This is a genomic window from Streptomyces sp. NPDC104096, assembly GCF_055584385.1.
Genome location: NZ_JBVJMD010000004.1, coordinates 228405 through 283447 on the forward strand (window position 1 = coordinate 228405; position 55043 = coordinate 283447).

General features: G+C 71.3%; 56 protein-coding genes, 2 tRNA genes and 1 pseudogene (2 of these 59 cut by a window edge). 30 read left to right on the forward strand and 29 right to left on the reverse strand.

Going from position 1 to position 55043, the window contains the following annotated elements; translation table 11 throughout:
• The 4 genes from ACZ60B_RS07130 to ACZ60B_RS07145 all read right to left on the reverse strand — a co-directional run.
• On the reverse strand, window positions 1-824 hold the 5' portion of the coding sequence (locus ACZ60B_RS07130; protein ID WP_469384914.1) for a sugar ABC transporter substrate-binding protein. The gene continues 127 nt to the left of window position 1, outside the view; only the first 824 of its 951 coding nucleotides appear in the window; the start codon lies at window positions 822-824; its stop codon lies off the left edge, out of view.
• Window positions 825-992: 168 nt separating this feature from the next.
• Window positions 993-2009, reverse strand: a complete 1017-nt coding sequence (locus tag ACZ60B_RS07135; RefSeq protein ID WP_469384916.1) for an ABC transporter permease — start codon at window positions 2007-2009, stop codon at window positions 993-995.
• A complete protein-coding gene (locus ACZ60B_RS07140) occupies window positions 2006-3535 on the reverse strand; it encodes a sugar ABC transporter ATP-binding protein (protein ID WP_469384918.1) in 1530 nt (509 codons plus the stop codon). The genes ACZ60B_RS07135 and ACZ60B_RS07140 overlap by 4 nt, the downstream gene beginning before the upstream one ends.
• A 38-nt stretch (window positions 3536-3573) precedes the next feature.
• A complete protein-coding gene (locus ACZ60B_RS07145; RefSeq protein ID WP_469385081.1) occupies window positions 3574-4137 on the reverse strand; it encodes a carboxymuconolactone decarboxylase family protein in 564 nt (187 codons plus the stop codon).
• A 234-nt stretch (window positions 4138-4371) separates the two neighbouring features.
• Between ACZ60B_RS07145 and ACZ60B_RS07150 the strand changes: the two genes are divergently transcribed.
• Window positions 4372-4776 (forward strand): cupin domain-containing protein, encoded by a 405-nt coding sequence (locus ACZ60B_RS07150; protein ID WP_469384920.1) that lies wholly within the window; start codon window positions 4372-4374, stop codon window positions 4774-4776.
• A gap of 99 nt (window positions 4777-4875) precedes the next feature.
• Here the strand turns inward: ACZ60B_RS07150 and ACZ60B_RS07155 are convergent, their stop codons facing one another.
• The 7 genes from ACZ60B_RS07155 to ACZ60B_RS07185 all read right to left on the reverse strand — a co-directional run bounded on the left by ACZ60B_RS07155 (window position 4876) and on the right by ACZ60B_RS07185 (window position 11564).
• Window positions 4876-6207: an MFS transporter gene (locus ACZ60B_RS07155; RefSeq protein WP_469384921.1), complete on the reverse strand. Its 1332-nt coding sequence runs from the start codon at window positions 6205-6207 to the stop codon at window positions 4876-4878.
• 265 nt (window positions 6208-6472) lie between these two features.
• On the reverse strand, window positions 6473-7423 hold the full coding sequence (locus tag ACZ60B_RS07160) for a catechol 2,3-dioxygenase (RefSeq protein WP_469384922.1): 951 nt from the start codon (window positions 7421-7423) through the stop codon (window positions 6473-6475).
• Entirely contained in the window at window positions 7420-8562 is a 1143-nt protein-coding gene (locus ACZ60B_RS07165; protein WP_469384924.1) for a 4-oxalomesaconate tautomerase, read from the reverse strand. The genes ACZ60B_RS07160 and ACZ60B_RS07165 overlap by 4 nt, the downstream gene beginning before the upstream one ends.
• Window positions 8559-9269, reverse strand: a complete 711-nt coding sequence (locus ACZ60B_RS07170) for a 4-carboxy-4-hydroxy-2-oxoadipate aldolase/oxaloacetate decarboxylase (RefSeq protein ID WP_469384926.1) — start codon at window positions 9267-9269, stop codon at window positions 8559-8561. Before ACZ60B_RS07170 ends, ACZ60B_RS07165 begins: the two co-directional genes overlap by 4 nt.
• Window positions 9266-10018, reverse strand: coding sequence for a PIG-L deacetylase family protein (locus tag ACZ60B_RS07175; RefSeq protein ID WP_152891600.1), 753 nt, complete (start codon window positions 10016-10018; stop codon window positions 9266-9268). The genes ACZ60B_RS07170 and ACZ60B_RS07175 overlap by 4 nt, the downstream gene beginning before the upstream one ends.
• A gap of 185 nt (window positions 10019-10203) precedes the next feature.
• Window positions 10204-10854: a GntR family transcriptional regulator gene (locus ACZ60B_RS07180; RefSeq protein ID WP_469384927.1), complete on the reverse strand. Its 651-nt coding sequence runs from the start codon at window positions 10852-10854 to the stop codon at window positions 10204-10206.
• A 200-nt stretch (window positions 10855-11054) separates the two neighbouring features.
• The gene (locus tag ACZ60B_RS07185; protein ID WP_469384928.1) at window positions 11055-11564 is read right to left on the reverse strand and encodes a hypothetical protein; all 510 of its coding nucleotides are present in this window, start codon (window positions 11562-11564) and stop codon (window positions 11055-11057) included.
• Between the two features lie 130 nt (window positions 11565-11694).
• On the opposite strand from ACZ60B_RS07185, the gene ACZ60B_RS07190 reads away from it, so the two are divergent.
• The 3 genes from ACZ60B_RS07190 (at window position 11695) to ACZ60B_RS07200 (ending at window position 14433) form a co-directional block, all read left to right on the forward strand.
• The gene (locus ACZ60B_RS07190) at window positions 11695-12039 is read left to right on the forward strand and encodes a cupin domain-containing protein (protein WP_450664816.1); all 345 of its coding nucleotides are present in this window, start codon (window positions 11695-11697) and stop codon (window positions 12037-12039) included.
• 151 nt (window positions 12040-12190) lie between these two features.
• On the forward strand, window positions 12191-13351 hold the full coding sequence (locus ACZ60B_RS07195; RefSeq protein ID WP_469385084.1) for a Gfo/Idh/MocA family protein: 1161 nt from the start codon (window positions 12191-12193) through the stop codon (window positions 13349-13351).
• A gap of 77 nt (window positions 13352-13428) precedes the next feature.
• Window positions 13429-14433 carry a Gfo/Idh/MocA family protein gene (locus tag ACZ60B_RS07200; RefSeq protein WP_469384929.1) on the forward strand — a complete coding sequence of 335 codons (1005 nt, stop codon included), beginning with the start codon at window positions 13429-13431 and terminating at the stop codon, window positions 14431-14433.
• 37 nt (window positions 14434-14470) lie between these two features.
• Here ACZ60B_RS07200 and ACZ60B_RS07205 read toward each other — a convergent pair whose 3' ends face one another.
• The 7 genes and pseudogenes from ACZ60B_RS07205 to ACZ60B_RS07235 all read right to left on the reverse strand — a co-directional run bounded on the left by ACZ60B_RS07205 (window position 14471) and on the right by ACZ60B_RS07235 (window position 20966).
• Window positions 14471-14656 carry a hypothetical protein gene (locus ACZ60B_RS07205; RefSeq protein WP_469384931.1) on the reverse strand — a complete coding sequence of 62 codons (186 nt, stop codon included), beginning with the start codon at window positions 14654-14656 and terminating at the stop codon, window positions 14471-14473.
• 69 nt (window positions 14657-14725) lie between these two features.
• The gene (locus ACZ60B_RS07210; protein ID WP_469384933.1) at window positions 14726-15979 is read right to left on the reverse strand and encodes a serine hydrolase domain-containing protein; all 1254 of its coding nucleotides are present in this window, start codon (window positions 15977-15979) and stop codon (window positions 14726-14728) included.
• Window positions 15980-16178: 199 nt separating this feature from the next.
• The gene (locus tag ACZ60B_RS07215; protein WP_469384935.1) at window positions 16179-17060 is read right to left on the reverse strand and encodes an ATP-binding cassette domain-containing protein; all 882 of its coding nucleotides are present in this window, start codon (window positions 17058-17060) and stop codon (window positions 16179-16181) included.
• Between the two features lie 2 nt (window positions 17061-17062).
• Complete coding sequence (locus ACZ60B_RS07220) at window positions 17063-18136, reverse strand: ABC transporter permease (protein ID WP_469384936.1); 1074 nt, start codon at window positions 18134-18136, stop codon at window positions 17063-17065.
• A 1-nt stretch (window position 18137) separates the two neighbouring features.
• Window positions 18138-19157, reverse strand: a complete 1020-nt coding sequence (locus ACZ60B_RS07225) for a sugar ABC transporter substrate-binding protein (protein WP_469385086.1) — start codon at window positions 19155-19157, stop codon at window positions 18138-18140.
• Window positions 19158-19258: 101 nt separating this feature from the next.
• Window positions 19259-19681 (reverse strand): annotated as a pseudogene (locus ACZ60B_RS07230) (aldo/keto reductase); the annotation flags it as partial.
• Window positions 19682-19742: 61 nt separating this feature from the next.
• Complete coding sequence (locus ACZ60B_RS07235; RefSeq protein WP_469384938.1) at window positions 19743-20966, reverse strand: RNA-guided endonuclease InsQ/TnpB family protein; 1224 nt, start codon at window positions 20964-20966, stop codon at window positions 19743-19745.
• A 630-nt stretch (window positions 20967-21596) separates the two neighbouring features.
• Here ACZ60B_RS07235 and ACZ60B_RS07240 point away from each other — a divergent pair.
• Entirely contained in the window at window positions 21597-22550 is a 954-nt protein-coding gene (locus tag ACZ60B_RS07240) for a replication-relaxation family protein (RefSeq protein WP_469384939.1), read from the forward strand.
• 198 nt (window positions 22551-22748) lie between these two features.
• Here the strand turns inward: ACZ60B_RS07240 and ACZ60B_RS07245 are convergent, their stop codons facing one another.
• Window positions 22749-23303, reverse strand: coding sequence for an NUDIX domain-containing protein (locus ACZ60B_RS07245; protein WP_469384940.1), 555 nt, complete (start codon window positions 23301-23303; stop codon window positions 22749-22751).
• Complete coding sequence (locus ACZ60B_RS07250) at window positions 23300-24565, reverse strand: XRE family transcriptional regulator (RefSeq protein WP_469384941.1); 1266 nt, start codon at window positions 24563-24565, stop codon at window positions 23300-23302. Before ACZ60B_RS07250 ends, ACZ60B_RS07245 begins: the two co-directional genes overlap by 4 nt.
• Before the next feature lie 233 nt (window positions 24566-24798).
• Between ACZ60B_RS07250 and ACZ60B_RS07255 the strand changes: the two genes are divergently transcribed.
• The 10 genes from ACZ60B_RS07255 to ACZ60B_RS07300 all read left to right on the forward strand — a co-directional run bounded on the left by ACZ60B_RS07255 (window position 24799) and on the right by ACZ60B_RS07300 (window position 33891).
• The gene (locus tag ACZ60B_RS07255) at window positions 24799-25233 is read left to right on the forward strand and encodes an ATP-binding protein (protein WP_469384950.1); all 435 of its coding nucleotides are present in this window, start codon (window positions 24799-24801) and stop codon (window positions 25231-25233) included.
• 521 nt (window positions 25234-25754) lie between these two features.
• Window positions 25755-26021 carry a putative ATP-grasp-modified RiPP gene (tgmA, locus tag ACZ60B_RS07260; protein WP_469384952.1) on the forward strand — a complete coding sequence of 89 codons (267 nt, stop codon included), beginning with the start codon at window positions 25755-25757 and terminating at the stop codon, window positions 26019-26021.
• Window positions 26021-26986, forward strand: a complete 966-nt coding sequence (gene tgmB, locus ACZ60B_RS07265; RefSeq protein ID WP_469384953.1) for an ATP-grasp ribosomal peptide maturase — start codon at window positions 26021-26023, stop codon at window positions 26984-26986. Before tgmA ends, tgmB begins: the two co-directional genes overlap by 1 nt.
• Window positions 26983-28107 carry an ATP-grasp peptide maturase system methyltransferase gene (gene tgmC, locus ACZ60B_RS07270; protein WP_469384955.1) on the forward strand — a complete coding sequence of 375 codons (1125 nt, stop codon included), beginning with the start codon at window positions 26983-26985 and terminating at the stop codon, window positions 28105-28107. The genes tgmB and tgmC overlap by 4 nt, the downstream gene beginning before the upstream one ends.
• 24 nt (window positions 28108-28131) lie before the next feature.
• Window positions 28132-28338 carry a DUF6087 family protein gene (locus ACZ60B_RS07275; protein ID WP_469384957.1) on the forward strand — a complete coding sequence of 69 codons (207 nt, stop codon included), beginning with the start codon at window positions 28132-28134 and terminating at the stop codon, window positions 28336-28338.
• Between the two features lie 390 nt (window positions 28339-28728).
• Window positions 28729-29220, forward strand: coding sequence for a Pycsar system effector family protein (locus ACZ60B_RS07280; RefSeq protein WP_469384959.1), 492 nt, complete (start codon window positions 28729-28731; stop codon window positions 29218-29220).
• 64 nt (window positions 29221-29284) lie between these two features.
• Window positions 29285-29923: a Crp/Fnr family transcriptional regulator gene (locus tag ACZ60B_RS07285; protein WP_469384960.1), complete on the forward strand. Its 639-nt coding sequence runs from the start codon at window positions 29285-29287 to the stop codon at window positions 29921-29923.
• 102 nt (window positions 29924-30025) lie between these two features.
• On the forward strand, window positions 30026-30841 hold the full coding sequence (locus ACZ60B_RS07290) for a hypothetical protein (protein ID WP_469384962.1): 816 nt from the start codon (window positions 30026-30028) through the stop codon (window positions 30839-30841).
• Window positions 30842-31138: 297 nt separating this feature from the next.
• A complete protein-coding gene (locus tag ACZ60B_RS07295) occupies window positions 31139-33193 on the forward strand; it encodes a hypothetical protein (protein ID WP_469384963.1) in 2055 nt (684 codons plus the stop codon).
• Between the two features lie 146 nt (window positions 33194-33339).
• On the forward strand, window positions 33340-33891 hold the full coding sequence (locus tag ACZ60B_RS07300; protein ID WP_469384965.1) for a hypothetical protein: 552 nt from the start codon (window positions 33340-33342) through the stop codon (window positions 33889-33891).
• 509 nt (window positions 33892-34400) lie between these two features.
• Here the strand turns inward: ACZ60B_RS07300 and ACZ60B_RS07305 are convergent.
• Window positions 34401-34474 (reverse strand) — tRNA-Pro (locus ACZ60B_RS07305).
• Window positions 34475-34574: 100 nt separating this feature from the next.
• Between ACZ60B_RS07305 and ACZ60B_RS07310 the strand changes: the two genes are divergently transcribed.
• The 3 genes from ACZ60B_RS07310 to ACZ60B_RS07320 all read left to right on the forward strand — a co-directional run bounded on the left by ACZ60B_RS07310 (window position 34575) and on the right by ACZ60B_RS07320 (window position 36536).
• Entirely contained in the window at window positions 34575-35093 is a 519-nt protein-coding gene (locus tag ACZ60B_RS07310; RefSeq protein ID WP_469384967.1) for a DUF309 domain-containing protein, read from the forward strand.
• 47 nt (window positions 35094-35140) lie between these two features.
• Window positions 35141-35914: a precorrin-6A synthase (deacetylating) gene (gene cobF / locus ACZ60B_RS07315; protein WP_469384969.1), complete on the forward strand. Its 774-nt coding sequence runs from the start codon at window positions 35141-35143 to the stop codon at window positions 35912-35914.
• A gap of 112 nt (window positions 35915-36026) precedes the next feature.
• Entirely contained in the window at window positions 36027-36536 is a 510-nt protein-coding gene (locus ACZ60B_RS07320) for a hypothetical protein (protein WP_469384970.1), read from the forward strand.
• Here ACZ60B_RS07320 and ACZ60B_RS07325 read toward each other — a convergent pair.
• A complete protein-coding gene (locus ACZ60B_RS07325) occupies window positions 36478-37224 on the reverse strand; it encodes a cobalt-precorrin-6A reductase (protein WP_469384971.1) in 747 nt (248 codons plus the stop codon). The two genes, ACZ60B_RS07320 and ACZ60B_RS07325, sit on opposite strands and share 59 nt — an antisense overlap.
• Before the next feature lie 118 nt (window positions 37225-37342).
• Between ACZ60B_RS07325 and ACZ60B_RS07330 the strand changes: the two genes are divergently transcribed.
• Window positions 37343-38131 carry an HAD-IIA family hydrolase gene (locus ACZ60B_RS07330; protein ID WP_469384972.1) on the forward strand — a complete coding sequence of 263 codons (789 nt, stop codon included), beginning with the start codon at window positions 37343-37345 and terminating at the stop codon, window positions 38129-38131.
• Between the two features lie 31 nt (window positions 38132-38162).
• Here ACZ60B_RS07330 and ACZ60B_RS07335 read toward each other — a convergent pair whose 3' ends face one another.
• A complete protein-coding gene (locus tag ACZ60B_RS07335; RefSeq protein ID WP_469384973.1) occupies window positions 38163-38945 on the reverse strand; it encodes a sulfite exporter TauE/SafE family protein in 783 nt (260 codons plus the stop codon).
• 96 nt (window positions 38946-39041) lie between these two features.
• Complete coding sequence (locus ACZ60B_RS07340) at window positions 39042-40229, reverse strand: thiolase family protein (RefSeq protein ID WP_469384975.1); 1188 nt, start codon at window positions 40227-40229, stop codon at window positions 39042-39044.
• 182 nt (window positions 40230-40411) lie between these two features.
• Between ACZ60B_RS07340 and ACZ60B_RS07345 the strand changes: the two genes are divergently transcribed.
• The gene (locus ACZ60B_RS07345; RefSeq protein WP_469384977.1) at window positions 40412-41221 is read left to right on the forward strand and encodes an alpha/beta fold hydrolase; all 810 of its coding nucleotides are present in this window, start codon (window positions 40412-40414) and stop codon (window positions 41219-41221) included.
• Between the two features lie 80 nt (window positions 41222-41301).
• On the opposite strand, the gene ACZ60B_RS07350 is transcribed toward ACZ60B_RS07345, so the two are convergent.
• Window positions 41302-42546: an amidohydrolase gene (locus ACZ60B_RS07350; protein WP_469384978.1), complete on the reverse strand. Its 1245-nt coding sequence runs from the start codon at window positions 42544-42546 to the stop codon at window positions 41302-41304.
• A 65-nt stretch (window positions 42547-42611) separates the two neighbouring features.
• Window positions 42612-43511, reverse strand: coding sequence for a Cof-type HAD-IIB family hydrolase (locus ACZ60B_RS07355; RefSeq protein WP_469384979.1), 900 nt, complete (start codon window positions 43509-43511; stop codon window positions 42612-42614).
• A 507-nt stretch (window positions 43512-44018) separates the two neighbouring features.
• Between ACZ60B_RS07355 and ACZ60B_RS07360 the strand changes: the two genes are divergently transcribed.
• Genes ACZ60B_RS07360 through ACZ60B_RS07370 form a run of 3 tightly spaced genes read left to right on the forward strand, consistent with a single transcriptional unit; the run spans window position 44019 to window position 47130 of the window.
• Entirely contained in the window at window positions 44019-45422 is a 1404-nt protein-coding gene (locus ACZ60B_RS07360; protein WP_469384981.1) for a type I glutamate--ammonia ligase, read from the forward strand.
• Between the two features lies 1 nt (window position 45423).
• Window positions 45424-46575, forward strand: coding sequence for an amidohydrolase family protein (locus tag ACZ60B_RS07365; RefSeq protein WP_469384983.1), 1152 nt, complete (start codon window positions 45424-45426; stop codon window positions 46573-46575).
• 24 nt (window positions 46576-46599) lie between these two features.
• Window positions 46600-47130 carry an NUDIX hydrolase family protein gene (locus tag ACZ60B_RS07370; protein ID WP_162469045.1) on the forward strand — a complete coding sequence of 177 codons (531 nt, stop codon included), beginning with the start codon at window positions 46600-46602 and terminating at the stop codon, window positions 47128-47130.
• Window positions 47131-47459: 329 nt separating this feature from the next.
• Here the strand turns inward: ACZ60B_RS07370 and ACZ60B_RS07375 are convergent, their stop codons facing one another.
• Window positions 47460-49286, reverse strand: a complete 1827-nt coding sequence (locus ACZ60B_RS07375) for an ABC transporter ATP-binding protein (RefSeq protein ID WP_469384985.1) — start codon at window positions 49284-49286, stop codon at window positions 47460-47462.
• Window positions 49287-49588: 302 nt separating this feature from the next.
• Between ACZ60B_RS07375 and ACZ60B_RS07380 the strand changes: the two genes are divergently transcribed.
• The 5 genes from ACZ60B_RS07380 to ACZ60B_RS07400 all read left to right on the forward strand — a co-directional run bounded on the left by ACZ60B_RS07380 (window position 49589) and on the right by ACZ60B_RS07400 (window position 52824).
• Window positions 49589-50422 carry an alkyl sulfatase dimerization domain-containing protein gene (locus tag ACZ60B_RS07380; RefSeq protein WP_469384988.1) on the forward strand — a complete coding sequence of 278 codons (834 nt, stop codon included), beginning with the start codon at window positions 49589-49591 and terminating at the stop codon, window positions 50420-50422.
• Window positions 50419-50547, forward strand: a complete 129-nt coding sequence (locus ACZ60B_RS07385; RefSeq protein WP_469384990.1) for a hypothetical protein — start codon at window positions 50419-50421, stop codon at window positions 50545-50547. The genes ACZ60B_RS07380 and ACZ60B_RS07385 overlap by 4 nt, the downstream gene beginning before the upstream one ends.
• Before the next feature lie 232 nt (window positions 50548-50779).
• A complete protein-coding gene (locus ACZ60B_RS07390; protein ID WP_469384992.1) occupies window positions 50780-51403 on the forward strand; it encodes a DUF6230 family protein in 624 nt (207 codons plus the stop codon).
• Between the two features lie 82 nt (window positions 51404-51485).
• The gene (locus tag ACZ60B_RS07395) at window positions 51486-51971 is read left to right on the forward strand and encodes a DUF6114 domain-containing protein (RefSeq protein ID WP_469384994.1); all 486 of its coding nucleotides are present in this window, start codon (window positions 51486-51488) and stop codon (window positions 51969-51971) included.
• Between the two features lie 310 nt (window positions 51972-52281).
• Window positions 52282-52824, forward strand: coding sequence for a hypothetical protein (locus tag ACZ60B_RS07400; RefSeq protein ID WP_469384997.1), 543 nt, complete (start codon window positions 52282-52284; stop codon window positions 52822-52824).
• Between the two features lie 296 nt (window positions 52825-53120).
• Here the strand turns inward: ACZ60B_RS07400 and ACZ60B_RS07405 are convergent.
• Window positions 53121-53194 (reverse strand) — tRNA-Pro (locus ACZ60B_RS07405).
• 139 nt (window positions 53195-53333) lie between these two features.
• Between ACZ60B_RS07405 and ACZ60B_RS07410 the strand changes: the two genes are divergently transcribed.
• Both ACZ60B_RS07410 and ACZ60B_RS07415 read left to right on the forward strand, forming a co-directional pair.
• Window positions 53334-54041 (forward strand): transketolase, encoded by a 708-nt coding sequence (locus ACZ60B_RS07410; protein WP_469384998.1) that lies wholly within the window; start codon window positions 53334-53336, stop codon window positions 54039-54041.
• Between the two features lie 51 nt (window positions 54042-54092).
• Window positions 54093-55013, forward strand: a complete 921-nt coding sequence (locus ACZ60B_RS07415) for a transketolase family protein (protein ID WP_469385000.1) — start codon at window positions 54093-54095, stop codon at window positions 55011-55013.
• Between the two features lie 21 nt (window positions 55014-55034).
• Here the strand turns inward: ACZ60B_RS07415 and ACZ60B_RS07420 are convergent, their stop codons facing one another.
• A protein-coding gene (locus tag ACZ60B_RS07420) for an MFS transporter (RefSeq protein WP_469385002.1) crosses the window boundary here: on the reverse strand, window positions 55035-55043 show its end. Its footprint extends 1413 nt past the window's final position; the window shows 9 of its 1422 coding nt (coding positions 1414-1422); the start codon falls outside the window, past its right edge; the stop codon is at window positions 55035-55037.

Below are 55043 nucleotides of genomic sequence, written 5' to 3' on the forward strand. Positions count from 1 at the left end.
CCGATGGTCAGCGCGGAGTTCGCGACGGTCGCGGAGAACTGCCCGCTCTTGACCGCGGCCAACCCCTCGTCGGTGCCGTTGACGGTGACGATCTTGACATCCTTGGCGCCCGCCGCGTCGAAGGCCTTGCGGACGGCGAAGGCCATCTCCTCGTTGGCGACGAAGGCGTAGTCGAGGTCCGGATCGGCCTGGATCATGTTCTCCGCCACGTCCTGGGCCTTCGCGGGGTTGAACATGCCGGGCTGGTTGGCGACCACCTTCGCGGTCGCTGGCAGCCCGCTCTCGAACCCGCCCACCAGCAGGTCGGAGGCGGCGCCCGGGGCGCCCGCGACGATGCCCACCTGGACGTCCTTGCCGCCGGCGTCCTGGGCGATCCAGCCGGCGTCCAGGCTGCCGACCTTCTTCAGGTCCACGACGGCCGCGCCGAGGATGTCGCCGGCGTCGCTGGTGGCCACGGAGGTCAGGTAGATCGGGATGCCGGACGCCTTCGCCTTGGCTATGTCGCCCTTGAGCGCGTCGACGTTCACGGTCTGCACGATCAGCGCGCTGACGTTGCGGGAGATCATGTCCTCGATGTTGGACAGCTCGGTCCCGGCGTTCTGGTGCGAGTTGGACGTGTAGACCTTGGCGTTCTCGGTCTTCGCCGTCTGCTCGACGGCCTTCTGCAGACAGCTGTGGAAGCTGGTGTCGCCCCCGTTGACGAACCCGAGGGTGACGTCGCCGGAGCTCGACGGGTCGTCGCTGTCGGCACAGGCGCTGAGCACCAGGGTGGTGCAGGCGACCGCGGCGAACAGGGCGTGACGGGAACGGGCGGGAAGTCTCATGGTGGACCGCCTTTCGGGACGGGCTGGGGCACGAAGGACCGCGGGCGCGGCGGACTGCCGGTACGACGGGCTGCGGGCGCGACGGACCGTGAGCACGACGGGCTGTGATCAGGACGTGCGGGAGCGAGGAGGGTGCGAGGGGGTGAAGAGGGTGCGGGGGGGTGGTGCTCAGTGCCGCGCGGAGCGGGCCTTGTGCATCTCGTTGGCGACGGCCGCGACGAGCAGCACCGCGCCGACGGAGACCGGCTGGTAGTTGCTGGAGAAGTCCAGGAGGTTGAGCGCGTTGGCGACCACGCCGAGGAGCACCAGGCCCAGGGCGGTGCCGGTCACGGTGCCGTAGCCGCCCGCGAGCGAGGTGCCGCCGATGACGACCGCGGCGACGACGGCGAGTTGCAGCGAGAGGCCGGCGGTGCCGCCGGGGCTGCTGGAGCCCAGCCGGGACAGCAGCATCAGGCCCGCCAGCCCGGAGAGGGCGCCGGTGGTGCCGTAGAGCACGAGCTTGCGCGCCGTGACGTTGATGCCGCTGAGGCGGGCGACGTGCTCGTTGCCGCCGATCGCGAAGGCGTCCCGGCCGAACACGGTGAACCTCATGACCAGGGCGGTGGCCACCAGCACCAGGACCGCCACGACCAGCAGGTACGGGACGCCGAGCACCTTGTTGTTCCCGAGCGCGAACATCCGGGTGCCGATGGAGATGGTGTTGCCGTCCTGCACCAGGAGGGCGACTCCGTCGAGCAGGGTGGCCGAGGCCAGGGTCGCGACGAAGGGCGCCACCCTGGTGAACGTCACGACCAGCCCGTTGACCAGACCGATGGCCGTGCCCAGCAGCAGCGCGACGGCCACCGCGTAACCGGTGGGCTGTCCGCTCGCCAGCAGCTTGGCCGCGACGGCGGCGGTGACCGCGACGTTGCTGCCCATGGAGAAGTCCATGCCGCCCGCGGTCATCAGCAGCGTGAGACCGGCGGCGAGCACGGCGTTGACGCTCACCTGGCTCAGGATGTTGACGATGTTGCGGTCGGTGGCGAAGGTCTCGGTCCGCAGCGCGGTGAAGGCGACCACGATCACCAGGACCGCGATCAGACCGGCGTGCGGCACGCCGCGCAGGGCGCCGGGCGAGAACCGGGAGCGGCGCCGGGTAGGCGGCTCGGAGACGCCGGGGGCGTCGGCAAGGGTCTTGACGCTCACTGCGGTTGACCTCCGAGGGCGGTGGCGACGAGCTCGTCGCGCGTGATGGCGGTGATGTCGTGCACGGCGACCGTGCGTCCGGCGCTGACCACGACGACCCGGTCGGCCAGCCGCATGACCTCCTCGGCGGAGGAGGAGGCGAGCAGTACGGCCACTCCGCGCGCGGCGAGGTCGTCGACGAGGCTGTGGATGTCGGCCATGGCCGCGATGTCCACGCCGTTGGTGGGGTCCTCGAGGAAGCAGGCGGCCGGTCCGGTCTCCAGCCACTTGCCCAGCAGTACCTTCTGCTGGTTGCCGCCGGACAGCGCGCTCACCGGAGGGTTCCCGGTCAGGGAGACCACCCCGTAGGCGCGGCGCACCGGTTCGGCCCGGCGGGCGAGCCGGTCCCGGCGGTGCAGCCGGCGGCGGGTGAAGCGGTCGTCGGCGAGCATCAGGTTCTCGTCCAGGGACAGGTCCGGTACCAGGCCCAGGGTGCGGCGGTCGCCCGTGACGCAGCGCAGGCCGCTGCCGAGGGAGGCCGGGATGCTGCCGACGGCCACCGGGCGGCCGTCCACGCGCAGTTCGCCGCGGTCGGGCCGCTGTCGTCCCGACAGCAGGTCGAACAGCCGCGACTGCGCGTCGCCGGCCGGTCCGAGGACGGCGACGACCTCGCCCCTGCGCACCTCGACGGAGAAGTCCCTGATCGCCCGGCCCTGGCTCAACGACCTTATGTCCAGGCCGAGTTCGCTCTTCGGCGCGGGGCGGTCGGGGCGCCGTGAGACGACGTCCCGGCCGACCATGGCGCGCACCAGTCCGGCGGGGTCCAGCTCCGCGGCCGGCCCGGTGCGCACCACCGATCCGTCCCGCAGGACGGTGACGCGGTCGGCGACGGCCATCACCTCGTCGATGTAGTGCGAGATGTAGACGACGGCGACGCCGTCGTCGCGCAGCCGGCGCACCAGGGCGCGGATCCGGTCGGCGTCCCTGGCGCTCAGGCAGGCGGTGGGTTCGTCGAGGACGAGGACGCGGCCGCCGCGGCGGACCTCGCGGGCCACCTCGACCATGGTCTGCTCGGCGACGGTGAGCGAACCCGCGGTACGCGCCACGTCGATGTCGATGCCGAGCGAGCGCAGCGCCTCGCGGGCCTGCTGCCGTACGGCCTTCCAGCGCACCGCGGCGGCCCGGGTGGGCAGGTCGCCGAGCAGGACGTTCTCGGCGACCGTGAGGCCCATGGCCAGTTCGCGGCGCTGCGGCACCGAGGCGATGCCGAGCCGGCGGGCCCTGCGCACGGTCAGCCCGGGGTGCGCGTGACCGTCGACCTCCACGGTGCCGCCGTCGGGCTGGTGCACCCCGGACAGGACCTGCACCAGCGTCGACTTGCCGGCGCCGTTCATGCCCATCAGGGCGTGGATCTCCCCCGGGTACAGGTCGAGGTCGACCCCTTTGAGCGCCGCCGCCCCGCCGAAGCTCTTGCGGACGCCCCGGATCCGCAGGACGGCCGTGGCGGCCGTACCGGCACCGCTGTCGGTGCTCTTCCTCGCGGTCACGGCAGTACCTCCCTGCGTACGCGGGCGGGTCGGGGAACTCACGGCTGCGGCCGTTCGGCCGCGGCGAGGACGCGTCCGTGGCCGCGGATGTCGGGGAACGGGGGTTCCTTGTCGGCCTGGAGGTCGACCTGGAAGGTGTTCAGGCACATGCCGAGCATGGTGAAGTTGCCGAGCGCGCCGATGGTGTCGACCAGGCCTTTGGAGCCGAAGTGCGCGAGGGCGCGGGCGAACGTCTCGTCGGTGACGAAATGCTCGTCGAGGATCTCCCGGCAGAACTGGTAGAAAACCTGGTCCACTTCGTTGTCGAAGACCGCCTCGCGCTTTTCGGCGATGGCCTTCACGGCGGTCTGCGGAATGCCGGCCTCGATCGCCTGGTGCACATGCGCGTTCCACGAGTACTGGGCGTCCCAGTTGCGGGCCGCCATCAGCAGCGTGAGTTCCCGCAGGTGCTTGGGGAGACTGCAGTCGAACCGGGCGAACGCACCGAGCGACTCGGCCCGTTCGCACATCTCCGGGCTGTGCAGCCAGACCCGGAACGGACCGCGGACGGCACCGCGGCGGCCGGCGATACGGGCCGCCAGTTCCTGCTGCCGCGGGTCCATTTCCTCTTCGTCGAGAACGGGGAGCCTCATCTGGCCGTTACCTGCCTTTTCTTTCCGGCGCGTTTCCCTCACGGGTCGAGAAGCCGTGCGGTGACAGGTGACGGTACAGCCGGGTCCGGGTTGCTCACCCTCCTCGGAATGCAAGGTAAAGCTGCACGCCGGAGGGCACCCGTTCACGCCCTCGCGACCTAACGTCGTTCCTCGCATCACGTCGGAAGTGGAAGGGAACCCCGGATGACCACGATCATCAAGGTCGCGTCCGTGCCGCTGCTGGACAGGGGCGGTTCGGTCGTGACGACACCGCTGATCACGACCCCGTCGGCGGGCGGGGAGAACCGCATCACCAGCGGGATGAGCGTCTATCCGGTGGGCTCCGGCGCGCCGCTGCACTCGCACAACTGCGACGAGCACGTGACGGTCCTCGACGGCGAGGCGGAGGTGTGGGTCGACGGCGAGGTCACCAGGCTGGAGCGGTACGACACGACGTACATCCCCTCCCCGATCCCCCACCTCTTCCGCAACGTCGGCGACCGTCCGCTGCGCATCCTGTGGGTGTACTCCTCCGGGCACGTCACGCGGACGTTCACGGAGACGGGCACGACGGTGGAACACCTCTCGGCCGCGGACCAGATGGGCTGATCCCGGCCCGGCACCCCCAAAAAAGGCGCGACGCCGGCCCCCGCGTGGTTGCGGTGGCCGGCGTCCCTCGTGGTCCCCCGGGTCCGGGTGGGGTCGCGGTCAGTGCGCGGCGACCAGCTCCTGCTCCGTGCTGTCCGTGCCCGCGGCCCTGGTGCTGCGCAGGGCGGCGATCCCGATGAAGACCATCGAGGACAGGCCCGCCAGGGCGAAGGCGGTGAAGCCCCAGTCGCCGTGGTTCGCGGCGAGCAGCTGGCCGCCGAGCCACGGGCCGAAGACGGCGCCGAAGCGGCCCATGCCGGAGGTCCAGCCGACGGCGGTGGCGCGGTCGCCCGGGTTGGAGCGGATCGAGACGGTCGCGTAGATCATCGTCTGGGCGCTGTTGAGGAAGACGCCGGTGAGGAAGACGACCACCATGGTCACGCTCATCGGCATGTGCACGCTGAGCAGGAAGACTCCGGCGGCGGTCAGCGCGAACCAGAGCGCGGAGACCCGCGGGGCGCCGAAGCGGTCGGCGGCCCGGCCGGCCAGCAGCATGCCCACGATGCCGCCGAGGTTGAAGACGACCACGAAGGTCAGGGCCGAGCCGAGCTCGTAGCCCTCGGCGCGCATCAGGGTGGGCAGCCAGGTGGCGACGCCGTAGACCAGCAGCAGACCGCCGAAGGAGGCCAGCCAGTACAGCAGGGTCTGCGTCCACTCGCCCCCGCGGAAGAGGTTGACCAGCGCGTTCCAGCGGTCGGCCGCGCCCTGGCGGACGGACGACCTGGTCGCGGGCAGCTCGACGTCGTAGCGGTCGGCCAGCGCGCGGGCCTCCTCGGTGCGGCCCTTGGCGACCAGGAAGCTCAGCGACTCGGGCAGGAACCTGGCCAGCACCGGGGCGAAGAGCAGCGGGGTCACGCAGACCCAGAACGCGGACTGCCAGCCGACCGGCTCCACCAGCCACTTGGCCACGTAGGCGGAGAGGATGCCGCCGGCGTGGTGGGCGGTCATCAGCAGGCCTATGACGATGGCGCCGCGGCCGCGGGGGGCGTAGTCGGAGACCATGCTGATCGCGGTGGGCAGCAGGCCGCCGAGGCCGATGCCCGCCAGGGTCCGGCCCAGGCCGAAGACCGCGAGGCTGTCCGCCAGGGCGCACACGCCGGAGGCCAGCGAGAACAGGGCCACGCAGGCGACCATGAGCTTCTTGCGGCCGATCCGGTCGGCGACGGTGCCCGCGGTGAGGGCGCCGACCAGCATGCCGAAGGTGGCGTAGCTGCCGAGGTCGCCGGCCTGGTCGGGGGTGAGGCCGAAGGTCTTCGTCGCGAGCAGGTGCGGCAGCACCGAGCCGTAGATGAACATGTCGAGGCCGTCGAAGAGGACGGCCAGCCAGCACAGACCGACGACCAGGAAGGCCAGTCTGCTGCCGCGGGCGGGCAGCGCGAGGGAGGAGGACATCTTTGTTTTCCTCTCGTCCAGGAGGCGTTCCCTGGAGGAACTCGATGAGGGTCCCCCCGCTCGGGCGGAACCGAGGACTCGGGGGAGGGCCGCCGCGGCTCGTGCGGCCGACCCGGTGTGCGCTAGACGCTAAGGATCTCCCCCAGAAGTGTCAACGCTTTTGTCAACAATCTCATCAACGGTCTGCTGGAGGGGATCCGTCGTCGTACGCGCGAAGGGGTGGGCGCGCACCTCGGTGCGCCGCCCACCCCCGTGGAGGCCCCCGTTACGCGACCGGCGGTGTGCCGTGCGTGTGGAAGGACTGGATCGTCTTGAGGCCCCAGGCCTGCCCCTTGGCGCGCTCCGCCTCGGTCCAGGTGATCAGCGGCCAGTCGGGGGCCAGCACCAGCCGGGTGAGCGGGTTGCACAGCTCGATCCGGTTGCCGCCCGGCTCGTAGACGTAGAGGAAGAACGTCTGCTGGATGGCGTGCTTGTGCGGACCGGTCTCGATGAACACCCCGCTGTCGATGGCGAGGTCGGCGGCGCGCAGGACGTCCTCGCGGGTGTCGGTCGCGAAGGCGATGTGGTGCAGCCGGCCGGCCGAGCCGGTCCAGTCCGAGGTGTAGACGACGTCGTACGACTTGTCGGTGAAGGTCAGCCAGCGGGCCGCGATCTTCCCGGTGTCGAGCCGGATCTGCTCGGTGGGCCGGGCGCCCAGCACGTTCTGCTGGAACTCGGCGTTGGCGAGCACGTCGGCGGCCAGGAAGTTGATGTGGTCCAGGCGCCGCACGCCCACGCCCCGGTTCGGCTTGGCCTGCGGCTGGTTCTTCAGGGCCGGCTTCAGCTCGTCGGGGGCCCGGTAGTACTCGCTCTCCCAGTACAGGGCGTGCTCGTGGCCGTCCGGGTCGGTGGTGACGTACACCTTGCCCAGGCCCGGTTCGTCCTCGGCCCAGTGGCCGGTGCCGCCCGCCGCCTCGACCGCCTCGATCCGGCGGTGCAGGGCCTCCTCGCTGGAGGTGCGCAGGGCCAGCCGGCCGAGGCCGGGCTGTTCGCGGGCGGTGAGCACCAGGCTGTGGTGCTCGTAGTCGTCGAAGGTGCGCAGATATACGGTGTCGCCCTGCTGCCCGTTGACGGTGAGGCCCAGGTAGTCGGTGAAGAAGGCGACGCTGGCGTCCAGGTCCGGGGTGAACAGCTGGGCGTGGCCGATGTGGGCGATGTCGCCGAGCGGCGGGGTCATCGCTGACCTCCTCGGGATGGTGCGGATGCGGGCGCGGCACACGGTGCCGGGGACCGGAACGGTCCCGTCTCGGCGGACCTGGGGAACACGGTGCCGTCGAAGATCTTGCGAGCCGTGCGGACGACGGCCGTGCGGCGGGCGGTGGGCAGGCCGTCGGGTCCGGCCCCGAGGCTACTTTCGATGTCCAGGAATCCGGTGGGATGTTCGATGCGAACCTGGTCACCCCGGGCCGGGAGCCGGGCGAGCTCGGCGCCCACTCCCCCTTCGATCCGAAGGCCCGCGGCGACACTGGCCGCGGCGAGCACCCCGATCGACGGATGGCAGCGGACCGGAATGAAGGTCCGGGTGGTGATCGCGCCGCCGTGACGCGGTGCGGCGAGCAGCGTGAGCTTGGGCACGGTGGTGTCCGAGACCTCGCCCAGCCCCATCAGCCGGCCCGCCGCCAGGCGGATCTCCCGCAGCCGGTCGGCCAGCGCGAGGTCCTCCTCCAGGTCCTTGGGGTTCTCGTAGCCGGTGACCTTGAGGTCGGCGGCGGCCATGAGCACGGTCGGCATGCCGTTGTCCACGCAGGTCACCGGTATGCCGTCGATCAGGTCCCGGACCTTGCCGGTGGGCAGCAGCGGGCCCGCGCCCGGCGGGAACTCGATCGTCACGGGGGCGGCTGTGCCGGGTACGCCCGAGATCTCGGCGTCGCCCGTGTAGTCGACGCGGCCACCGGGGGTCGGGAAGGTCGCCGTGGCGAGGTCGCCGCTGTTGACCATCCGGATGCGTACGGAGGTGCGCTCCGGCCCCGCCGGGACCAGGCCGCGCTCCACCGCGAACGGGCCGACGCCGGCCAGGATGTTCCCGCAGTTCTGACGGTCGCTCACCTCGGGCCGGTCGACGGCCACTTGGAGGAAGAGGTAGTCGACGTCGGCCCGCGGGTCGGCGGACGGCGAGATCACGCCCACCTTGCTGGTGAGCGGGTGCGCCCCGCCCAGGCCGTCGATCTGCCGCTCGTCCGGGCTGCCCATGACGCGCAGCAGCAGCGCGTCCCGGGCGGCCGGCTCGGCGGGCAGGTCGGCGGCCAGGAAGTAGGCGCCCTTGGAGGTGCCGCCCCGCATCAACAGGCAGGGCACCTCCTCGGACCCGCCGGTCACGATCCGGCTCCCTCGCCGGTGTACTCCTCGTAGCTGCGGTATTCGACGCCGAGGCGTACGAGGGTCTCGCGCAGGCCGTAGCGGTCCAGGCCGAGTTCGCCGTCGAGGAAGGCGGCCCGGGTCCCGGCCTCCTTGGCCTCGCGGGCCTCGGACGCCTCGACCGTGGCGCGGGCGCGTTCGCGGGGGACGACCACCACGCCGTCGTCGTCGGCGAGGACCACGTCACCGGGGCGGACGACCTGGCCGTCGATGGCGATCGGCACGTTGACCGAGCCGCCGGTGGCCTTGACCGTGCCCTGCGAGGAGACCGCCCGCGCCCAGGCCGCGAAGCCCATGTCGCGCAGCTCCTGGGTGTCGCGGATACCGGCGTTCGTGACCACGCCCCGCACCCCGCGCCGCTGGAGCGCGGTGGCGAACAGCTCGCCGAACATGCCGTCGGTGGACGGCGAGGTGGTGGTCACCACCAGGATGTCGCCCTCGCCGCACTGCTCGACGGCGGCGTGGATCATGAGGTTGTCGCCGGGCCAGCTGAGCACGGTGACCGCGGTGCCGGCGACCCGTACGCCCTGCTGGACGGGACGGATCTCCGGGCCGAGCAGGCCGGTGCGACCCATCGCCTCGCTGACGGTGGCCACGCCGAAGCCGGCCAGCGCGTCGACGTCCTTGGCGTCCGCCTTCGGCGGTCCGGTGACGATCACGCCGCTCATGCCAGCTCCTTGGCGATCTCCGGGTACGGACGCATGTAGGCCTCGGCCATGGTCTTGTGCGCCAGGCCCAGGTTGGGGCCCGCGTTGCGCTTGAGCTGGACCCCGCGGCGGACGGCCAGGTCGGTGTAGTAGTCCCACAGGTGCTGCTGGGCGCCGAGGCACTCCATGGCCTTGCGCTTGGTGTCCCACACCTCGGTGATGTCGAGCAGCACCTCGGGCCTGAAGCCGCTCATCTCGGGCTGGTGCGGCTCGAAGAAGAAGACCGGCGGGGCGCCGATGATCTCGCCGGGACCGGGGTAGCCGATGGCCTGGGCGAGCACGCGGGCCTCCAGCGCCATGCGGTTCGCGGCCGGGTGGTCGCCGTTGTACGGGTCCTCGACCGGGTGGGTGAGGACCACGTCCGGCTGGGTCTCGCGGTAGACCTCGACCAGCTTGTCGGTCAGCTCGGCGGTGGCGACCAGGGGGTAGTCGCCGGCGTCGAAGAAGCGGACCTCGGCACCGAGGGCGGCGGCGGCGCGCTCGGCCTCGTCACGGCGTATCGCCTTGATCTCGTCGAGCGTCCTGCCCTCGCGCCACGCCTTCGCGGACTCCCCGCGCTCACCGAAGGTCAGACACGCGATGGTGACCTTCTCCCCCCGGGAGGCGGCCAGGGCGATGGCTCCGCCGGCACGCCAGACGAAGTCCCCGGCGTGCGCGGTGATGACGAGGGTCGAGCGTGGTGGGCCGGCGGGCGCGTTGCCATGCGTCATTGCTGGGATCTCTCCTTCTTACGGGCTCGGTCGGCCGCCGGGCGCTGGCGCCTGTGCCGACGGGGCGGGCGCGCTCGGCCCGTCGGGCCTGCGCGCGCACCCTTCCGACACAGGCACGCCCTCTCGGCTCACCGGCCTTGATGGACAGGTACGCGCCCGTCCCGCGTGTGCCGGTCGGCTGCGCTTCAGTCGCGCAACGCCTCGATCACGCTGTCGAGATGGGCGCGGACGGCCGCTTCGGCCGCCTGCGGGTCCCTGGCCCGGATCGCTTCGATCATGGCCAGGTGCTCGTTCAGGGATTGCTGCGGCCGTCCGGGACGCAGCGCCAACTGGAATCGGTGTCGCACCAGTTGGGCGTTGAGTCGTTCCAGCAGTTCCTGGGCGGTCCGCTGGTCGGAGAACTCCCGGATCCGGACGTGCAGTTCGTGGTTGAGGTCGGAGTAGGTCACCGGCTCGCCGTCGGCCACGGCCTTGGTCATGGCCGTGCCGAGGTCGGTCAGTTCGTTCAGCTGATCGTCGCTGGCCGCGACGGCCGCCTTCGCCGCGCACAGTCCTTCGAGGACCATGCGGCACTCCGTGATGGCGACCGCTTCGTCCACGGTCACCACCCGCACCCGCGAACCGCGGTTGCGGATGCGCTCGACGAGCCCCTGGGACTCCAGGTCGATGAGCGCGGCCCGGATGCTGGCCCGTGTCACACCGAACTGCTCGGCGAGCTCGTTCTCCACCAACCGCTGCGCCGGTGCCATGTCGCCGTGCAGGATCGCCTGCCGTAGCTGCGTCAACGCGTGCTGCTTGGCCTGCTCCCCGGTGCTCGGACGGACTTCTGTCGGCATGTGCCCTCCCTGAGTGAGTGCCTGTCGAACCTAAATCTAGCCAAACAAGATTGTCAACAATTTTGTCTGCTGTATTGCGCGCATGATCCGCCCCAGGGCGCGCGTGGTTCGCCGGCGCCGCGGTCCCGGGGCGGTGCCGGGTGACCCTTGCGCGCCGTGTGCGGCCGGCCCGCCGACCGGCCGGGTGCGGGGTCCGGTCGCTACTTGATGAGGGCGTTCGCGACCACGACGACCAGTCCGAGCAGCGCGTCGCCCAGGCCGACCAGCACGCACTTGATCCAGGACCGCCGCAGGCGCCGCGAGGTGACCAGGCCCAGGGCGAACAGCAGCGCCATGTTCAGGGCGAACGCCGGGTACTCCACGCCGTTCGGCGGCAGCCGGCCCCAGCCCGCCGCGGCCAGCAGCGCCACCGTGGGCAGCACGGCGGCGACCAGCGGCCACTCGTCGGTGAGGCTGCGCAGCAGGTCCCGGCGGCGCTGCGGCCGACGCTCCGCGACGTAGTGGGCGTAGCCGTGCGCGAGGGCCGACGCGAGCGCCGTGACCAGCAGCCAGGCGGCGTCGTAGCGACGGCCCGCCTGGTCGGTGTGGCCGTACCGGGTGAGCGCCGCGACCATCGAGCTGGCCAGTACGGCGCCGTAGACACCGCCGAAGAAGACGGCCTCCAGGGTGTCGTGCCGGTGCGCGTCGGCGGTCGCCGTGGTGTCGGTCATACCTCGACGATCACGCGCGCCGGGCGCCGGCGCCAGCGCGCGCGGCCCCGACGAAGTGTCCCGCCGCCCGGGCCGATACTGCACACCCTGTCGGCGGCCGTCCGGCGGACCGGCTCGCTAGGGTCGGCCCATGATCCCCAGCTTCGTGGTCCACGTCCCCGACGCCGAGCTCGAACCCGAGCCGCTCGACCCCGCCCAGATCGTCTCCGGCAGCCCCGAGGTGACCGGGAAGGTGGTCTGGGAGTCGGACGACGGCCGGCAGCTCCGCGGGGTCTGGCAGATCACGCCCGGCGTCGTCACCGACACGGAGGCCGACGAGCTGTTCGTCGTGGTCAGCGGCTCGGCGACGATCGAGGTCGAGGGCGGGCCCACGCTGCGGGTCGGACCGGGTGACCTGGCGGTGCTGCGCGAGGGCGACCGGACGACGTGGACGGTCCACGAGACCCTGCGCAAGGTGTACGCGATCAACCTGTGACGGGCCACCGGGCACCGCGCCCGCGCGGGGCCGGACCGCGCGGAGGGAGCCGACCGGGGCCGGGTGCCGACCGGGGTCTTTGACACCGGCGTCTCCCGCGCCCAGGGTGGGCCGGACGGATACCCGGACCGGTCCAGGAGGGGCTGTCATGGTGCTGCGTACGCTCGGTGTCGCCGTCGTCGGGTTCGGCTGGATGGGCCGGGTGCACTCCCGGGCGTACGCGCGGGTCCGGCACCACTATCCGCACCTGCCCCTGACTCCGCGGCTGGTGGCGGTCGCCGACGACGTGCCGGGCCGGGCGGAGGAGGCCGCCGGGCAGTTCGGGTTCGCCACCGCCGTGCGCGACTGGCGCGAGGTGGCCGCCGACCCGCGCGTCGAGGCGGTCAGCGTCACCGCACCGAACTTCCTGCACCGGGAGATCGGGGTCGCGATGGCCGAGGCGGGCAAGCACCTCTGGATCGAGAAGCCGGTGGGCCTGACGGCGGCGGACGCCCGCGCGGTGGCGGACGCGGTCGCCGGGGCCGGAGTGCAGGGCACGGTCGGCTTCAACTACCGCGCCGCACCCGCCGTCCAGGCCGCCCGCGAGCTGATCGCCGCCGGCGGGATCGGCGCCGTCACCCATGTCCGCATCCGTCTGTTCAGCGACTACGCCGCCCATCCGGAGGCCGCGCTGACCTGGCGGTACGAGCGCCGCCGGGGTGGCAGCGGAGTGCTGGGCGACCTCGCCTCGCACGGCGCGGACCTGGCCCGCTACCTGCTCGGCGACATCGCGTCCCTCACCGCCGACACAGCCGTCTTCGTGCCGCGGCGGCCCCGCCCGCCCGGCGCGACGGCCGGGCACGAGCGGGCCGCGGGCGGCGAGTGCGGACCGGTCGAGAACGAGGACTACGTCAGCTGCCTGCTCCGCTTCGTCTCCGGCGCCCGCGGTGTCCTGGAGGCCTGCCGGGTCTCGGTCGGCGAGCAGAACAACTACGGCTTCGAGGTGCACGGCACCCGCGGCGCCGTCCTCTGGGACTTCCGCAGGATGGACGAGCTGGGCGTCAGCCGTGGCACGGCCTACCAGGACCAGCCGGTGGCCACGCGCCATGTCGGACCGGGCGACGGCGAGTTCGGCGCCTTCCAGCCGGGCGCCGCGAACGCGATGGGCTACGACGACCTGAAGGTGATCGAGGCGTACCGCTTCCTGCGTTCGGTCGCCGAGGGCACCGCGCACGGCGCCGGCCTAGGCGACGCCGTGGCGAGCGCCGCCGCGCTGGACGCGATGGCGCGGTCCGCGCGGGACGGCACCTGGGTCGACGTGGCGTCGCGGTAGGCGGGTTCGGGGTATTTGTACCGACAAGAGTGGCGGCCAGGCGTCGCCCGCCCCCGCACCCAAGGAGCGTCCGTCCCATGCGCATCGGAATCCTCGGCCTCGGCCGCATCGGCGCCTTCCACGCCGAGACCCTCGCCGGGCTGGATGCCGTCCGGTCGCTCGTCGTCGCCGACCCGTTCGCCCGGGCGGCCAAGGCGGCGGGCGAGCGGTTCGGCGCCGAGGTCGCGGACTCGCCCGAGGAGATGCTGGCCGCCGGGGTGGACGGCGTCGTGGTGGCGGCGGCGACCGACGCCCACCCGGCGCTGATCCTGGCCGCCGTGGACGCGGGTGTCCCGGTCTTCTGCGAGAAGCCCGTCGCGCGCACCGTGCGCGAGGGCGTCGAGGTGATGAAGGCGGTCCGGGGCCGTGGCGTCCCGGTCCAGATCGGCTTCAACCGCCGCTTCGACGCGGGCTTCGCCGCCGCCCGCGCGGCCGTCCGGTCCGGCGGGCTGGGCAGGCTGCACACGGTCCGGTCGACCACCCTGGACCCGGCGCCGCCGCCGGCCGCGTACGTCGCCGCCTCGGGCGGCATCTTCCGCGACTGTTCCGTGCACGACTTCGACATCATCCGCTGGGTGACGGGCCGTGAGGTGACCGAGGTGTACGCGGTCGGCGGCAACCGCGGTGCCGACTTCATCCGGGAGGCCGGTGACGCCGACACCACCGGCGCGATCCTCACCCTGGACGACGGCACCATCGCCCTGGTCTCCAACAGCCGCCACAACGGCCGCGGTTACGACGTCCGGCTGGAGCTGCACGGCTTCTCGGACTCGATCGCCGTCGGCCTCGACGACAAACTGCCGCTGCGCTCGGTGGAACCGGGCGCGCGTTTCCCGGCCGGCCTCCCGCACGACTTCTTCATGGACCGCTTCGGCGACGCCTACCGCGCCGAACTCGCCGCGTTCACCGAGGTCGTCGCCGGCACCCGGCCCTCCCCGTGCCCGATCGCGGACGCGCTGGAGGCCGGATGGGTCGCGGAGGCGTGCGCACTGTCGCTGCGCGAGCACCGGCCGGTACGGGTCGACGAGGTGCGGTCCGTCTGACCGGCGGACCGGGCCTCACATCACCGCCACCGTCGGCTCACAGACAGTAGCGGACCAGCCACTCGTCCGGGTCGTAGGCGTTGCGCGCCGGGTCCGGCGCGGTGGCCGGCCGTTCCTCGACCGTGTCCTGCGGCCGGACCCGCTCCGGCAGGGCGCCGAATCGCGCCCGCCGCAGGGCCTCGGCGGTCTCCGGCGCCGTCTCGTCGTGCTCCGTGTGCGTCAACTCGGCCTCCCCGTGACGATGTCCTCCCGCGTGTCCGGCACGCGGGCTCCCTCACCGCTTCGACGTGTCTCACCGGGCCGCGGGTTCCGCCGGAAGGTTGAAGACATGGTCGGGAGAGATGATTTTCGTGATCGCCTCGCCGAGGACGGTGCTCGGCTCGGTGCCGTCGTGGTCGATGTCGGTGTTGATCAGCACGACCAGCGTCGCCTGCGCGGAGGGGAGATAGACGGTCAGGGACTCGTAGCCCGGCAGCGAGCCGTTGTGGCCGATCCAGCCCTTGACGTCGAAGATGCCGAGGCCGTAGCCGACACCCGGGACCGAGGTCGCCGGAGTGGTCAGCCGCTGCTTCTGGACGGCGGGGCTGACCATGGCGCTGCCGTCCGGCAGGACGCCCGTGGCGACCGTCCGCGCCCAGATCCGCAGGTCGTCCAGGGTCGAGACCATCGCTCCCGCGGTCCAGGCCCAGGAGGTGTTCCAGCCCGCGGCGTCCTCGACCTGCCCGGTGGCGGTCTGGTCGGTGTAGCCCTGCGCGTGCGGCTCGGGGAACTCGGCCCCGGTCGGGAGGAGACTGCGGTCCATCCCGGCCGGCTTCAGGATGTGGTCGTGGATGTAGTCCTCGACGTTCTGCCCGGAGAGCTTCTCGACGACCAGGCCGAGCAGGATCAGATTGGTGTTGGAGTAGTCGAACTTCTGGCCCGGCTCGAACAGCACCGGGTGCTTGAACGCGTAGTCGAGGAGTTGCTGCGGGGTGAAGGACCGCTGCGGGTCGGACGTGAGGGCCTTGAAGAAGCCGTCGTCGTCCGTGTAGTTGAACAGGCCGCTGCGCATCCCGGCCAGTTGGCGCAGGGTGATCCGGTCGCCGTTGGGCACGCCGTCGACGTACCGGTCGATCGTGTCGTCGAGGCCGGCCTTCTTCTGGTCGACCAGTTGCAGCAGCGCCGTGACGGTGAACGTCTTGGTCTCGCTGCCGATACGGGTGTACAGGTCCGTCGACATGGCCCGGCCGTCGCTCTTGTCGGCGACGCCGAAGGCCTTCACGTACTGCCCCTGGTCGGGTGTCCAGATGCCGACGCTCGCGCCGGGGATGCCCGCCTCCTTGATCACATGCTGCACGGTCGCGTCCAACAGCCGCTGCACGGCCGGGGTGAGATCGCGGACGCCGCCGGCGGAGGGGGACGGCAGCCGCGGGACGGCGGCGGTGGCCGTGTCCGGTCCGGTCGGTGGCGCGGCCAGGGCCGCCCCTCCGGCGACCGGCACCATGAGCATCCCCACCGCGGTGGCGAGGACGGCTCCCCTGCGCAGTCGTGTACCCGCGTGCGTCATGGGCCAGCTCCTCCGTGCGGAGACAGAAGGAAGCGGATCCGCCTGGTCGTCGCCTCGCACGGCGAAGGCCGGACGGCCCCGCATCCCCTCAGCATAAGAGCGGCCACGCACCGCCGCCTCCCGACGACGGCGCGACGCCCGCGCCACGGCCGCACGCCGTCCGGGCGCGGAAAGGGCGCGGATGGCACGCGCCCACGCGCTACGCCTCGGGCAGTTCCTCCACGTCGACTCCGTGGACCTGGGCCAGTTCATGCCTGAGCGCGGCGAGCTCGGCGCCGCCGGCCATGTGGTCGGTGAGCTCTGCCAGGCTCACCTCGTCGCGGTCCGCGCTGAGTTCGAGGGTGCCCAGGCGCAGCACGCAGAAGTGGTCGCCGACCATGTAGGCGTGGTGCGGGTTGTGGGTGATGAGGACGACGCCGAGACCGCGCTCGCGGGCGGCGGCGATGTACTTGAGCACGACGCCGGACTGCTTGACGCCGAGCGCGGCCGTCGGCTCGTCCAGGATCAGCACCCGGGCGCCGAAGTGGACGGCGCGGGCGATCGCCACGCACTGGCGCTGGCCGCCGGAGAGCGTGCCGACGGGCTGCTCCAGGTCCTCCAGGACGATGCCCATGGTGCGCAGTTCCTCGTCCGCGGTCCGCTTCATCCCCTCGATGTCGAGGCGGCGCAGGGGCCCGCGGCCACGCGTCATCTCCGAGCCCAGGAAGAAGTTCCGCCACACCGGCATGAGCGGGACGGTGGCGAGGTCCTGGTAGACGGTGGCGATGCCCAGGTCGAGGGCCTCGCGCGGGGTGCTGAAGCGCACCGGCTCGCCGTCGACGAAAAGTTCGCCCTCGGTGTGCCGGTGCAGCCCCGAGATGATTTTGATGAGGGTGGACTTGCCCGCGCCGTTGTCGCCCAGGACGCAGGTCACCCGGCCGGGGCGGACCGCCAGGTCGACTCCGTGCAGGGCACGGATGTTGCCGTAGGACTTGCCCGCGCCCCGGAGTTCGACGACGGGCGCGGCCTGCTCGGGCGCGATGCCCTCACGGACGCCGCCGTGCGGACCGTTGCCGTGCGGACCGTTGCCGTTGGTAGTCATGTTCACCTCCGGGTCGCCGTGCGGCGGACCCACAGATTGACGAGGGCCGCGACCAGGAGCATCACGCCGAGGAACGCCTTGAACCAGTCGGGATTCCAGTTGGCGTAGACGATGCCCTGGTTGACCATGCCGAAGATGAAGGCGCCGATGACCGGGCCGATCGCCGAGCCGTAGCCGCCGGTCAGCAGGCAGCCGCCGATGACCGCGGCGATGATGTAGAGGAACTCGTTGCCGACGCCCTCGCCGGACTGCACCGTGTCGAACGAGAACAGCAGGTGCATGCCGACGAACCAGGCGCCGGCCCCCACCCCCATGAAGAGGACGACCTTGGTGCGGTCGACGGGCACGCCGACCGCGCGGGCGCTGTCCTGGTCGCCGCCGGCCGCGAAGATCCAGTTGCCGAACCGGGTGCGCAGCAGCAGCCAGGTGGCGGCCGCGGCGAGCACCAGCCAGTAGACGATGGTGATCTTGAAGTCGACGCCCCCGACGGTGAACTCGGAGGCGAAGACCTTCCTGGCCTGGTCGAAGCCGTCCATGTCGGCGATCGAGTCGCTGGCGACGTTGTCGGTGAAGATCTTGGTGACGGCGAGGTTGGAGCCCTGGAGGATCAGGAAGGAACCCAGGGTCACCAGGAAGCTGGGCAGGCCCGTCCTGATCAGCAGCCAGCCGTTGAAGGCGCCGACGGCCAGGGAGACGACCAGGGCCACGGCCACGCCGGTCCACACGTTCACCGTGAGCTGGAAGCTCAGGATGGCGGCGGTCAGCGCCGAGGTGGTGACCGCGACACCGGCGGACAGGTCGAACTCGCCGCCGATCATCAGCAGGGCCACCGGCAGCGTCATGACGCCCATGACGGACGCCTGGTAGAGGACCGTGGACAGGGCGCCCGTGGTACGGAACGAGGGGGCGACGGCGAAGAAGAAGACGTACACGCCGATCGCCGCGATCAGCGCGCCCACCTCCGGGCGGGCCAGCAGCCTGCGCACCGGGGAACGCCGGGTGCCGCGGCCGTCCGTGCGGCCGGCCGGCGGGGCCGGCGGCGAGGCGCTCGCCGCCGGTGCCGTTGCTCGGGTCATCTCAGCGGGTGCCCTTCGCGGCGAACGCGGCGACCTTGTCGACGTTGGTCTTGTCGACGAAGGCCGGACCGGTCAGCACCGGTTGCTCCCCGCCGCCGCTGTAGTTCCCGTTGTTCTTGTAGAGCCACAGCGAGTCCACCGCCAAGTAGCCCTGGAGGTAGGGCTGCTGGTCGACGGCGAACTGGATGTCGCCCTTGGAGATGGCGCTGGTGAGCTGCTTGTTGAGGTCGAAGGTGGCGATCTTCGCCTTGCCGCCCGCGTCCGCGACCGACTGCACCGCGGTCAGCGCGTACGGCGCGCCGAGGGCGACGACGTAGTCGATCGCGCCGTCCTGCTTCAGCTTGGCGGTGATGGTGGACTTCACGGACGGCATGTCGGTGCCGTTGACGTAGAGGGTCTGCGTGGTGCCCCGGAAGGTCTTCTTCAGGCCGTCGCAGCGCTGGGTGAGGCCGATGTTGCCCTGTTCCTGGATCACACAGACGGTGTTCTTGGCGCCGACCTCGTTCAGCTTCTTGCCGAACGCCTCGCCCGCCACGCTCTCGTCCTGTCCGAAGAACGACATCAGACCGAGGTCCTTCCAGTCGCTCAGACCGGAGTTGAGGCCCACCACGGGTATCCCGGCCGCTTCCGCCTTGCTCGCGACGGCCTTCATCGCGTCCGGCTTGGCCAGGGTGATCGCGATGCCGTCGACCTTCTGGTCGATGGCGTTCTGGACCAGGTTGGCCTGGTTGCCGGCGTTCGGGTCGGCGGAGTAGACGAGCTTGATGTTGTCCTTGTCGGCGGCGGCCTGCGCGCCCTTGCGGACGATGTCCCAGAAGGTGTCGCCCGGGGCCTGATGGGTGACCAGCGCGACGGTCATCGCGGGCGTGCCGGCCTTGCCCGCGGCCGCGCCGTCCCCGCCCTCCTCGGACTTCTTGCCGCCTGAACCGCTGGAGCAGCCCGCGAGGATCAGGGCCGCCGTGGCGGCCAGCGCCGCCACGGGGGCCCATCTGCGGGAGCGGACGTGCGAAGAGCGATCCATCATGCCTGCACCTCACTGTGCGACGGGGGGGGGAACGCCGGGTCGGCTTCCAGACCTACCCGCTGCGGTCGGGCGTATCCCTGACGACGGCAGGCACCGGGTCAGTGCGCCCCGTCCAGCCGAGCTCGCTGACGGTCCGTCAATTCCAGTTCCACGGCTGCGAGGTTCTCCTCCAGCTGCGCCACCGAGGACGCCCCGGCCAGCGGTACGACGGGCAGCGGACCGCCCAACTGCCAGGCCAGGACGACCTGGTTGACGGTCGCCCCCGTCTCGTGGGCCACCTCGCGCAGCACGGCCAGGCGGGCCGGGGTGCCGGGGTGGTCGTAGTCCGGCGGGAGCGGCTTGTCCGTACGGGTGTAGGCGCCGCCCACCAGCGGCGAGTAGGCGACCAGGGTCAGCTCGGGCTCCGCCCGCAGATAGCCGAGCAGTTGGCCGTCCGCGTGGCCCAGACTGCCGTCCGGGAACAGTCCGCTCGGCATGTCGGTGCGCGGGCGCAGGTAGGGGTGCTGGCACTGGAGCACCTCTTGACATGCTCCTCGCCCTGAGGGGCGAGGATTCTGGCCTTCTCGACTGGTTGCTGTGCCGCTATGCGGCACGGGGTCCTGTCGGGAATCCGTGGCTTCCTGTTTCTTCGCGCTGTGCCAGAACGAGTTCTGGTCTTACCGGCGCTCCGCAGGCCGATGCCGCCAGTCCGGCGGCCTGTTTGATGTTGAGTGCGGCATTGATATCCCGGTCGTGGACCGTCCTGCAGGTGGCACAGGTCCACTCCCGCACGGACAGGGGTTTGGGCCCGTCCACCGCGCCGCAGGTGGAGCACGTCTGCGAGGTCGGTGTGAACCGCCCGATCGCTACCAGGGTGCGGCCGTACCGCTTCGCCTTGTACTCCAGCATATTCACGAACGATGTCCAGCCGGCATCGTGGACGGACTTGGCCAGCCTGGTGCGGGCCAGTCCCGCCACCGACAGGTCTTCCACGGCGATCCCTTGGTTCTCGGAGATCAGCTTCGTAGAGAGCTGGTGGTGGAACTCCCGGCGGGCATCGGCGACTGTGGCGTGGGTGCGGGCGACCTTGAGACGGGCCTTGGCGCGGTTCTTCGATCCCCTCTGCTTGCGGGACAGCTCCCTCTGGGCCCTCTTGAGCTTCTTCTCCGCCCGGCGCAGGAACCTGGGAGAGCCGATCTTCTCGCCGGTGGACAGGACGGCGAAGTGCGTCAGGCCTAGATCAATGCCGATGGTGCGGTCGGTGTCGGGCATCCGTGCGGAGTCTTCGACGGGGTCGGTGTCGATGACGAAGGAAGCGAAGAATCTGCCCGCCACGTCCTTGATCACGGTGACCGAGGACGGTATGGCGGGCAGGGTGCGGGACCATCTCACCTTCACCGGGCCGATCTTCGGCAGGTTCAGACGGCCGCTGCCGGTGATCTTCCAGCGGGCGTTGGCGGTGAACCGGATCGACTGCCGGGCGTCCTTGCGGGACTTCAAGCGTGGCGGGCCCAGTTTCGGTCCCTTGCGGGTGCCCCTGAGGGAGGCGAAGAAGTTGCGATACGCGGTCTCGGCGTCCCGCAGGGACTGTTGGAGTACCACCGCGGAGACCTCGCCCAGCCAGGACCGTTCCTTCGTCCGCTTAGCCTCAGTGATCAGCTGTCGGGACAGCTGTCCGGCCTTCGGGAACGGCAGACCTGCCCTGCGCGCGTCCTCACGGACGCGCACCGCGTCGTTGAATACAACGCGGGCGCATCCGAACGCCTTCGCCAAAGCAGTCTGCTGGCCGGTGTCCGGGTACAGGCGGAAGCTGTACCGGAGCTGCATGACCCCACTCTACGTACGTGGGGCATGCGTGGGACGCGGCAAATCGGAACTGGTCGTCACTGTGCTTTCGTGATGCGTGTGCACGTGCGTTCGTGTCGAGGTTCCGGCGCAAGCCGTTCACCGATCCCCCCGGGACGAGGGCGTGAACATCGGCACGGGTACACCTTCCTCGCGGGCACCGCCGTGTCCTCGCCGCACGCCGTGTACACGAACCCGGAGCACTCGCGCGCAGCCGGCAGCACGTCGTCGCGGAGGCCACTGGCCGACGCGCGAAGAGTCGAAGGCGCCCCCGATCCCCCGAGGCTCGCCGCCCACCCGTCCCGTCCCTTCTCCTTTCTTTCTGGTCCTGGGCTGGGTGTGTGGTGTGCAGAGGGGGATGTCCCGCACCCGACCATGCGCGGAATGGCCTGGTGACCTGCAGATACATCACCAGGTGTCGGAGAAGTACGGCCGATTGTCGGAGGGGTTGCGGCAGGGGTTTTCAGTGAAGTCACGGGAGGGGTTGGGGGCGGGGTCATCGGATCGTGCCTGTGGTCAGGTGCTCACGGTCGGCGGTGTGGTCGCGGTCGGCTGCTGTGGTGGCGGTACACGGAGCCGGAAAGGCCGGCGCCGGTGCGGGAGGTGGCGAGGATGCCGTTGGACCTGGACGCGGCCATGGGCGACCGGCTGGCGCTGGCTGTGGTGGCGCAGTACCGGCTGGTGACGACGAAGCAGCTGCACCGGGTGATCGCACCTGGGGTGCGGATCGAGCAGACTCGACGGCGGCTTGTGAAGCTGCGCGAGGAGGGGTTAGTACAGTGGGTGACGCTGCCTCAGGCCGGGCGTCATCGGGCGTGGTTCGCCACCCGTTACGGCGTGCAGGTCGCTTCCGAGTGGCCGGAGTTGCGGGACTTTGCTCCGCCCCGGCTGATCGCCGATCCGAGCGCCGCGCGGCTGCGGGTGGCGCACGCCCTGGCCGTGACCGAAGTCGGCGTCACGTTCCAGCAGGACGCCCGCGCCCGAGGCGACGTCTGCCGGCCGCTGGACTGGATACCGGAGGTCCACCATCCCCTCGGGGGTGGGGAGGCCGTCATCCCCGACGCCCTGCTGTTCTACCAGGAGGGCAACGGGGCGATGCTGCGAGCGTTCGTCGAGGTCGACCGGGCGACCATGGGCCCGGAACGGCTCGCAGCGAAACTCGGCACCTACAGCCGCCTCCACTCCTACATCTCCGCTCCCCCGCCCGGCCGCTCCCGTCCGGCCGACAGCTTCCGGACAGAACCGGACTGGCGGCGCCGCTACCCGCTCTTCCCCCGGCTGCTGTTCGTCCTGGACGCCACCGGCCCCGCCGGCGTCGACAACCGCATCCACGCCCTCCACGCGGCAGCCAAAGCACTCGAGGCGGGATTTCTCCTGCACGACGTCCCTGTGCTGGCCGCGCCGATGACCGACCTGCTGCAGCACGGCCCCTCCGCACCCGTCTGGCGGCCCGTCCAGGACCCTGCGCAACGAGTCGCCTGGACGTCCAGGCGCCGCCAGCGCACGGCCGATCGACACCCTGCGCACGACTCGTCCGATCCCGGTACCGGGCCTGCGCAGACCTGACCACAGGCCGACCATGCGCCATGGTCGGCCTGACCATGGCGCAGTCCATGCCTGACCGTGGGCCAGACCACAGCAGGTCACAGCGCTGCGCATGCCGTCCATCCCCAACTGTGCGCATTCACCGCCCGACTGCGCACGGAGCGGGGACCGGCGGCTCAATTCGCTGCGCAGGGTCTGCGCATCGGCTCGGGCCGCGGCTCAACGTTGTTGCGCAGGACGCTGCGCACTGTCGCACATGACGGGTGTGCCGTCTCGGAGGTACAGCGGGCGTCCCGCCTCCAGCGCCTTCAAGGCGTGCTCGAACCGGCGCCGCATCCGGTCCTGAAGTCGACCGACGGCGTCGGCGGCTGTGACGAACGCGGCCTCCGACAGCTCTTCGTCCCGCGGGCGTAGCCGGTGGGCCTGCTCCTGGTCGAGCGTGCCGCCGTCGAAGATGAACGCGATCTGATCGTCCCAGGGGCCGTGTGGGGCAACCCAGTCCACGACCAGCAGCCCGAGCAGGTTGACGTGCAGGCCGAGTTCCTCGATCAGCTCCCGGCGCACCGCGTCCTCCGGTGGTTCGTTGGCCTCCGCCATCCCGCCGGGCAGGTCCCAGCCGGGTTTGTAGGTGGGGTTCACCAGCAGCACGCGACCGTCCGGGTCCCTCAGCAGGACATCGGCCGCCACGCGCTTGCGGGCCTGGCGGGCGTTGCCCTCCGCGAGATAGGCGTTCCAGGCGTCGGTGTCGGCGGGGTCGGGTGCGGTGCCCCTCATGCGGTGGTGCCTCCCGGGTGCGGCGGGATCAGATCGGCCAGCAGGAGCATTCTGGCGCGGCGCGCATCATCGAACCGCGTCAGGTACTCCTTTACCGGCGCGTACCCCCGGTATGGCTCCAGCAGACGGCGCAGCCCGTCGAGCTGCTGCACCACCCGAACCGAACCGAGCGTGGGGCTCGTGCTGAGCAAGTCGTGGCCGACGTGCACCGCGGCGTCCAGGTCGCCTCGGCGCACGTGGACGTCCACCAGAGTGATCCGGCTCAGAGCCAACGATCGAGCCCGCCCCGCCTCCCGCAGCTCCACAGCCTGTTCCGCATATGCCAGCGCTTGGTCGTACTGCTCCAGGTCGCGCGTGATCAGCGCCGCCTCACTGGCCATGGCGGCGGCATCGAACGGGCTCAGCCAAGGATGACCAGCAGCCGCCGCCGCGTCGAGATCACCGTGTGCGGCCCCCAGCGCACGGGCGGCCGGGGTGCGCTGCTCGGCGACCGCCAGGGCCCGCGCCTGCATCGTGTGCAGTCGTGCCGTCAGCGCCGGAATCCGGGGACCCTGCGCTGCCAGGTCCAGTCCGGTCCGCGCCCATCCAATGGCCCCGGCCGTGTCTCCGCTCTCCCGCGCAAGATGGCTGCTGCTCGCGGCAACGTGGGCGGCCAACGGCATGTCACCCGACGTCCGGGCCAGGGGAAGCGCGCGGGCGAAGTGCTGTGCGGCATGGTCGTCGCGCCCGGAGTCGTGCGCCATCCACCCGGCCATCTCGGTCAGCGCGGCTGCCGCGGCGAACACCTGCGGACCGCTGCCCAGGTCGACCAATCGGGGCGCCACCCGGTCCGACAGGTGCCGGACGACGGCGCCGTACAACCGGCCGCCGCCGGTCTGCCGGTCCGCACTGCGGAAGTGGTCCATGGCCACCAGATCGTCACCGTCCGGCGGCGGATGGTCCGCCCGCTGATGCTCCGCAGTTGCCGGCACGGGCTCCCACGACCGGCAAGCCAGCCCCAGCAGATGACCCGGGATGTGGAAGGCATCGGCGATCTGCTCGAACAGAGTCAGCTTCTCTACCCGACTCTTGCCGTTCATGTAGTCGTACAGACGCCCCTGCGTGATGTCGACGGCAGCAGCGATGCGCCGCGTACTGACCCCACGCGCATTGAGCATCCGGAACACCGCGCCCATGTCTCGCTCGGCGCACGCCCTGAGCAGGCGTTCATCCCCGAGCAGACCGGCGACGACCTCACGCGGATCCGGTGACAGGCGGTGCATCTGCAACTCCCCGAGTAGCGGATGGAACCGATGCTAGAGCCAACGCGCCAGTCCTGACTCCATGTTGGAGTCACCTTCTGGAGTCTCCCCATCCCCTTCCTCGGGCGTTGACTACCTATCGGCCGCCGGGGAGTGCACCCGGGAACGCGCCCCGACGGCGGCCCCGCCCGCAGGCTTCTCCCCCGAGGCACGCGAGCGGGGCATCCCCCGACCGCCCCGACCAAGGCGTGACGATGACCATGACTGACAAACAGGTGAGACCAGGCCCGCAGTACCCACGTCAGAGCGTCACCCTCGCGAGCGAGGCCGCCAGCGTTCCGGCAGCACGTCAGATGCTCCGCCAGGCGTGCACGGGATGGGGCCTGGACCAGGACGCCGCCGAAACCGGCACGCTCCTCATGTCCGAGCTGATCACGAACGCGATCCGGCACGGTCACTCACACAGTGTCCGGGTGATCGCGGAGCAGCCGACGCCTGACCGGCTCCGCGTCACCGTGGTCGACAAGTCCCGCCGCTGCATACCCGAGCTGCATCATCCCGAGCCGGACGCCCTCGGCGGCAGGGGCCTGCTCCTGGTCGACCTCCTTTCAGTCCGCTGGGGAACCGACCTCCTTCCCTGGGGGAAAAGGGTCTGGGCTGAGATCGTGATCAAGGCGGCTGACCGGTGACCGGCCGCCACCGCATGCCAGAACCGGATGGCGTGACCGCCAGGGCGAGCCTTATGGGCGCCGTCGTCGTCAGCCTCGGGCTGGTGGCGTCGATCGTGTCCAGCGAGACCGGGACCGCCACAGCAACCGCCACGTATGCCGTCCCAGACGCCGAGCCCCCGGCAACAGTCCGCACCGCCGTCCACCTGGACAGGCTGCACACCTGCCGCTGCGGCCCACGATCCACCCCGTGATCCCCGCCCCTGGGCCGGCCGTCTGCACGGCCGCCACGCCCCGCACCCGGCCACCGGGGCGGCACGGCAGCAAACCTCGCGCGCTGCACCCGCCGCACCAGCGCGGGCCTGGTCCCCCGTCGGGGATCACCTGGCCGCCCGCCCAAGTCCCCTGGGACGGGCGGCCCCTGAGCCCCCGGCCGGGGCTCGCTCGTTCGCACCTGCCACCCCGACCGGGCCCTCCTCGCCATCTGGAACCACCAGACGGCGAGTGACACCGTTGGATCACCTGAGAGACGAAGGAGACTCATGCAGCAGCCCTTGGCGTCACTGGATCAGGTCGCCCCCTGGGGGCTCGGACGCATGCGGCCGTACCCGGCTGCGTCCGTCCTCCCCGCCGCCCAGCCCGTCCTCGACCCGGACACGCAGGTCACCGTGTGGGGCGACCTCGACGGCTCACCGCTGACGATGGAGGCCAAGCACAAGCGGTCGGAGACGTCGCAGGAGACGAGCTCGAAGACGAGCCTGGACGGCACCCCGGACCAGGGCAGCGACCAGAACGGGGACTCCGACTGATGGCCGGGGGTGGGCCGCCGGTCCTCATCGTCACGCGCCTGGATGACGCGACCGCGGACGAAGTGATCACCGAACTGAACCGGCGCCGCGTGCCAGTGGTCCGCCTGGACCCCGGCGACTTCCCCCGCGAGGTGACCCTGTCTGGCACCTTCGACAGCGTCGGGCCCGGCGGCACCCTCGCCACCGGATCCCGGAGCATCGATCTGGGGGACGTCCGCTCGGTGTACTGGCGGCGACCCACCCCCTACACCGCCGACCTCGCCATGGACGAGCAGACCGGCCGATGGGCCGTCGAAGAAGCCCGCTACGGACTCGGCGGCATCCTCGCCGCCATCCCCGGCGCCCGCTACTTGAACCATCCTTGGTGCAACCGGAATGCCGAGTACAAGCCGGCGCAACTGGCCACTGCCGCCGCCTGCGGCTTTATCGTGCCGCCCACGCTCGTCACCAACGACCCCGGCCACGCCCGCACTTTCGCCGCCGACCACGGGCCGGTCCTCTACAAGCCACTCAGGGAAACCGAGTACACCGACGACACCGGCCGCCCACTGACGGTGTGGATCGAGGACGTCACCCCCGACCAGATCGACCAGCAGATACGCCACACCGCGCACCCCCTCCAGCAGCGCGTCACGAAGACCGCCGACATCCGCCTCACCGCCGTCGGCGACCATCTCACCGCCGTCCGTATCGACGGCTCACCCGGCGTGGACTGGCGCCGCCACTACGGCGAGCTCACCTACACGCCCGTTCCCGTCCCTCCAGAGGTCACCAAGGGCGTGAGCGCCTACCTGGACGCCTTCGGCCTCGTCTTCGGCGCCTTCGACTTCGGCCTGGACCGCGGGGGCGTGTGGCACTGGTACGAGTGCAACCCAAACGGTCAATGGGCATGGTTCCCCGGCCACATCACCACCCGGATCACCCGCGCCATCGCCAACCACCTACAGCACGGAGCCCCCGCATGACCGACCCGATCGCCCTGCGCCGCCAACTCGCCGCCTCCGTCCCCGTCAACGACCCGGTATGGCGTACCGCCCTCGAAACGGTGCCACGCGAGCTGTTCATCGGTGGCGGCCTGTTCCAGTTCGACGGCCACCAGTGGGCCCCCGTGCTCCGTGACCAGACCGACCCCGGCGAGTGGCTGGGGCTCGTCTACCAGGACACCACCTGGGTAACCCAGGTCGACGGCACCGCCGCAGCCGACGCGGCAGGACCTGTCACCGGCCGCCCTACCTCGTCCAGCACGCTGCCATCGCTGATCGTGCGCATGCTCGACCTCGCGCGGATCCAAGAGGGTGACAAGGTGTTGGAGATCGGCACAGGTACCGGCTACTCCACCGCCATCCTGACCAGCCGCCTGGGCGACAAGAACGTGTACTCCATCGAATACGACCCAAGCTTGGCCGCCGCGGCGGCCGACCACATCCACTCCGCCGGCTACCAGCCCACCCTCATCACCGGTGACGGCCTCGCCGGACACAAGGACGGCGCCGAATACGACCACATCGTGGCCACCTGCGCCGTCCGCCACATCCCCCCGGCGTGGCTCTACCAGGTACGCGACGGCGGCACCATCACCACCACCATCAGCGGATGGATGCTCGCCTCCGGCCTGGTCCGCCTCACGGTCCACGACGACGGCACCGCCACCGGCCGCTTCCACACCGACCAGATCAACTACATGCTCGCCCGTCCCCACGAACGCCCGCCCCGCCCCACCTTCCACCAGCACCCCGGCACCACGCGCCCCACCCGCGTGGACCCTGCCCTCCTGGAGGACTGGACCGGCCAGCTTCTCGCCCAGCTCGCCGCGCCGTCCGCCGAACTCATGACCACCGGTACCGGCGTGATCCTGGTGGACGTCGCCACCGGATCACAGGCATGGACCGAACCGACCGGAGACAGCTGGAACGTGCACCAACACGGCCCGCTCAACCTCTGGGACCGGGTGGAAGCCGCCCTCACCACCTGGCAGAGTGCCGGATCACCCGCGCAGTCCGGCTTCGGTCTGACCGTGGAAGCGGACGGCACACAGCGGGTATGGATGTGCACTCCCGAAGGCCCGTCCTGGGACCTGCCCGTGTAGCACCTCACGCACCAAGGAGCGACGGTGGCCGACCCTGAAGACGAGCGCCTGGACCAATGGGCGGAGCGTCGGGATAAGCGCCTACGACCCGTGGGGGAACGTAAGACCGTCCACCTCGGCGACAGTCCCCAGCGAGCTGCCCACTTGGTCGGAAGCAGGCACGTTCCCCCGGCATCGGACGTCGCCAATCGAGGTGTGACTGCAAGAGCAGTAGATCGAGTTGGAGAGTGAAGATCGCAGGGCGGACCACGACGTCAAGGGGCGTAGCCGTCCTCCAGGTAAACGTTCTCGAACCCAGAAAAGTTCGGGCAGTCGTCGCGCATGGCCCACCTCTCGGACTGTCCGGCAAGGCGCTGATCATGATCCTGACCAAGGCAGATGCCACCTGGTCGTGCAGCAGACCCCACCGATGGATGTATTGCTGGGCAGGACAGTGACGCTGCCCGGGCTCCGCCGCTGGCACCAACCTCCGCCTTCGTTACTACCGGCCACAGAAGACTGTGGAGTGAGGCAGCCACCACTCCTCGTGCCCTGCGGTAGGCATCGTCACTCGGCGACTGCGACCAGGCTGGCAACTTCCATAACGAGCGCACGACGGTTGCGGAGGGGTGTGGGGACAGCATGCACGAGCCAAGCAGTGTTCCGACGGAGATGGAGCGACTGCAAGGACGCACAGAACGCGCCTTCGTCGAGGTGCAACGGGCGGACACGAAAGCAACAGCCCTATGCGGAATAGCCGGCGGCCTGCTGGCTGCCGGGATCGCCGTCCTGTCCAGTACACGCGACATGCCCCTGATCGGGATGTTCCTTCTGGTCTTGATGTGCCTGCTGCTGATGGCCTCGATAGGGGCTGCGCTGCTCGCGCTGCGTCCCGCGGTTCCCGGAGTGGGGCTGCGTGCTGAATTGGTCGGCGAGGCGGCAGTAGACCATCGGATCGGTGTGAGTGCAGTCGCACGCGTGGAGCTTGAACAGCATGCCGAGACCCGCCGACTACACGTGTTTGCCTGGCTGGCGGACAGAAAGTTGCGAGCAGCCCGCCTGGCCGTCGACTTTGCCCTGGCAGCCCTCTTGATGGCTGGAATGTGCCTATTGAGCAACATTCTGATTAGTTGAAACAATCGCCTAAGTGTGTCGGGGTCACACAGCAGGGGGACGTGTGTATCGGTCGCATGCCACGGTGATCGGCGACGAATTGTGGGCGCACCTGAAGGCGCTTGCACCACAACGGGTCAGGCCCGCTCGAAGCGTGATGCTCCGTCAGGGAGATGCAGCAACGCACGTGATCGTGCTGGAATCCGGGTCAACACTGATCACCCTGTCCGGGGCCTGCGGAGAGAGGGCACTTCTTGCCGTGCGCGGTGCCGGCGAGTTACTCGGAGAACTGGCCGTGTTGGACTCCCAGCCGCGCACTGCCACGGTCATCGCCGCCGAGACCTGCCACATCCGCATCATCCCGGCCGCTGCCTTCCTCACGTTCGTTGAAGAACATGATCTGCTCGCCCCTCTGCTGCGCCACGCCATCGCCCGAGTCAGGGAATCCGAGACCGTCCGACTCGAACTGGCCACCGCGTCCGTTCCGCTGCGTCTGGCCTCAGCTCTGTCCCGGCTGGTCGACACCGCTTCCACCTCCGCCCCGGATCTCGCCGTACGACTGACTCAGACAGAGCTGTCTCAGATGATCGGTGCTTCCCGCAATGCGGTGGTCAAGGCCCTCAAGCCCTGGCGCGAGCAGGACTGGGTCCGCACCACCTCTGGTGGCGGGCTCCTCGTTCGTGACATCCATTCGATTCAGTCGCACGCGCGTACGCAGGCGTGACAGGCCGCACGTCGGGTGTGCCCACTATTGGGCAGCGACGGCCGTTCCGCCCGATCAGCATGGGCACTTCTCTGACAGCCCGTGCTGAAAGGACGGTGGCCAATGAATACGCCGCTGCACGCAGACCCTCTGGAAGTGCCCGCCGAAGTCGCCCTCGTAGCGATCGACATGGAGAAATACAGCCAGATTCCCGAGGCGAAGATGGCCGCCGCCCGGTGCGACGTGGACGACATCGTGGCGACCGTGCTCGCCGAATGCGGGCTGCCCGACCCACAGGAACGTCCCGGCGGCTACAAGGACAGCGGCGACGGAGCGATCCTGCTGTTTCCGCCCGCGGTGCTGGCACGGCTCGTGGATCCACTGCTGGGTCGGCTCAACGCGGCGCTGGTGCGCTATGAGCAGCAGCGGCTGGCCAGTAGTCCCGTCCTGCGGCTGCGGGTCAGTGTGCACGTCGGCCCGCTGTCCCTGCCCGACCATCGCGGTGATGCCATCAACGACACCGCCCGGCTACTCGACTGTCAGGCAACCCGCCAGGCGCTGTTCGCCGCGAAGGACAGCGGCGCCTTCCTTGCGGCCGCGCTCTCCGAGATCGTCTATCAGCGCACCGTGTACGCGGGACGTACGCCGGATCTGCGGCCACACCACCTCCTTGAGGCGATTGCCCGCGTCAGCGGCAAGTCCGGCTTCGAGCCAACCTGCCGGATCCACGTGCCACGTCTGACCGGACCTGCCGTACGCCCCTACCTCACCGACGCCGCGGCGCCAGCTGCCGCTCCTGCCCCTACCCCGCAACCGAGCATTTCCCCGGCGACGCCGGCTCCCAGCAGCGGTGGCACGTTCCAGTTCCACGATCAGGTCAGGGACGCGACGATCGCCGATCACATCGAAACCCTGCGGATTGACCGTCGCCAGCGGTGAGGCCTCCGCCCGCCCGTCCTGCCGTTCTTCCCGCACTCACTCTGGAGTTCCTGCATGTCTGACGCACCGTTCGATCTGTCACGCTCCGGCATTATCCCGCCGACCAGTGAGTCTGGCGAGAACCGTTCCAATGGCTCAGGCGGCTGGCTGCATCGGTTGCGTCCCGGCACCGGCGCTCCCGGCCAGCTGGACGCGGACCCCGGCGACCCATCCCACTCCCCAGCTTCCCCAGCTTCCCCAGCTTCCCCAGCTTCCCCAGCTTCCCCAGCACCGGATCCTGTGCCACCCACGCCGCGCGTGTACAAGACCGACGGTGCAGCAACAAACGTGTACGGGGATCCCGAAGTGGTCGCCAACTACGTCGAGCAGTTGATCCTGGAGACCCGAAAGCGGGACTTGCTGGAGGGTATCGAGCAAAACCGCGAGCAGCTGCTAGATCAGCCGTTCGTTCGCAGCGCGCACTGGGAGACGGTTTGGGAGCAGATCATCAATCCCACTACGAGCCGCCCTCACCAACCCGTGATCATCATTGTGGCGCCCCGATCATGCGGCTCCACAACCCTCGCTCTGCGGCTGCTGGCCGAGCACACTGGCGGCAGCATCGCTGTCGTCAAGCTCGACGCTGACTGGCAGAACCCCAGCAAAGGACGCCTGCCATTGGAGAAAGGCTACGCCTACCAGCTTGACCTTAAGCATCCAGAGAATGATCGGGTATCGATTGACTTTCTCGACGCGCTGTCGGAGCACGCCACCAATCTCCGGAACTGCCGTTCCTACCTTGTAATGACCGTGGCACAGGACCTGTGGAAGGATCACCGCCTCAGCGATCGTGACGGCATCCAAGTGGTCCGCCTGCGCGAGGCGCCTGATGCGCAGAAAGTGGTCGAGGCGCATCTGAACGCCTCCAGCTACGGGCAGTTGGTCACATCGCTGCGCTCCCTCCCCAAAGCCACCGCTTCCTTGCGCGGACTGACGGCAGTGGCCGCCGTACGAGCCGCTCACGCCGCCATGATGGCCTGGAAGGAGCACATCGAAGCCGGTTCCCAGCAGCCGCCCGTACAGATCGACGGCGAGGGCGGAGCTTCGGTCACTCTGGACGACCGCATCGTCGCGGCGCTGACTGACTGGCGAGATGAACTCGACGGCAGGTTCGGCGAGATGAACAGCGTGCACACCCGCGACAACCCATCACTCACGGTGGAAGACCGCTGTCTACTGCTCGCCATGGCCGTGCAGCAGTCCACGCCCATGCCCGTGGTCGCACGCAGTGCGGCCGACCTGCTCAAAGCCATCGAAGACATCCCCGACGCTCCGGGCGCCGCAACAGGACCCTCACCGGCCCTCAACGCCCTGGCTGGGCGGGGGATGCGCCGGCGCATCCAGGATGTCGGAGGCCGGGTGAACTTGCAGGACATCGTGGTCTTCGACCGACCCGCCTACGGACGCGCGGTGCTGGAGTACGTCTGGGACAACTACGACGTCATGCGCGAGCCGTTGCTGACCTGGCTCGTCGCGACAGCCCAGGGCGGCGACCCTGAAGACCACGCGGTGGCTGCGCTGGCCGAGCTGACTGTGCGGCACGGAACGGTGGACTACCTCACCACACTGGGCAACCTCGTCGGCAGCAGCCATCCCAAGGTACTCGGTGCAGTCATGGACAGCGCCGTCCGAAACGAACACGTCGGACGCCTCGCGTGGCAGGCGCTGTACGGGTGGGCGGAACAGAAGAGTTACGCCCCCGCCGTAATTGCACTGTGTCGACGCATCCTTGAGGACTCCTTCGTGAACACTTCACTGGCCAAGCGGGCAATGGTGCGCCTGCGCCGCGCGGCACAGAAGAACACTGACCCCGCCGTAGTCAGCCAGGTCCTCGCTGCTTTTGACGCTCTGGTCCAACATCCCACCGTGTCCCATCGTCTGATCGAGGAAGTCCAGGGCTGGCAGCAAGGCAAGGGTTCCTCCGCCCGGAGCGGTGCGCTGGCCTTCCTCGCGCTGATGACCGTGCGCCATGACGGCACACCCCAGCTCGTCTGTTCTCCTCCCACGGACATCAACGTGCAGCAAGCCGTGCACGACTTGCTCTCCTCATCGGACACTGCAACCGAAGTCACCTCGCGGCTGACGAACTGGATCCGTTCTTGCGCCGGCGATCCCGGTGCCTACACACAGTTGCGCGATCAACTCCTGCCAGCGCTGCGCGGCCACAACATGTTCGAGGCCAGCTGGCGGTTCATGAACGAACTGCGCGGCATCTCCACCGCTGAGGGCGTCAGCGTGGCCGACGACTTCCACAACCACCTCGTCGACAGCCGTCTGCGCACGGTATTCCCGCTCGAGGAGAACCTCGTATGAGGTGGCCATGGCTCCGAGCAAGCCGCACTAGTAAGTGCGTCCAGCCGCGCCTGCTGCCCAGTGCCACCGACGGCATCGCGTTCGAGGCCGTGTACACGATCACCTGGCGTCCCCTCAGGCGTGTGCCTCCCAATGTGGAGGAGACAGTGCGCGCCGCCGTGCATGCCAAGGCCGTTGAGACAGCGGCGCATCTGGGAGCCACGGATGTGCCCGCCGCAACGGACACCATCAACACCGCCCTCGGCTGTCTGCCTCGCCGCGCCCCGAACTACCGTCTGCTGGGCGTCTACGCAACCCTCGGTCTGCCCAAGGCAGCACACGAGCTACTGGCCCAGCGAGCAGCGGACGAGCAGCGCATCCGCCGCCTGCGCTTCTTGAAGGAGAACCTCTACGACCACCCGGACCTTGTCGTCCTGGACCAACTCGAACACCACGCCCCCGGCGCCCTGGGCGACGAACACGTTGCCGAACTCCAGCGCCTTGCTCGCCTGATCTGTTCTTGTGACCGGTGGTGGTTCCCACTTCTGCAGCAATGGGAGCAAGTCGGCCAAGGGTTCACGAACATCGAGAAACGACAGCAAGCCATGATCGTGCTGTCCGACTCTCTCAAGGCACTGAACGGCAGCAGCTTGCCCAGCAGTATTGGGCCGGTGGACATACCGGGGTCCGGCGAGGCGCCTCGAAGGGCACATCCATGAAGCTCGTCCTGTGGCGGGTGATACTGGCCCCTCTGACCAGCCTCCGAGCCCTGCTCGTTCAACGACGCAGCATAACGCCCCTGTCGTATGACGCTGCCTGGCGCCAGGCTCGCCTGGACCGTTGTCCCGACGAAATGGTCTATCGGCTCCACGGCCACCGAGCCACTACCTCCGACCCGACATCCAATTCCCGGCCCCCTTCAACGCCGACCAGGAAAGACGAGCCGACCGACCACCGCCCCTGACCTGGACACTCTCAAACGCACGACGTCCTTCGCCCTGTCCATGGAAGACAGGGCGAGGACGTTTATGCAACGGCTGTCAGAGGAGCATCTGTCCGCCTCAAGGTTCCGGTCCACTGAGGCTCCAAGTGCTGCGCGCACCGCGTTCGCTGCCGAGCCCACTCGTCGTGACCTGCTGACTTCGGTCAAAGACGCCGGGCCTCAAAAATGATCGAAGGCCGGTTTCGGATACCTCCGAAACCGGCCCTGACCTGCGACTGTCTCCAGTCGGGACGACAGGATTTGAACCTGCGACCCCTTGACCCCCAGTCAAGTGCGCTACCAAGCTGCGCCACGTCCCGGTGCGACTCCCGCGGCGAACCGCGTGATCACGCGGTCCGTACTTTACCCCACCGCGGGGGCTGCGCCGAAGGGGACGCCCGGCGCGCGACAATCGGCGGTATGAGTGGCACATCGGACACGGGCGGCGTACGGGACCGGGACAGCGAGGGGCGGGCCCGCAGTGCCCGGCCCCGGGACGGGCTCGGACGGCCGCTGCCCTACGGCGCGCACGGCGTGGAGCGCCAGCCCGAGGGGGTCGTACGCACCCCCGAGCAGACCGTCGCCGAGGCGCAGACGCTGCTGGACGACGGAAAGCCGTTCCACGCCCACGAGGTCTTCGAGGACGCCTGGAAGTCCGGCCCCGACCGGGAGCGGACCCTGTGGCGCGGGCTGGCCCAGCTCGCGGTGGGGCTCACGCACGCGGCCCGGGGGAACACCACCGGCGGGGCACGGCTGCTGCGGCGCGGGGCGGCGGCCGTGGAGGAGTGGGCGGCGGACAGCGAAGCCCGGCCGTACGGGCTGGACCTCCCGGGGCTCACCGGCTGGGCGCGGGAACTGGCGGGCGAGGTGGAGAGCGGCCGGGGCGAGGTGGACGCGCGGGAGCGGGCGCCCCGGCTGCGGGGGCGCACCGCGGGGTGACCCGACCCACACCGCCCGGTGTCGGTGCCGTACGGCAGACTCGGGGCGTGCGAAGGATTCATGTCATCGGTATCGGCGCGGGCGACCCCGACCAGCTCACCCTCCAGGCGGTCAGGGCGCTGCGCAGCACGGACGTCTTCTTCATCCTCGACAAGGGCGAGGTGAAGAGCGACCTGACACAGCTGCGCCGGGACATCCTCGACGCGCACCTGCCGGAGGGGTCGTACCGCCTGGTGCGGGCGCGCGACCCGGAGCGGGACCGGGCCGCGGGCGGCGGCGCGTACTCCCCGGCCGTCGGCGACTGGCGCAGCGCCCGCGCCGGCATCTACGAGCGGCTGATAGCCGAGGAGCTGGGCGAGGACGACAGCGGGGCGTTCCTGGTCTGGGGCGATCCCGCGCTGTACGACAGCACGATCGGCATCCTGGAGGAGGTGCTCGGCCAGGGCGAGGTCGCCTTCGAGTACGACGTCGTGCCGGGCATCAGCAGTGTCTCGGCGCTCGTCGCCCGGCACCGCACCGGACTGAACCGGGTGGCGCGCCCGGTGCAGATCACCACGGGGCGGCGACTGGCCGAGGGGTTCCCGCAGGACGTGGACGACGTGGTCGTGATGCTCGACGCGCACCAGGCCTTCCGGCAGTACGCGGACCAGGACATGGACATCTACTGGGGCGCCTACATCGGCACCCCGGACGAGATCCTCGCCTCGGGCCCGATCGCCGAGGCCGCCCCGCGCATCGAACGGCTGCGGGCCGAGGCCCGCGAGCGCAAGGGGTGGATCATGGACACGTATCTGCTGCGCCGCAATCCCGGCGCGCGGTAGGCGCCCGGCCGGCACCCGGGAGCCCGGCGGCCGGGTGTCCGGCACTCGGGCGCCCCGGGGCGCGGGCCGAAATCCGGGTGCCGGGTACGGCGGCGGTCGCCATACTCGGGTCATGTCCCCGGCCCCCGTCCGCTTCCACGATCCCGGTCTCGACTCCTACGACTTCAGCGCGTCGGTGCTGGTGCGCTGCCCGCGCTGCGAGCGGGTCGCCCACTTCGAGCGGCGGCCGGGCGCCGTCGCGGACGGGCAGGGCCGGTGCCGTCCGCAGTGGCGGGTGGTGTGCCGGTCCTGCGGCCTGTCGCGGATCTCGAGCCCGGGAGACTGCTGGACGAGGTCGCCCCTGTGGCTACGGACCACCACCCGGCACGGCACGATCTGGGCGTACAACCTCGAACACCTCGACCTGCTCCGGCGGTTCGTGGCCGCGTCGCTGAGGGAGCGGGCGCCCTGGTACGAGCACGGGCGCAAGATGACGTACGTGGCCCGGCTGCCCGCCTGGATCAAGAGTGCCAAGAACCGGGACGAGGTGCTGCGCGCCGTCGACCGGCTGCGGGCCTCGGTGATCAGTGGGGCCCCAGGCCCAGCCGGTCGAGGACCCCGGCGACATCGGGCACCGGTGTGACGCCCCCGGGCAGCGCGGGCCGTCGTACGACCACCACCGGCACCCCCAGCTCACGGGCGGCCGTCAGCTTGGCCGCCGTCGCCGCTCCCCCGCTGTCCTTCGTCACCAGTACGTCGATCCGGTGCGCGCGCAGCAGCCGGGACTCGTCGGCCAGGGTGAACGGTCCGCGCGCCGCGACCACCACGGTGTCCGGTGGCATCGGCGGCTCGGGCGGTTCCACCGAACGTACGACGAAGTGGAGTTCCGTCAGGCGCGCGAAGGCCGCGAGGCCCAGCCGCCCGGTGGTCAGCAGGACCCGTCGGCCGATCCCCGGCAGCAGCGCGGCGGCCGCCTCCAGGGAGTCGACGGGGTGCCACCGGTCCCCCGGGCCGGGCCGCCAGCCCGGGCGGCGCAGCACGACCAGCGGCAGCCCGGTGGCCGCCGCGGCGCGGGCCGCGTGAGCGGTGATGCCGGCGGCGAAGGGGTGCGTGGCGTCGGCCACGGCGTCCACCCGGTGCTCGCGCAGCCAGCCGGCGAGCCCCTCCGCACCGCCGAACCCGCCGACCCGCACGTCCCCATGGAGCGCCGCCGGCCGGGACACGCGTCCGGCGAGGGAGGTGGTCACCCGCACCCCGGGGCGCGCCGCGAGGTCGGCGGCGAGGAGGCGGGCCTCGGTGGTACCGCCGAGGACCAGGATGTGCGTGGACATGACGCCGAGCCTACGGGGCCGCCGGTCCGCCTTCCGGCAGGCGGGTGTGCCGGTGAGTGGTCCGCCGGGTGGGTGGTGTCCGCGGGCCGGGGGCGGCCGCGGTCGCTATCGTCCCCCCATGGAGTCAGTGCGTGCCGTCCTGGTCGACATCGACGGTGTGCTCACCGTGTCGTGGCAGCCGCTGCCGGGCGCGGTCGAGGCGCTGCGCAGGATCCGCGAGGCGGGCCTCGGGGTCGTGCTGGTGACCAACACGACCTCCCGGACCCGGGCGTCGATCGCGGCCGTCCTCGGGGACGCGGGGTTCCCGGTCACCGCCGAGGACGTGCTCACCGCGCCCGCCGCCACCGCCGCCCATATCGCCGAACGGTGGCCGGGTGCCCGCTGCGCGCTGCTGAACTGCGGGGAGATCGGGGAGGACCTCACGGGCGTCACGGTGTTCGACGAAGGTGACACCGGCACGGTGCCGGACGTGGTGATCGTCGGGGGTGCGGGTCCCGGGTTCGACTACGCCGCCCTGAACCGGGCGTTCGCCCATCTCCGGCAGGGGGCGCGGCTGGTCGCCATGCACCGCAATCTGTACTGGCGGACGGACCAGGGGCTGCAACTGGACTCGGGGGCGTTCCTGCTGGGCCTGGAGGCGGCGGCGCGGACGGAGGCCGAGGTCACCGGGAAGCCGTCGCGCGCGTTCTTCGAGGCCGCGCTGGGCCGGCTCGGCGCCGCTCCGGACGAGGCGCTGATGGTGGGCGACGACATCGAGTCGGACGTACTGGCGGCCCAGCGCGCCGGTCTGACCGGGGTCCTGGTGCGGACCGGCAAGTACCTTCCCGAGACCCACCGGGACGCGAGCGGCACCCCGGACCATGTGATCGACTCGTTCGCTGACCTTCCCGGCCTGCTGGGGCTCTAGCCGCCGGACGGCGGGCCGGGGCCTGCGCCGCCTACCGCAGCAGGAGCTGCACTCCGCCCACGACCGTCGCTGCGATCACCAGCCGTTCGAACAGCCGCTGGTCGATCCGGTGCACGGCCCAGGCGCCGAACACCGCGCCGGGCACGACGAACACCGCGAGCGCCGCGTCGAGGAGCAGCGAGCGGCCGTCGATCAGGCCGAGGCCCACGCTGAAGGGCACCTTGCCGACGTTCACGATCAGGAAGAAGAAGGCCGAGGTGCCCAGGAAGCCCAGCTTCCGGAATCCCGCCGACAGCAGGTACAACGACATCACCGGGCCGCCCGCGTTGGCGACCATGGTCGTGAAGCCGCCGAGCACTCCGTAGGAGCGGGCCTTGAGCCGGCCCGCCCGGCCGGTGACCGCGTCCGGTTCGTCCCCTTCGTCCGCCGCGTCGGACCTGCGGCGCCGCCACACCGTCACCCCGGCCATCAGCAGCAGGATCGCGCCGATCGAGGTCCGTACCGCGCCGTCGTCGGCCCACTCCAGGAACAGGGTGCCGACGACCACTCCCGCCACCACCGCCGGGAACAGTTTCAGCAGCGTGGGCCAGTGGGCGTGCCGCCGGTAGGTGCGGACGGCGAGCAGGTCGCCGGCGATCAGGACCGGCAGCAGCACGCCGGTGGAGGCGCGGGCGGGCAGTACCGCCGCGAAGATCGCGAGGCTGACCGTGTTGGCCCCGCTGACGGCCGTCTTCGAGAAGCCGACCAGCAGGGCCGCGAAGGCGAGGGCGGCGAACTCCCAGCCGGATATGTGCCAGAGCGTCATCGTGTTCATGCGGAGGCCGATGCTATGCGCACGCAACCCGCGCCCGTAAGCACTGTCTCACCGGGCACCCTCTGCCACTGCCCCGGTGCCACCGGGGCACGGCGCTCAGGCGCGCTCGACCAGCACCGCGCTGCCCTGTCCGACCCCCACGCACATGGTGGCCAGGCCGCGCCGGCCCCCGGTGCGGCGCATCCGGTGGAGCAGGGTGGTGAGGATGCGGGCGCCGGAGCAGCCGAGCGGGTGGCCGAGGGCGATGGCGCCGCCGGTGGGGTTGACGAGCTCGGGGTCGACGCCGAGTTCGTCGACGCAGGCGAGGGCCTGGGCGGCGAACGCCTCGTTGAACTCGGCCTCCTGGAGGTCGCCGATCGTCCAGCCGGCCCGGGCGAGCACCTTGCGGGTGGCGGGGACCGGACCGATGCCCATCACGTCGGGGTGGACCCCCGCGGAGCCGCCCGCCACATAGCGGCCCAGGGACTCCAGGCCCAGTTCCTCCAGTGCCTCCTCGCTGACCAGGAGGAGGCCCGCGGCGCCGTCGTTCATGGGTGAGGCGTTGCCCGCGGTGACCGTGCCGCCCTTGCGGAAGACGGGCTTGAGTCCCGCCAGGCGCTCGTAGGAGGTGTCCTCTCGGATGCATTCGTCGGCGTCGACGACCACGCCGTCCGCCCGCCGCACCGGCAGCAGTTCGTCGTCGAAGTGGCCGTTCTTGCGGGCCTCGGCGGCGAGCCGGTGGCTGCGCAGGGCGAACTCGTCCTGCCGCTCGCGCGAAACGCCGTACCGTCCGGCCACCTCCTCCGCCGTCTCGCCCATCGACAGCAGTCCGTGCAGGTCCTTCATCGCAGGGTTGACCAGGCGCCAGCCGAGCCGGGTGTCGACGGTCTCGATGCGGTGGGGCAGGGCCTCGTCGGGGCGCGGCAGCACGAAGGGGGCGCGGCTCATCGACTCGGAGCCGCCCGCGAGCACGATCTCGGCCTCGCCCGCGGCGATGGTGCGGGCCGCGGCGGTGACGGCCTCCAGGCCGGAGGCGCACAGCCGGTTCACGGTGGCGCCCGGCACGGACTCGGGCAGGCCGGCCAGCAGGGCGGCCATCCGGGCGACGTTGCGGTTGTCCTCGCCTGCCTGGTTGGCGGCACCCCAGTAGACGTCGTCGACGCGGGCCGGGTCGAGCGCGGGCACGTCGGCGACCAGCCCGCGGATCACGGTCGCGGCGAGGTCGTCGGGCCGCACGGCGGACAGCGAGCCGCGCAGCTTGCCGATGGGGGTGCGGCGGGCGGCCGCGAAGTGGACGGGGCGCACGACTGGACTCCTGACCGTCATCGCCGGGCCGACGGGCCGGGCCGCCGGACGTCCGGCCGCCGGGCACCGGACCTGGCACCGGGCGTCGACTTAATTAGCGCTGCTAGTTTTCGATGATAGACCGTCGCCCAGCCACCTGGGAAGATCCTCCCGAGATCCTCGCCGACCCGACCGGAGGAGTCATGGCCGACACCCGCGAGCACGTCCTCACCGGCACCCGGGGCCGGGTCGTCGCCCGCGAGTGGCCGCACGAGCGGCCGCGCTACCTCGCGCTCCTGGCGCACGGCTACGGCGAGCACATCGGCCGGTACGAGGGCGTGGCCGCGGCCCTCGGGGCGCACGGCGCGGCCGTCTTCGGGCCCGACCACCAGGGGCACGGCAGGTCGGCGGGCGAGCGCGTGCTGATCGAGGACTTCGAGGACGTCGTCGACGACGTGCGGGCCGTGGCCGAACTGGCCGGCGCCGCGCACCCGGACCTGCCCCTGGTCGTGGTGGGGCACTCCATGGGCGGCCTGATCGCCGCACGGTACGCGCAGCGCCACGGGGAGACGGCCGCCGCGCTGGTGCTGTCCGGGCCGGTCATCGGAGCGTGGCGGACGCCCCGCCTGCTGCTCGCCCACGACGAGATTCCGGACGTCCCCGTCAGCCCGGCAGCGCTCTCCCGCGACCCGACCGTCGGCGCCGCGTACGCGACGGATCCCCTGGTCTGGCACGGCCCGATGAAGCGGCCGACGGTGGAGGCGTTCGTACGGACCCTGGAGACCGTGGCCGAGGGCGGCGACGTCGGCCGGCTGCCGCTGCTGTGGCTGCACGGCACCGACGACCGGCTCGTCCCGCTCGCCGGCAGCCGGACCGGGGTCGAGCGGCTCAGCGGCGGGAACCTGGTCCAGCGGATCTACCCGGGCGCCCGGCACGAGGTGTTCCACGAGACGAACCGGGCCGAGGTGCTCACGGACCTCGTCCACTTCCTGGACGGCGTGCTCACCGGCTGACGGACCCCGGCCGACAGACCCCGCGTCCGCCACGGCGCGGTCGGCGTGAGACCCCGCCCGCGACCACGGCGCGATCGGCGTCAGGCGGCGAGCCGGCTCAGCGCGGCCGACACCAGCGTCCGTACGCCGGGCACCAGTACCGAGGGGTCGGGGGCGAACAGCGGACTGTGGTTGCCCGGCACCGCCGCGACCTTCTCGGCGAGTTCCGCGCCGGGCGCCGCCTCCCACACGTCGGCCGGGGTCGAGGTCACGTACCAGTAGTCGTAGGGCACACCGGGCGGCGCCAGCAGGGAGAAGTCCTCGCTGCCCATCGCCGGGCCGAAGTCGAACACCGTGTGCGCGCCGAACAGTTCGCGGTGCACGGCGGCGATCTCCGCGTCGAGCGCGGGGTCGTTGACCGTGTTCGGATAGCCGGAGCGGACCGTGACCGAGGGCGGCCGCGGGCAGCCCGCCGCCGCGCACTCGCCCTCGGTGATGCGCCGCACGGCGGCGAGGATCCGCTCGCGCACCACCGGGTCCTGGGTGCGCAGGTTCAGCGCGAGCCGGGCCTCGGCGGGGATGATGTTGCGCTTCGTGCCCGCGTGGAACATGCCGACCGTCAGGACCGCCGGGTCCTTCGCGGCGATCTCCCGGGAGACGACCGTCTGGAGCCGGGTGACGACGTACGCGGCGGTCACCACCGGGTCGACCGTGGACTCGGGGCGCGAGCCGTGCCCGCCGACGCCGTGCACGACGATGTCGACGTCGTCGGAGGCGGACATGGTCAGGCCCGGGGTGTGCGGGTAGAAACCGGCGAGGCCGGGCGCGACGTGCTGGCCGAACAGGAAGTCCGGGCGCGGGAAGCGCTCGTGGACGCCGTCGGCGACCATCGCGCCCGCCCCGCCGCCGGACTCCTCGGCGGGCTGCCCCACCACGACCAGCGTGCCCGACCAGGTCTCCCGGCCGGCCGCGAGCGCCTCGGCCGCGCCCACCAGCCAGGTGACGTGCAGGTCGTGGCCGCAGGCGTGCATCACGCCGTCGACGGTGGAGGCGTGGTCGAGACCGGTGGCCTCCTGCACGGGCAGCGCGTCCATGTCACCGCGCAACCACACCACGGGACCGTCCCCGTTGGCGAGGACGCCGACGACGCCGGTGCCCGCGACGCCCTCCGTCACCGCGTACCCGGCCGCCCGCAGCCGCCGGGCGAGCCGGTCGGCGGTGCGGTGCTCCCTGAAGGACAGTTCGGGGTGCCGGTGCAGGTCCCGGTAGAAGTCCTCCAGTTCACCGGACTTCAGCCCGGAGGTCAGGTCCAGGGCGAGGCGGGCGACGGCGGCCGGTTCGGTCATGCGGCACTGCTCCCTCGGGTCGCGGGTCGAGGAGCTCACCTTGGCACAGGACCGGCCCCCGGCGACTACCGGTTCGGCCCGCTCCGCACCGGGAGGTCCAGCATGCGTACGACGGTGCGCAGGACGCCGTTGTCGTTGTTGGAGGGGGCCAGGTGCCGGGCCCGGCGCACCACCTCGGGGTGGGCGTTGGACATGGCGAACGACCACTCGGCGGTGTCCAGCATCTCCAGGTCGTTGAGGTAGTCCCCGAACACCATGGTCTGCGCGGGCGTGATGCCCAGGTCCCGCTGGAGCCGGCGGACGGCGGCGCCCTTGTCGGCGGTGCGGTTCATCACGTCGACCCAGTGCTCGCCGGAGACCACGACCTGGTGGGAGCGGGCGAACGGCTCCAGGGCCGGTGCGACGGTCTGCTCGGCCGACCCGAAGGCGAACAGGGCCACCTTGATGATGTCGTCGTCGACGGCGGTGACGTCCTCGACGATCCGGTGCTCCAGGTAGTACCGGCGCACCTCGGCCAGGAACGCCTCGTCGGTCCGCTCGACGTAGGCGGCCTTCTTGCCGCACAGGATCGCGCCCATGTCGACGCCGTCGGCCACGAGCCGGCGCGCGGTGTGCGCGATCCCGTGGGCGACGGCGGGATCCAGCGGGTCGGAGCTCAGCTCGACGCCGTCACGGACGACGTACGTGCCGTTCTCCGCTATGAACACCATGCCCTCGGCCACCTCGGCGAACTCCCGTGCCAGGGTGGCGTACTGGCGGCCGCTGGCCGGGCTGAACAGCACGCCCCGCTCGCGCAGCAGCGCCAGCACCTCCCACAGCCCGTCCGGCACGCGCTTGTCGTCGTCCAGGAGCGTGCCGTCCATGTCGGAGACGACGAGCCGGATGTCCGCACGGGCCTCGCCGGCCCGGGGCTCCACGGCCGGGTGTTCGGTGGGCGTGTCGAGGGGCGTGCGGGAGTACGGCATGTCCTGACTTTCCGCTGTGGGGGGATTGTCCTCCATCCTACCGGCGCGTCCGGCGGGGCCGTCCCGCCCCTGGTCAGGGCGCCGCGCCGCCCGACGCCTGACCGGGACCCTGCCCGGCCCCTGGTCAGGGCGCAGCCCGGCCCCTGGCCGGAACACCGCCCGGCCCCCGGTCGGGGCACCACCCGGCCGAATTCCCGGGACAGGCCGATCGCCGGACGGCACAATGGCCGGGGCGTCCAACGGGGCGTCCACGGGGCGTCCACCGACGCGCCTGTTCCCGGTGGACCGCGAGGTGGTCCGCGAGACGGGCCGCGCGGACCGAGGCCTCCCGGACGGCCCCGGCCTGCCGGACCGGCTCCGGCGCCCCGGACGCAGGGGCACGCTCGCGGGGCGCGCGGGCCCGACTCCCCGACGCGGTACCGCGGTTCGGCGCGGCGGCCGTGAAACCCTGGCACGAGATCCTGACGCGAGACACCGAGCCGGCCGAGTCCGTCGAGGAGGACGTCCATGACCACCCTTGCCGATCCCGTCCCCGGCGGGCGTCCCGGTGACGTCGAGCGGGCCACCGCGCTCGCGGCCGAGCTGACCGGGCGGGGCGTGCACGGTGTCGTGCTGGCCTACGTCGACACCGCGGGCATCACCCGGGTGAAGACGGTCCCGACCGCGAAACTGGCCGCCGCGGCGGCCTGGGGCGTCGGCATGTCACCGGTGTTCGACACCTTCCTGGCCGACGACCGCATCGTCACCACCGACGTCCTCGGCTCCCCGGACGGCGACCTGCGCCTCTACCCCGACCTCGACCGGCTGGTCGTGCTGGCCGCGCAGCCCGGCTGGGCGTGGGCCCCGGTGGACCGGATCACCCAGGACGGCGAACGGCATCCGGGGTGCGGCCGTACGCTGCTGCGCCGGACCGTCGCCCGCGCCGAACGGGAGAGCGGGATCACCTTCCGGGCCGCCGTGGAGGTCGAGTGGGCGGTCGGCCTCGGCGCGGCGCCCGACGGGGAGTTCCGGCCCGCGGTGTCGGGCCCGGCCTACGGCGCCGTCCGGCAGGTGGAGCTGAGCGACTTCACCGCCGATCTGCTGGCGGCGTTCGCGGCGCAGGGCGTGGAGGTCGACCAGCTCCATCCCGAGTACGCGGCCGGGCAGTTCGAGGTCTCCGTGGGCGCGCTCGACCCGGTGGCGGCGGCCGACCGCAGTGTGCTGGTGCGGCAGACGATCCGGGCGGTGGCCCAGCGGCACGCGCTGCGGGTCTCCTTCGCCCCGGCGGTCCTCGCCGAGGGCGTCGGCAACGGCGGCCATGTCCATCTGTCCGCCTGGCGCGACGGGGTGAACCTGCACTCGGGCGGCGACCGCAGACACGGCATGACGGCCGACGCGGAGGGCTTCGCGGCCGGGCTGCTCGCCCACCTCCCCGCTCTCACGGCGGTGACCGCGCCGAGTCCGGCGAGCTATCTGCGCCTCAAACCGTCCCAGTGGGCGGGGGTGTTCACCGCCTGGGGCCTGGAGACGCGGGAGGCGGCGCTGCGCGTCATCAGGGGTACGGCGGGACAGCGCGCCCGGAGCGCCAACCTGGAGGTCAAGCCCGTGGACCTGGCCGCCAACCCCTATCTCGCCCTCGCCGCCCTGATCGCCGCCGGGCTGGACGGCACCGCGTCGGGGGCGGAACTGCCCGAGGAGGTCACCGGGGACCCGGCCGGACTCGGCGCCGAGGAGGCGGCAGCCCGGGGCGTGCGCCGGCTGCCGGTGTCGCTGGCCGAGGCGGTCGCCGAGTTCCGCAAGGACGAGGTGCTGCGCACGGCCCTGGGCCCGGTGCTGGCCGACGCGGTGATCGCCGTGCGCGAGGGGGAGATCGCGGCGGCCGAGGGACTGGACGACGCGCGGCTGGCCGCCGCCTACCGCTGGAAGTACTGACGTGGACGGCCGCACCGGTCCGGTGCACGAGGCGCTCGCCGCACTGCCCCTGACGGACCATCACTGCCACGGCGTGCTCACCGGCATCCCGGCCGACGGGGACTTCGAGTCGCTGCTCACCGAGGGCGAGGCGTGGCCCGGCAGCGGGATCTCGCCCTTCGACGCGCCGGCCGGTGTCGCCGTACGCCGCCACTGCGCACCCCTGTTGGACCTGCCCCGGCACGTCGGCGCCGAGGAGTACCTGCGCCGCCGCGGCGAACTCGGCGCGGCGGAGGTGAACCGCCGTTTCCTGACCGCCGCGCACACGGACGTGTTCTGCGTGGACACCGGCTTCGCCCCGCACCCTCTCACCACCCCGGCCGGTCTCGCCGCGGCCGCGGGGGCGGGCGCGGTGGCGTACGAGGTGGTCCGGCTGGAGAGCGTCGCCGAGGCGGTGGTGGCCGCCGGCGTGGAGCCGGACGGGTACGCTCAGGCGTTCCGCTCGGCCGCGGAGACGGCCGTGCGGCGGCCGGGCGTGGTCGCGGTGAAGTCGGTGGCCGCCTACCGCACGGGCTTCGACCTGGACCCGGCGCGGCCCACGGCGGCGGAAGTCACCGAGGCGGCCCGCCGCTTCACGGCGGACGGCGGCCGGCTGGCCGATCCCGTGCTGGTGCGCCAGCTGCTGTGGACCGCCGTCGACCTCGGTCTGCCGCTCCAACTGCACACCGGTTTCGGCGACAACGACCTCCGCCTGCACCAGGCTGACCCCGCCCTGCTCACCGACTGGCTCCATCGGGTGGCCGGCACGATCCCGGTGCTGCTGCTGCACTGCTGGCCCTACCAGCGCCAGGCCGGTTATCTGGCGGCCGTGTTCGAGCAGGTGTACCTGGACGTGGGGCTCACCCTCCACCATGTGGGCCCGGTGCGGGCGCGGGCGGTCCTGGAGGAGGCGCTGGAGCTCACGCCGCCGCGCAAACTCCTGTACAGCTCGGACGCTTATGGTGTGGCCGAGTTCTACTGGCTGGGCGCGCTGGCGTTCCGCCGGGGGCTGGCCGAACTGCTCCAGGCCCGGGTGGACGCCGACGAACTCGGCCTGCCCGACGCGCTGCGGTTCGCGCGATGGGCGGGAACCGACAACGCCCGCCGGGTCTACCGGTTTTCCGACAGCCACTGAAAGTATGATCAAGCAATGTCTGACATGACCGAAACCACGCCCGGTTGGCTGAGTTCCGACGACCTCGAGCAGGCGCGTGCCCGCATGCCGATCCTGTACGTCGAGGCCGTGCCCGTCCGCGTCGACGACAACGGAGAGGTCGTCAGCATCGGACTGCTGCTGGGCATCGGCCCGGACGGCACGGTCAGCCGGACCCTGGTGTCCGGCCGGGTGCTGCACCACGAGCGCCTGCGGGACGCCCTGCTGCGTCATCTGGAGAAGGACCTGGGCCCGGTGGCCCTGCCCCGGGTCCCGGTGTCGATGCAGCCGTTCACCGTCGCCGAGTACTTCCCGACGCACGGTGTCACGCCGTACCACGACCCGCGTCAGCACGCGGTGTCCCTCGCGTACATCGTGCCGGTGACGGGCGACTGCCGGCCTCGGCAGGACGCCCTGGACCTGGTCTGGTTCAGCCCCCAGGAGGCGGCGTCGCCCGCGGTGCAGAGCGAGATGCCCGGCGGCCACGGCTTCCTGCTGCGGCAGGCGCTCGCGCACGTGGGCCTGTCGGCGTCCTGACCGCGGCGCCCGTCCCGGCCGGCCGGGACGGGCGGGAACCCTCTCCCGGCCGGCCGGACCGGTACGTACGGTCTCCCGGGCGGTCCGGGGTCGGTACGTACGGTGTCCGGGGCGGCCGGGGTCGGTGCGGGCGGTGTCCCGGGCGGCCGGGGTCGGTACGGGCGGTGTCCGGGGCGGCCGGGGTCGGTGCGGGCGGTGTCCCGGGCGGTCCGGGGTCGGTACGTACGGTGTCCGGGGCGGCCGGGGTCGGTACGGGCGGTGTCCCGGGCGGTCCGGGGTCGGTACGTACGGTGTCCCGGGCGGCCGGGGTCGGTGCGGGCGGTGTCCGGTCAGTGCAGGTCGGCGGGTGCGGGGCCGGTGGATGCGGAGCCGGCGTCGAGGAAGCCGCCCGACTGGTGCTGCCAGAGTTTCGCGTAGGCGCCCTGCGACGCGAGCAGCTCCTGGTGGCTGCCCTGCTCGACGATCCGTCCCCGGTCGAGGACGACGAGCCGGTCCATGGAGGCGACCGTGCTCAGCCGGTGCGCCACCACCAGCGCGGTACGCCCCTCCATGAGCCGCCACAGCGCCTTCTGGACGAGGAGCTCGCTCTCGGAGTCCAGGGCGCTGGTCGCCTCGTCGAGGAGCAGGATCGGGGCGTCGCGCAGGATCGCCCGCGCCAGGGCGACCCGCTGGCGCTGTCCCCCGGACAGCTTGACCCCGCGCTCGCCCACCATGGTGTCGAAGCCGTCCACCAGGGTGTCGGCGAACTCCGTGACGTGCGCCGCCTCGGCCGCGCGGCGGATCTCGGCGTCGGTGGCGTCCGGCCTGGCGAAGGCGATGTTGTCGCGCAGCGAGCGGTGGAACATCGCGGGGTCCTGCGGTACGTAGGCGATCAGGCCGCGCAGGTCGGCCTGGCGCAGCCTGCTGATGTCCTGGCCCCCGATCAGGATCCGGCCCGCGTCGATGTCCGTCATCCGCAGCAGCAGCCGGGTCAGCGTGGTCTTGCCCCCGCCGGACCGGCCCACGAGACCGAGCCTCGTCCCGTCGGGCACGCACAGGTCGAGGCCCTCGAAGAGCGGCGTCGCGCCGCGGTGCGCGAAGGTGACCCGTTCGAAGTGCACGTCGGCGGGCCGGACCTGAAGGGGTTCCGGCGTCTCCGGGTCGAGCACGGTCGGCGGGGTGAGCAGCAGCTCGGTGAACTGCGCGGCCTCGGTCAGCGAGCTCTCCAGGCGGCGGTAGATCTGGTTGAAGTCGAACATGATGCGGGTGGCGTTGGAGTAGTAGGTGAAGGTGACGACGACCGTCTCCACGTCGTGCCCGCCGCCGAGCGCGACCGCGAGCAGCAGGCCCAGCGCGTTGGTCAGCACGGACATCGGCGCGACCAGCGTGTCGATGCGCAGGTTGCCGTAGTCCCAGGAACGCAGGGTGAGCCGCCTCGACTCCGCGACGCGGGACCGGTGTTCGGCGGCCTCGCGGTCCTCGGCGGCGAACGCCCGGACCGTGTCCATGTTCATCAGGCTGTCGGCGACATGGCCCGAGACCCGGGCGATCGCCTCCTCGCGCCGGTCGACGAGTCTCTGGCGGCGGCGGATCAGCGGGACCACGCACAGCGCCGTCGTCGCGATCATCGCCAGGAGCCCGACGACGAGCAGCGGTTCGTAGCGCCACAGCACCACCGACCCGAACAGCAGGGGCACGAAGCTCCCCATGACCTGGAAGGTCATCGTGTCGACGAACTCCTCGAAGCGGGAGGCGAAGCTCAGCACCCGCTTGGTCAGCGACCCGGCGAAGTTGTCGTGGAAGAACGCGGCGTCCTTGGCGAACAGTTCGTCCATGCCGACGACGTACAGGTGCTCGATGCCGAGCGCGTCGAGGCGGTTGAGACAGTGCAGGCCGATGCGCCACAGCGTCTCGGCGAACAGCAGGACGCCGGCGAAGCAGAGGACGTACGGCAGTGTCGAGCCGGTGCCGACGTCCCCGTCACCGGCGATGCGGCCGACGAGCCTGGCGACGACCAGCGGCGCGATGTAGTTGAGGCCGATGTTGCCCAGGGCCGGAAGCAGCATGCCGGGCACCGCCAGCCGGCGGAGCCTGGCCGTCTCCCTTGCGTAGTGGCGAAGGGCGAGGAGCACCGGGCCCCTGCCCGGCCTGGCCTTGCGCGATTCGGGCGATCCCATGCCATCCTCGTGAGGTCTGGTCCGGGCTGCTCAGGAATCGCAGTGTCCCGCGACGGACACGCACGGTTCAAGCGGTTTTTTCCGGACAAGGGCGACTGACGGACGACTGGCGGTCTGCGCGCATCTTGCGCCGTTTCGCCTGGTCCGGAAGTTCCGGGAGCGGTGCCGGACATGCGGGAAAGGGCCCCGCAGGCTTTCACCTGCGATGCTCTGTCGCACCGCGGCCACCCGGCCCGGGTACGGCTTCCCCCGAAGGCGTGCACCCGGTCGCGGCGAACCACCTCCGCGACCGGACACTGCGGATGCTCAACCAGGGTCTGACCGCGCTGGAGATCGCCGAGCGGATGGAGCTGCCCCCGGCGCTGGAGCGGGCCTGGCACACCCACGGCTACTACGGCTCGGTCAGCCACAACACCAAAGCCATCTACCGGCGATACCTCGGCTGGTTCGACGGCAATCCCACGCACCTGCGGGAGCACCCGCCCGTGGGGTCCGCGAAGAGGTACGTGGAGTCCATGGGTGGTGCCGATGAGGTTCTGCGCCGCGCACGCAGGTCGTTCACCGACGGGGACTACCGCTGGGTGGCGCAGGTCGTCGGCCATGTGGTCCTCGCCGACCCGAACAACGCCGAGGCCCGTAAGCTGCAGGCGGACGCCCTGGAGCAGCTCGGCTACGGCAGCGAGAACGGCACCTGGCGCAACTTCTTCCTCATGGGCGCCTACGAACTGCGCAACGGCCCGGTCGGCACACCCACCGTCACCGCCTCCCCCGACATGCCGGCCGCGCTGACACTGGACCAGCTGTTCGACTCCCGCGCCATCCGCGTCGACGGCCCGCGCAGCTGGGACGCGGACATCACCGCGCGCTGGAACCTCACCGACGGCAAGCCCGTCACCCTGCGGCTGCGCAACGGCGTCCTCGTCCACGGCACCGGCACCGCCCTCTCCGTGGCCGAGGCGGACGTGGAGATCAGTCTCGCCGAGGCCGACCTGCGCGCGGTCCTGTTCGACACCGTCTCCCCCGCCGATCTCGTGGGGCGTCCTGGCGTGGAGATCATGGGCGCGGCCGGAAAGCTCACCGAGCTCCTCGGTCATCTCGACTCCCCAGACCCGGACTTCGCGATCATCACTCCGTGAAGCGGCGGTCCAGGGACGTACCGGCGCTGGGCCGGCCGACGCCGTCCGACGTGGGTGCGGGGCTGGTCACGGGCCTGTTCTCGATCCCGGAGGGCATGGCGTGCGCGTCCGTCGCCGGCCGGTAACACCCACCGAAACCGTCCTCATGAGCTCTCGCTGCCACCCCGGACCAAACCTGACGCCCACGGTGCGGTGTCCCCCCGAAGGGAGCACCAGAAGTTGAGTCACCCGTACGGCAGGCCCGGCGTGCAGCGGCCCGGCCGGGCCTGAAGCCTAGGATCCGTCACTGGACTCAGCAGGGCGCCACCCGCCTTTGACGCGTGTGGTCGGCCCCTTTCCACGACCGAGGGAGTCGCGATGTCGCACGGCTTCGGCAGAACCCGGTGGCGGCGCTTCGCGGTGGTCCTGCTGCCCAGCATCGGGGTCTGCACGGCCCTCGGCATCGCCATGGCCCAAGGGGCACTCGCCGCCTCGTTCCTCATCTCCGGCCAGCGTTTCCACGTCACGGCCGACAAGCTGACCGTCCGCGGCCTGAGCATCTACCCCATGGTCGACGTGTCGAAGAAGCACGAACTCGTCCCCGTCCTGGTCACCGGAGCCCGGCACGCGGAGATCAGCGGCCTGTGCCAGGCGGCCGAACTCGACCTCCCGGTGGTGGGCACCCACACCCTGACCCTGACCGGCAGCGACGAGCGCCCGACGGAAGCCACGGACATGTTCCTCGACACAACGTTCGAGGCAGCCGGCCAGGCGAACTTCAGGAACATCGACATCGGCATCGCACAGGGTGAGATCACCAAGGGCCCGGTCGATCCGGGCGACCGGAACTCACGCTTCTTCGACCCCAGCGGCTTCGGACAGCAAGCCTCGTCGGCCACCCTGACCGACGTCAGCGTGACCTTGGTGGCGATCTCCGCCGCCACCTTCGACGTGCCCGGCCTGCGCGTACGGATCGATCGCGGCCACCGCGACTGCCCCTGACCCCGGGCCCGCCCCGGCACGCCTTCGGCTTCCGGCACCTCGCACAGTTGCCGTCCGCGACCTCACCCCCGATCAGGACTCGATGTTGATCCCCAGTTTCCTCGCCGGACGCCCCGGCCTCCGCGCCACCGCGGCCCACTCCCGGCTCAGGTTCCGCGCCTGGCGTGGCGAACGCCCCTTCTGGGCCGGGCTGTTCACCATCAACGCGGGCCCGCCCATCCTCTACTGGCCCTACGCGCACCTCGACCTGGGCGGCATCCCACTCGCCCTGTCGACCACGTCCGGCGCCGGATCCTTGATCATCGGAACCCTGCTCATGGCCCTCGGCATCAGCCTCTGGCTCCGCCCTCACCAACGGGTGTTCGCCGGTCTCTCCACCCTCCTGCTCGCTCTCGTCTCCTTCCCCGTCGCGAACCTCGGCGGCCTGTTCCTCGGACTGTTCTCCGGCCTCATCGGCGGGTCCCTGGCCCTCGCGTGGCTCCCGCCGGATGCCACCGAGCCAGCCACTGCATCTGTCAGCCACACGCCCGTGAGCGCCACGGCAGGAGACAACACCTTTGACACCTGACAGCCGCCGCGTACCGCCCACCACCGCCCTGGGGCGTGTTTCGAAAGTCCCGTCTGCCCGGCGGCTCGGCCGTGTCCCGCAGCCCCTCGCCTGCGTACTGGCGGCAGCTGCGGTGCCCCTGGCTCTGCACCTTCCCACGTCCCGTCCCTCCGGCTCCCCCTCTCCTGTCAGCAGCGCGAACACGCCCACGGCACCGACATCGCCCGCCGTCCCCCCGCCGACGGCACCGAGCGGAACGGCAACCCCTGCGAACACCCTCCTGGGCGCCGTCACCGCTCCGTCGCCGCTCCCCACTCCCATGGCGGCGCCGGTGAACGTGATTCCACCGTCCGTCGGCACCGGGCGAGCCGTCAGGGCCGTGGCACCGAGCGCCCCACTGCCGGTCCGGCTCGCGAACGCCTCCTGGCAGCTACGCGCCACCCGGCTCGTGCTCCGAACCCTCATGTTCCGCGGTGTCGTCACCGTACGCGGCATGTCGGGATCCGTCCGGATGCTGCGCTTCACGGCACGGTCGGTGGACGCCGTCGGCCTCGACGTGACCGTACGCCAGGGCGGCATGACACTGCGGCTGCGCGCCAGGGAAGCCGCCACATCTACCCTCAAAGGCCGCAGCAACGGTGTGGTGACCCTCTACCTCCGTGAACTGACCGGCACCGTCGCGGCGCGCGCCGGTACCCCACTACCGCCCCACGGCGCCGTCACCGTCACACCCGGCGCCATCCCGAACTGGCTCACGAATCAACCTGCCCCCGTCCGGACGCTCACCCTGACCGGTGCGACCGCCTCACACCTCACAGCGTGCGACGCCGACCTCACCGTGCCAGGACCCCAATTCCGTGTCGGCGTGCAGTAACCCACCAACCCGGCAACCTCCACCTGCGCCACACCACCCGCGAGAAGACATCTGACGCACGGGTCCTGTCCGTGTCACCCGGCCACGCGGCCTACGACAAACGCTGCAACCGGGGCCTGCGCGTCTTTCGACTTCAGTCCGTGTCGGACAACCCGCACTGAACGTCAACTCGAAGTCGCCGGCCGAAGGACTGCTCCTGGTCCTCGGCGCCCGGCAGCACGTCCGTCGCCCCAAGAAAAATCAGGGGCCGTTTCAGATCTCCTCTGAAACGGCCCCTGAACTGCGACTTCGTAAAGTCGGGACGACAGGATTTGAACCTGCGACCCCTTGACCCCCAGTCAAGTGCGCTACCAAGCTGCGCCACGTCCCGGTGCCTTCTGACCTGGGATTTCCCCCGGCCGGACACGCAGGAAAACAATACCGCACTCCGGCCGGTGGTCGCGCACCCCTTTGTCCGGGGTCCACCTCCGCTTGACCTCAAGTTTGGTCGAGGTTGAAGGATCGTCCGTATGACGACCACCACGGAAGAAGACCGGACGTACGGCTATGCGGACCTGCCCCGGCTGATGGGGCTGATGACGGGCGACGAGAAGCACGGCCCGGCCGCGACCTCCACGCTGGACGTGCTCTGGGTGCTCTACGACCGGGTGCTGCGGGTCGGCCCCCGGAGCGCGGGAGACCCCGGGCGGGACCGGTTCCTGCTGTCCAAGGGCCACGGGCCGATGGCGTACTACGCGGTGCTGGCCGCCAAGGGCTTCGTGCCGGTGGACCTGCTGCCCGGGTTCGGCTCGTACGACTCGCCGCTCGGCCACCATCCCGACCGGGTGCTGGTCCCGGGCGCCGAGATCGGCAGCGGGTCGCTCGGGCACGGTCTGCCGATCGCCGTCGGTACGGCGCTGGGGCTGCGCGCGCAGGGGCTCGACGGGCCCCGGGTGTGGGTGCTGGTCGGCGACGCCGAACTGGACGAGGGCAGCAACCACGAGGCGATCGCGTTCGCCGGGCCCGCCGGGCTCGACCGGCTGCACACGGTCGTCGTCGACAACGCCTCCGCCAGTCACGCCCGGCCGGGCGGGATCGCCGCGCGGTTCGAGGCGGCCGGCTGGTCCACGGCCACCGTCGACGGCCGGGACCACGCGGCGCTGTACGAGGCGTTCACCGCCGCCCATCCGGGCCGCCCGCGGGCCGTGGTGGCCCAGGTCGAACCCAAGTACTCCTGAACCGCGCCCCCTCACCTCGCCCAGGAACCCAGGAAAGGAACCGAGGCATCCATGGACACCATGCGCGACCGCTTCGCCCCCGTCGTCTCCCGGCTGCTCGACGAGGATCCGCGGGTCGCGGTCGTCCTCGCCGAGATCGGCAGGGACGGCTTCGCGACGGCGGCCCGCCGGCACCCGGACCGGGTGATCAACGTCGGCATCCGGGAGCAGCTCCTGATCGGCGCGGGCGCCGGCCTGGCGCTGACCGGCCTGCGGCCGGTGCTGCACACGTTCGCCAGCTTCCTCGTCGAGCGGCCCTTCGAGCAGGTCAAGCTGGACCTCGGGCACCAGGACGTCGGCGCCGTGCTGGTGAGCGCCGCCGCGTCCTTCGACTGGCCCGCGGGCGGGTACACCCACATGGCTCCGGGCGACGTGGCCCTGCTGGACACCCTGGACGGCTGGACCGTGCACGTGCCGGGACACCCCGACGAGGCCGAGACCCTGCTGCGGCACGCCGTGGCCGCGGGCGACGACAAGGTGTACGTACGGCTGTCCGTGCAGGCCAACGCCCGGGCCCTGCCGGTCGACGGACTGCGGGCGCACACCGTGCGCGAGGGCCGCCGGGGTGTGGTCGTCGCCGTCGGGCCCATGCTCGACGCCGTCCTGGCCGCCACGGAGGGGCTCGACGTCACCGTGCTGTACGCCGCGACCGTACGGCCCTTCGACGCGGCCGCGCTGCGGCGGGCCACCGAGGGGGCGGCGGCGGACGTGGTCCTGGTCGAGCCGTATCTGGCGGGCACGTCGGCGGCCGCCGCGAACGACGCCCTCGCCGACGTGCCCCACCGGGTCCTGGGTCTGGGCGTGGGCCGGCGGGAGCTGCGACGCTACGGGACCCTGGCGGAGCACGTGAGCGCGCACGGACTGGACCCGCACTCGCTCCGGGAGCGGATCACCGGCTTCCTGACCGGCGGACGGGTCGCGGTACCCGCCTGAACGACGATGCCCGGACGTCGGTCAGCCGCA

Excerpts from the sequence above, each read along its gene's own strand:
- ACZ60B_RS07145 (WP_469385081.1), bottom strand. The coding sequence starts at position 4,137 with ATGGACCCGCGGCAGCAGGAACTGGCGGCCCGTATCGCCGGCCGCCGC.
- ACZ60B_RS07150 (WP_469384920.1), top strand. The coding sequence starts at position 4,372 with ATGACCACGATCATCAAGGTCGCGTCCGTGCCGCTGCTGGACAGGGGC.
- ACZ60B_RS07155 (WP_469384921.1), bottom strand. The coding sequence starts at position 6,207 with ATGTCCTCCTCCCTCGCGCTGCCCGCCCGCGGCAGCAGACTGGCCTTC.
- ACZ60B_RS07160 (WP_469384922.1), bottom strand. The coding sequence starts at position 7,423 with ATGACCCCGCCGCTCGGCGACATCGCCCACATCGGCCACGCCCAGCTG.
- ACZ60B_RS07170 (WP_469384926.1), bottom strand. The coding sequence starts at position 9,269 with ATGAGCGGCGTGATCGTCACCGGACCGCCGAAGGCGGACGCCAAGGAC.
- ACZ60B_RS07175 (WP_152891600.1), bottom strand. The coding sequence starts at position 10,018 with ATGACGCATGGCAACGCGCCCGCCGGCCCACCACGCTCGACCCTCGTC.
- ACZ60B_RS07180 (WP_469384927.1), bottom strand. The coding sequence starts at position 10,854 with ATGCCGACAGAAGTCCGTCCGAGCACCGGGGAGCAGGCCAAGCAGCAC.
- ACZ60B_RS07185 (WP_469384928.1), bottom strand. The coding sequence starts at position 11,564 with ATGACCGACACCACGGCGACCGCCGACGCGCACCGGCACGACACCCTG.
- ACZ60B_RS07190 (WP_450664816.1), top strand. The coding sequence starts at position 11,695 with ATGATCCCCAGCTTCGTGGTCCACGTCCCCGACGCCGAGCTCGAACCC.
- ACZ60B_RS07200 (WP_469384929.1), top strand. The coding sequence starts at position 13,429 with ATGCGCATCGGAATCCTCGGCCTCGGCCGCATCGGCGCCTTCCACGCC.
- ACZ60B_RS07210 (WP_469384933.1), bottom strand. The coding sequence starts at position 15,979 with ATGACGCACGCGGGTACACGACTGCGCAGGGGAGCCGTCCTCGCCACC.
- ACZ60B_RS07215 (WP_469384935.1), bottom strand. The coding sequence starts at position 17,060 with ATGACTACCAACGGCAACGGTCCGCACGGCAACGGTCCGCACGGCGGC.
- ACZ60B_RS07220 (WP_469384936.1), bottom strand. The coding sequence starts at position 18,136 with ATGACCCGAGCAACGGCACCGGCGGCGAGCGCCTCGCCGCCGGCCCCG.
- ACZ60B_RS07225 (WP_469385086.1), bottom strand. The coding sequence starts at position 19,157 with ATGGATCGCTCTTCGCACGTCCGCTCCCGCAGATGGGCCCCCGTGGCG.
- ACZ60B_RS07235 (WP_469384938.1), bottom strand. The coding sequence starts at position 20,966 with ATGCAGCTCCGGTACAGCTTCCGCCTGTACCCGGACACCGGCCAGCAG.
- ACZ60B_RS07240 (WP_469384939.1), top strand. The coding sequence starts at position 21,597 with ATGCCGTTGGACCTGGACGCGGCCATGGGCGACCGGCTGGCGCTGGCT.
- ACZ60B_RS07245 (WP_469384940.1), bottom strand. The coding sequence starts at position 23,303 with ATGAGGGGCACCGCACCCGACCCCGCCGACACCGACGCCTGGAACGCC.
- ACZ60B_RS07250 (WP_469384941.1), bottom strand. The coding sequence starts at position 24,565 with ATGCACCGCCTGTCACCGGATCCGCGTGAGGTCGTCGCCGGTCTGCTC.
- ACZ60B_RS07255 (WP_469384950.1), top strand. The coding sequence starts at position 24,799 with ATGACCATGACTGACAAACAGGTGAGACCAGGCCCGCAGTACCCACGT.
- tgmA (WP_469384952.1), top strand. The coding sequence starts at position 25,755 with ATGCAGCAGCCCTTGGCGTCACTGGATCAGGTCGCCCCCTGGGGGCTC.
- tgmB (WP_469384953.1), top strand. The coding sequence starts at position 26,021 with ATGGCCGGGGGTGGGCCGCCGGTCCTCATCGTCACGCGCCTGGATGAC.
- tgmC (WP_469384955.1), top strand. The coding sequence starts at position 26,983 with ATGACCGACCCGATCGCCCTGCGCCGCCAACTCGCCGCCTCCGTCCCC.
- ACZ60B_RS07280 (WP_469384959.1), top strand. The coding sequence starts at position 28,729 with ATGCACGAGCCAAGCAGTGTTCCGACGGAGATGGAGCGACTGCAAGGA.
- ACZ60B_RS07290 (WP_469384962.1), top strand. The coding sequence starts at position 30,026 with ATGAATACGCCGCTGCACGCAGACCCTCTGGAAGTGCCCGCCGAAGTC.
- ACZ60B_RS07310 (WP_469384967.1), top strand. The coding sequence starts at position 34,575 with ATGAGTGGCACATCGGACACGGGCGGCGTACGGGACCGGGACAGCGAG.
- ACZ60B_RS07320 (WP_469384970.1), top strand. The coding sequence starts at position 36,027 with ATGTCCCCGGCCCCCGTCCGCTTCCACGATCCCGGTCTCGACTCCTAC.
- ACZ60B_RS07325 (WP_469384971.1), bottom strand. The coding sequence starts at position 37,224 with ATGTCCACGCACATCCTGGTCCTCGGCGGTACCACCGAGGCCCGCCTC.
- ACZ60B_RS07330 (WP_469384972.1), top strand. The coding sequence starts at position 37,343 with ATGGAGTCAGTGCGTGCCGTCCTGGTCGACATCGACGGTGTGCTCACC.
- ACZ60B_RS07335 (WP_469384973.1), bottom strand. The coding sequence starts at position 38,945 with ATGAACACGATGACGCTCTGGCACATATCCGGCTGGGAGTTCGCCGCC.
- ACZ60B_RS07345 (WP_469384977.1), top strand. The coding sequence starts at position 40,412 with ATGGCCGACACCCGCGAGCACGTCCTCACCGGCACCCGGGGCCGGGTC.
- ACZ60B_RS07350 (WP_469384978.1), bottom strand. The coding sequence starts at position 42,546 with ATGACCGAACCGGCCGCCGTCGCCCGCCTCGCCCTGGACCTGACCTCC.
- ACZ60B_RS07355 (WP_469384979.1), bottom strand. The coding sequence starts at position 43,511 with ATGCCGTACTCCCGCACGCCCCTCGACACGCCCACCGAACACCCGGCC.
- ACZ60B_RS07360 (WP_469384981.1), top strand. The coding sequence starts at position 44,019 with ATGACCACCCTTGCCGATCCCGTCCCCGGCGGGCGTCCCGGTGACGTC.
- ACZ60B_RS07370 (WP_162469045.1), top strand. The coding sequence starts at position 46,600 with ATGACCGAAACCACGCCCGGTTGGCTGAGTTCCGACGACCTCGAGCAG.
- ACZ60B_RS07375 (WP_469384985.1), bottom strand. The coding sequence starts at position 49,286 with ATGGGATCGCCCGAATCGCGCAAGGCCAGGCCGGGCAGGGGCCCGGTG.
- ACZ60B_RS07380 (WP_469384988.1), top strand. The coding sequence starts at position 49,589 with ATGCTCAACCAGGGTCTGACCGCGCTGGAGATCGCCGAGCGGATGGAG.
- ACZ60B_RS07390 (WP_469384992.1), top strand. The coding sequence starts at position 50,780 with ATGTCGCACGGCTTCGGCAGAACCCGGTGGCGGCGCTTCGCGGTGGTC.
- ACZ60B_RS07395 (WP_469384994.1), top strand. The coding sequence starts at position 51,486 with ATGTTGATCCCCAGTTTCCTCGCCGGACGCCCCGGCCTCCGCGCCACC.
- ACZ60B_RS07410 (WP_469384998.1), top strand. The coding sequence starts at position 53,334 with ATGACGACCACCACGGAAGAAGACCGGACGTACGGCTATGCGGACCTG.
- ACZ60B_RS07415 (WP_469385000.1), top strand. The coding sequence starts at position 54,093 with ATGGACACCATGCGCGACCGCTTCGCCCCCGTCGTCTCCCGGCTGCTC.